The sequence below is a fragment of the Palleronia abyssalis genome, assembly GCF_900302445.1.
GTDB lineage: Bacteria > Pseudomonadota > Alphaproteobacteria > Rhodobacterales > Rhodobacteraceae > Palleronia > Palleronia abyssalis.
The window spans coordinates 664118-719699 of the sequence record NZ_ONZF01000002.1 but is presented as its reverse complement, the minus strand read 5'-3'; the positions used below and the strand labels follow the sequence as shown (position 1 = coordinate 719699).

56 protein-coding genes (2 of these 56 cut by a window edge) are annotated in these 55582 nt (G+C 66.5%); 36 read left to right on the top strand and 20 right to left on the bottom strand.

Annotated features, from left to right (window positions below):
• Positions 1-1185 carry the 3' portion of a glycosyltransferase gene (locus PAA8504_RS07290; RefSeq protein WP_181375721.1) on the top strand. 57 nt of this gene lie to the left of the window's left edge, so only the last 1185 of its 1242 coding nucleotides appear in the window; the start codon falls outside the window, past its left edge; it ends in the stop codon at positions 1183-1185.
• A gap of 10 nt (positions 1186-1195) precedes the next feature.
• Here PAA8504_RS07290 and PAA8504_RS07285 read toward each other — a convergent pair whose 3' ends face one another.
• Complete coding sequence (locus PAA8504_RS07285; protein WP_108893473.1) at positions 1196-2224, bottom strand: hypothetical protein; 1029 nt, start codon at positions 2222-2224, stop codon at positions 1196-1198.
• A 207-nt stretch (positions 2225-2431) separates the two neighbouring features.
• On the opposite strand from PAA8504_RS07285, the gene PAA8504_RS07280 reads away from it, so the two are divergent.
• The 6 genes from PAA8504_RS07280 to PAA8504_RS07255 all read left to right on the top strand — a co-directional run bounded on the left by PAA8504_RS07280 (position 2432) and on the right by PAA8504_RS07255 (position 8880).
• Positions 2432-3784, top strand: coding sequence for an MATE family efflux transporter (locus PAA8504_RS07280; protein WP_108893472.1), 1353 nt, complete (start codon positions 2432-2434; stop codon positions 3782-3784).
• A 9-nt stretch (positions 3785-3793) separates the two neighbouring features.
• Positions 3794-4567, top strand: a complete 774-nt coding sequence (gene truA, locus PAA8504_RS07275) for a tRNA pseudouridine(38-40) synthase TruA (RefSeq protein ID WP_108893471.1) — start codon at positions 3794-3796, stop codon at positions 4565-4567.
• Positions 4568-4614: 47 nt separating this feature from the next.
• Positions 4615-5586 (top strand): L,D-transpeptidase family protein, encoded by a 972-nt coding sequence (locus PAA8504_RS07270; protein ID WP_108893470.1) that lies wholly within the window; start codon positions 4615-4617, stop codon positions 5584-5586.
• The gene (locus PAA8504_RS07265; RefSeq protein ID WP_108893469.1) at positions 5583-6359 is read left to right on the top strand and encodes an extensin-like domain-containing protein; all 777 of its coding nucleotides are present in this window, start codon (positions 5583-5585) and stop codon (positions 6357-6359) included. The genes PAA8504_RS07270 and PAA8504_RS07265 overlap by 4 nt, the downstream gene beginning before the upstream one ends.
• Positions 6360-6428: 69 nt before the next feature.
• Positions 6429-7835 carry a YcjX family GTP-binding protein gene (locus PAA8504_RS07260; RefSeq protein ID WP_181375720.1) on the top strand — a complete coding sequence of 469 codons (1407 nt, stop codon included), beginning with the start codon at positions 6429-6431 and terminating at the stop codon, positions 7833-7835.
• A gap of 40 nt (positions 7836-7875) precedes the next feature.
• On the top strand, positions 7876-8880 hold the full coding sequence (locus PAA8504_RS07255; RefSeq protein ID WP_108893468.1) for a YcjF family protein: 1005 nt from the start codon (positions 7876-7878) through the stop codon (positions 8878-8880).
• A gap of 24 nt (positions 8881-8904) precedes the next feature.
• Here PAA8504_RS07255 and PAA8504_RS07250 read toward each other — a convergent pair whose 3' ends face one another.
• Positions 8905-9750 carry a M48 family metalloprotease gene (locus tag PAA8504_RS07250; protein WP_108893467.1) on the bottom strand — a complete coding sequence of 282 codons (846 nt, stop codon included), beginning with the start codon at positions 9748-9750 and terminating at the stop codon, positions 8905-8907.
• Positions 9751-9916: 166 nt separating this feature from the next.
• On the opposite strand from PAA8504_RS07250, the gene PAA8504_RS07245 reads away from it, so the two are divergent.
• Positions 9917-11044 (top strand): AI-2E family transporter, encoded by a 1128-nt coding sequence (locus PAA8504_RS07245; RefSeq protein WP_108893466.1) that lies wholly within the window; start codon positions 9917-9919, stop codon positions 11042-11044.
• Here PAA8504_RS07245 and PAA8504_RS07240 read toward each other — a convergent pair.
• Complete coding sequence (locus PAA8504_RS07240; RefSeq protein ID WP_108893465.1) at positions 11041-11919, bottom strand: NAD-dependent epimerase/dehydratase family protein; 879 nt, start codon at positions 11917-11919, stop codon at positions 11041-11043. The two genes, PAA8504_RS07245 and PAA8504_RS07240, sit on opposite strands and share 4 nt — an antisense overlap.
• Between PAA8504_RS07240 and PAA8504_RS07235 the strand changes: the two genes are divergently transcribed.
• Together PAA8504_RS07235 and parE are read left to right on the top strand one after the other, a co-directional pair.
• Entirely contained in the window at positions 11903-13183 is a 1281-nt protein-coding gene (locus tag PAA8504_RS07235; protein ID WP_370739679.1) for an MFS transporter, read from the top strand. The two genes, PAA8504_RS07240 and PAA8504_RS07235, sit on opposite strands and share 17 nt — an antisense overlap.
• Positions 13184-14149: 966 nt before the next feature.
• Entirely contained in the window at positions 14150-16093 is a 1944-nt protein-coding gene (gene parE / locus PAA8504_RS07225; protein ID WP_108893463.1) for a DNA topoisomerase IV subunit B, read from the top strand.
• Here parE and PAA8504_RS07220 read toward each other — a convergent pair.
• From PAA8504_RS07220 to PAA8504_RS07205, 4 genes are all read right to left on the bottom strand, one after another.
• Positions 16090-16797, bottom strand: a complete 708-nt coding sequence (locus PAA8504_RS07220) for an AbiU2 domain-containing protein (RefSeq protein ID WP_108893462.1) — start codon at positions 16795-16797, stop codon at positions 16090-16092. The two genes, parE and PAA8504_RS07220, sit on opposite strands and share 4 nt — an antisense overlap.
• Positions 16798-17090: 293 nt before the next feature.
• Positions 17091-17552 carry an REP-associated tyrosine transposase gene (locus PAA8504_RS07215; protein ID WP_108893461.1) on the bottom strand — a complete coding sequence of 154 codons (462 nt, stop codon included), beginning with the start codon at positions 17550-17552 and terminating at the stop codon, positions 17091-17093.
• A gap of 75 nt (positions 17553-17627) precedes the next feature.
• The gene (locus PAA8504_RS07210) at positions 17628-18083 is read right to left on the bottom strand and encodes a DUF3429 domain-containing protein (protein WP_108893460.1); all 456 of its coding nucleotides are present in this window, start codon (positions 18081-18083) and stop codon (positions 17628-17630) included.
• Between the two features lie 194 nt (positions 18084-18277).
• Positions 18278-18697, bottom strand: a complete 420-nt coding sequence (locus PAA8504_RS07205; protein ID WP_108893459.1) for a L,D-transpeptidase — start codon at positions 18695-18697, stop codon at positions 18278-18280.
• 127 nt (positions 18698-18824) lie between these two features.
• Here PAA8504_RS07205 and PAA8504_RS07200 point away from each other — a divergent pair, with 127 nt between their 5' ends.
• Entirely contained in the window at positions 18825-19505 is a 681-nt protein-coding gene (locus PAA8504_RS07200; RefSeq protein WP_108893458.1) for a hypothetical protein, read from the top strand.
• Between the two features lie 99 nt (positions 19506-19604).
• Here PAA8504_RS07200 and PAA8504_RS07195 read toward each other — a convergent pair whose 3' ends face one another.
• Complete coding sequence (locus PAA8504_RS07195) at positions 19605-20255, bottom strand: SOS response-associated peptidase (RefSeq protein ID WP_108893543.1); 651 nt, start codon at positions 20253-20255, stop codon at positions 19605-19607.
• A gap of 112 nt (positions 20256-20367) precedes the next feature.
• Between PAA8504_RS07195 and PAA8504_RS07190 the strand changes: the two genes are divergently transcribed.
• The 3 genes from PAA8504_RS07190 to PAA8504_RS07180 all read left to right on the top strand — a co-directional run bounded on the left by PAA8504_RS07190 (position 20368) and on the right by PAA8504_RS07180 (position 23078).
• Complete coding sequence (locus tag PAA8504_RS07190) at positions 20368-21603, top strand: MFS transporter (RefSeq protein WP_108893457.1); 1236 nt, start codon at positions 20368-20370, stop codon at positions 21601-21603.
• Positions 21604-21684: 81 nt separating this feature from the next.
• Positions 21685-22488 carry a hypothetical protein gene (locus tag PAA8504_RS07185; RefSeq protein WP_108893456.1) on the top strand — a complete coding sequence of 268 codons (804 nt, stop codon included), beginning with the start codon at positions 21685-21687 and terminating at the stop codon, positions 22486-22488.
• A gap of 65 nt (positions 22489-22553) precedes the next feature.
• Positions 22554-23078, top strand: a complete 525-nt coding sequence (locus tag PAA8504_RS07180) for a hypothetical protein (RefSeq protein ID WP_108893455.1) — start codon at positions 22554-22556, stop codon at positions 23076-23078.
• 34 nt (positions 23079-23112) lie between these two features.
• On the opposite strand, the gene PAA8504_RS07175 is transcribed toward PAA8504_RS07180, so the two are convergent.
• Positions 23113-23721 carry a 3'-5' exonuclease family protein gene (locus PAA8504_RS07175; RefSeq protein ID WP_108893454.1) on the bottom strand — a complete coding sequence of 203 codons (609 nt, stop codon included), beginning with the start codon at positions 23719-23721 and terminating at the stop codon, positions 23113-23115.
• A 91-nt stretch (positions 23722-23812) separates the two neighbouring features.
• Entirely contained in the window at positions 23813-25372 is a 1560-nt protein-coding gene (locus PAA8504_RS07170) for a bifunctional metallophosphatase/5'-nucleotidase (RefSeq protein ID WP_108893453.1), read from the bottom strand.
• 141 nt (positions 25373-25513) lie between these two features.
• Between PAA8504_RS07170 and PAA8504_RS07165 the strand changes: the two genes are divergently transcribed.
• On the top strand, positions 25514-25849 hold the full coding sequence (locus tag PAA8504_RS07165; RefSeq protein WP_108893452.1) for a DUF952 domain-containing protein: 336 nt from the start codon (positions 25514-25516) through the stop codon (positions 25847-25849).
• Entirely contained in the window at positions 25846-26886 is a 1041-nt protein-coding gene (locus tag PAA8504_RS07160; RefSeq protein WP_108893451.1) for a quinone-dependent dihydroorotate dehydrogenase, read from the top strand. Before PAA8504_RS07165 ends, PAA8504_RS07160 begins: the two co-directional genes overlap by 4 nt.
• Here the strand turns inward: PAA8504_RS07160 and PAA8504_RS07155 are convergent.
• Genes PAA8504_RS07155 through PAA8504_RS07145 form a run of 3 tightly spaced genes read right to left on the bottom strand, consistent with a single transcriptional unit; the run spans position 26881 to position 29127 of the window.
• A complete protein-coding gene (locus PAA8504_RS07155; RefSeq protein ID WP_108893450.1) occupies positions 26881-28200 on the bottom strand; it encodes an MATE family efflux transporter in 1320 nt (439 codons plus the stop codon). The two genes, PAA8504_RS07160 and PAA8504_RS07155, sit on opposite strands and share 6 nt — an antisense overlap.
• A 1-nt stretch (position 28201) precedes the next feature.
• The gene (locus tag PAA8504_RS07150) at positions 28202-28705 is read right to left on the bottom strand and encodes a PaaI family thioesterase (protein ID WP_108893449.1); all 504 of its coding nucleotides are present in this window, start codon (positions 28703-28705) and stop codon (positions 28202-28204) included.
• Positions 28702-29127 (bottom strand): PaaI family thioesterase, encoded by a 426-nt coding sequence (locus PAA8504_RS07145; RefSeq protein ID WP_108893448.1) that lies wholly within the window; start codon positions 29125-29127, stop codon positions 28702-28704. Before PAA8504_RS07145 ends, PAA8504_RS07150 begins: the two co-directional genes overlap by 4 nt.
• Before the next feature lie 104 nt (positions 29128-29231).
• Between PAA8504_RS07145 and PAA8504_RS07140 the strand changes: the two genes are divergently transcribed.
• From PAA8504_RS07140 to PAA8504_RS07120, 5 genes are all read left to right on the top strand, one after another.
• Entirely contained in the window at positions 29232-29924 is a 693-nt protein-coding gene (locus tag PAA8504_RS07140) for an NAD(P)-dependent oxidoreductase (protein WP_245897549.1), read from the top strand.
• A 45-nt stretch (positions 29925-29969) separates the two neighbouring features.
• On the top strand, positions 29970-30359 hold the full coding sequence (locus PAA8504_RS07135; RefSeq protein WP_108893447.1) for a MerR family transcriptional regulator: 390 nt from the start codon (positions 29970-29972) through the stop codon (positions 30357-30359).
• Between the two features lie 93 nt (positions 30360-30452).
• On the top strand, positions 30453-30848 hold the full coding sequence (locus PAA8504_RS07130; protein WP_108893446.1) for a MerR family transcriptional regulator: 396 nt from the start codon (positions 30453-30455) through the stop codon (positions 30846-30848).
• Positions 30849-30869: 21 nt separating this feature from the next.
• Positions 30870-32648 (top strand): acyl-CoA dehydrogenase C-terminal domain-containing protein, encoded by a 1779-nt coding sequence (locus tag PAA8504_RS07125; RefSeq protein WP_108893445.1) that lies wholly within the window; start codon positions 30870-30872, stop codon positions 32646-32648.
• Between the two features lie 78 nt (positions 32649-32726).
• Complete coding sequence (locus PAA8504_RS07120) at positions 32727-32939, top strand: hypothetical protein (RefSeq protein ID WP_108893444.1); 213 nt, start codon at positions 32727-32729, stop codon at positions 32937-32939.
• Between the two features lie 279 nt (positions 32940-33218).
• Here PAA8504_RS07120 and msrA read toward each other — a convergent pair whose 3' ends face one another.
• Positions 33219-33872: a peptide-methionine (S)-S-oxide reductase MsrA gene (gene msrA, locus PAA8504_RS07115; protein WP_108893443.1), complete on the bottom strand. Its 654-nt coding sequence runs from the start codon at positions 33870-33872 to the stop codon at positions 33219-33221.
• Positions 33873-33925: 53 nt separating this feature from the next.
• A complete protein-coding gene (locus PAA8504_RS07110; protein ID WP_108893541.1) occupies positions 33926-35155 on the bottom strand; it encodes an MFS transporter in 1230 nt (409 codons plus the stop codon).
• Positions 35156-35297: 142 nt separating this feature from the next.
• On the opposite strand from PAA8504_RS07110, the gene PAA8504_RS07105 reads away from it, so the two are divergent.
• On the top strand, positions 35298-36101 hold the full coding sequence (locus tag PAA8504_RS07105; RefSeq protein ID WP_108893442.1) for a SurA N-terminal domain-containing protein: 804 nt from the start codon (positions 35298-35300) through the stop codon (positions 36099-36101).
• A gap of 63 nt (positions 36102-36164) precedes the next feature.
• On the opposite strand, the gene PAA8504_RS07100 is transcribed toward PAA8504_RS07105, so the two are convergent.
• Positions 36165-37265: a flavin-containing monooxygenase gene (locus PAA8504_RS07100; protein WP_108893441.1), complete on the bottom strand. Its 1101-nt coding sequence runs from the start codon at positions 37263-37265 to the stop codon at positions 36165-36167.
• A gap of 75 nt (positions 37266-37340) precedes the next feature.
• Positions 37341-39530, bottom strand: a complete 2190-nt coding sequence (locus tag PAA8504_RS07095) for a primosomal protein N' (RefSeq protein ID WP_108893540.1) — start codon at positions 39528-39530, stop codon at positions 37341-37343.
• A gap of 176 nt (positions 39531-39706) precedes the next feature.
• Here PAA8504_RS07095 and PAA8504_RS07090 point away from each other — a divergent pair, with 176 nt between their 5' ends.
• The 9 genes from PAA8504_RS07090 (at position 39707) to PAA8504_RS07050 (ending at position 49697) form a co-directional block, all read left to right on the top strand.
• Positions 39707-40414, top strand: a complete 708-nt coding sequence (locus PAA8504_RS07090) for a DUF484 family protein (RefSeq protein ID WP_108893440.1) — start codon at positions 39707-39709, stop codon at positions 40412-40414.
• Complete coding sequence (locus tag PAA8504_RS07085) at positions 40411-41325, top strand: tyrosine recombinase XerC (RefSeq protein ID WP_108893439.1); 915 nt, start codon at positions 40411-40413, stop codon at positions 41323-41325. Before PAA8504_RS07090 ends, PAA8504_RS07085 begins: the two co-directional genes overlap by 4 nt.
• 104 nt (positions 41326-41429) lie before the next feature.
• Positions 41430-41948 carry a c-type cytochrome gene (locus PAA8504_RS07080; RefSeq protein ID WP_108893438.1) on the top strand — a complete coding sequence of 173 codons (519 nt, stop codon included), beginning with the start codon at positions 41430-41432 and terminating at the stop codon, positions 41946-41948.
• A gap of 170 nt (positions 41949-42118) precedes the next feature.
• Positions 42119-44041: an extracellular solute-binding protein gene (locus PAA8504_RS07075; protein WP_245897548.1), complete on the top strand. Its 1923-nt coding sequence runs from the start codon at positions 42119-42121 to the stop codon at positions 44039-44041.
• 3 nt (positions 44042-44044) lie between these two features.
• Positions 44045-45127, top strand: coding sequence for a microcin C ABC transporter permease YejB (locus PAA8504_RS07070; protein WP_108893437.1), 1083 nt, complete (start codon positions 44045-44047; stop codon positions 45125-45127).
• A gap of 1 nt (position 45128) precedes the next feature.
• Positions 45129-46343 (top strand): ABC transporter permease, encoded by a 1215-nt coding sequence (locus tag PAA8504_RS07065; protein ID WP_108893436.1) that lies wholly within the window; start codon positions 45129-45131, stop codon positions 46341-46343.
• The gene (locus tag PAA8504_RS07060; protein WP_108893435.1) at positions 46340-47947 is read left to right on the top strand and encodes an ABC transporter ATP-binding protein; all 1608 of its coding nucleotides are present in this window, start codon (positions 46340-46342) and stop codon (positions 47945-47947) included. Before PAA8504_RS07065 ends, PAA8504_RS07060 begins: the two co-directional genes overlap by 4 nt.
• A gap of 59 nt (positions 47948-48006) precedes the next feature.
• Positions 48007-48912 carry a diacylglycerol/lipid kinase family protein gene (locus PAA8504_RS07055; protein WP_108893434.1) on the top strand — a complete coding sequence of 302 codons (906 nt, stop codon included), beginning with the start codon at positions 48007-48009 and terminating at the stop codon, positions 48910-48912.
• Positions 48909-49697, top strand: coding sequence for a metallophosphoesterase family protein (locus tag PAA8504_RS07050; protein WP_108893433.1), 789 nt, complete (start codon positions 48909-48911; stop codon positions 49695-49697). Before PAA8504_RS07055 ends, PAA8504_RS07050 begins: the two co-directional genes overlap by 4 nt.
• Here the strand turns inward: PAA8504_RS07050 and PAA8504_RS07045 are convergent, their stop codons facing one another.
• Both PAA8504_RS07045 and PAA8504_RS07040 read right to left on the bottom strand, forming a co-directional pair.
• Entirely contained in the window at positions 49698-51053 is a 1356-nt protein-coding gene (locus PAA8504_RS07045; RefSeq protein ID WP_108893432.1) for a D-alanyl-D-alanine carboxypeptidase family protein, read from the bottom strand.
• A 177-nt stretch (positions 51054-51230) separates the two neighbouring features.
• Positions 51231-51929: an HAD family hydrolase gene (locus PAA8504_RS07040; RefSeq protein ID WP_108893431.1), complete on the bottom strand. Its 699-nt coding sequence runs from the start codon at positions 51927-51929 to the stop codon at positions 51231-51233.
• Positions 51930-52025: 96 nt separating this feature from the next.
• Between PAA8504_RS07040 and clpS the strand changes: the two genes are divergently transcribed.
• Genes clpS through PAA8504_RS07015 form a run of 5 tightly spaced genes read left to right on the top strand, consistent with a single transcriptional unit; the run spans position 52026 to position 55521 of the window.
• A complete protein-coding gene (gene clpS / locus PAA8504_RS07035) occupies positions 52026-52346 on the top strand; it encodes an ATP-dependent Clp protease adapter ClpS (RefSeq protein WP_108893430.1) in 321 nt (106 codons plus the stop codon).
• Between the two features lie 19 nt (positions 52347-52365).
• The gene (locus tag PAA8504_RS07030; RefSeq protein ID WP_245897547.1) at positions 52366-53310 is read left to right on the top strand and encodes a class I SAM-dependent methyltransferase; all 945 of its coding nucleotides are present in this window, start codon (positions 52366-52368) and stop codon (positions 53308-53310) included.
• Between the two features lie 3 nt (positions 53311-53313).
• On the top strand, positions 53314-54123 hold the full coding sequence (locus PAA8504_RS07025) for an SDR family NAD(P)-dependent oxidoreductase (protein ID WP_108893428.1): 810 nt from the start codon (positions 53314-53316) through the stop codon (positions 54121-54123).
• A gap of 40 nt (positions 54124-54163) precedes the next feature.
• Positions 54164-55066, top strand: a complete 903-nt coding sequence (gene hemF, locus PAA8504_RS07020; RefSeq protein ID WP_108893427.1) for an oxygen-dependent coproporphyrinogen oxidase — start codon at positions 54164-54166, stop codon at positions 55064-55066.
• Positions 55067-55110: 44 nt separating this feature from the next.
• Positions 55111-55521 carry a gamma-glutamylcyclotransferase family protein gene (locus PAA8504_RS07015; protein ID WP_108893426.1) on the top strand — a complete coding sequence of 137 codons (411 nt, stop codon included), beginning with the start codon at positions 55111-55113 and terminating at the stop codon, positions 55519-55521.
• A 6-nt stretch (positions 55522-55527) separates the two neighbouring features.
• Here PAA8504_RS07015 and PAA8504_RS07010 read toward each other — a convergent pair whose 3' ends face one another.
• Positions 55528-55582, bottom strand: partial view of a hypothetical protein gene (locus PAA8504_RS07010; protein ID WP_108893425.1) — the 3' portion only. It continues 248 nt past the right edge of the window; only the last 55 of its 303 coding nucleotides appear in the window; its start codon lies beyond the right edge, outside the window; the stop codon is at positions 55528-55530.

Here is a 55582-nt window from a genome sequence, read left to right as displayed (position 1 = left end):
GGGCTGGGCAGCGGGGGCACCGAAAAGGTGCTGGCCCGGCTGGCCGCTCATTTGGCCGGACGGGGCTATGGTATCACCATGGTCTCGATTCACGGCGATCCGCAGGCCCCTTACTACCCGGTGCCCGACACGGTTCACCTACGCAGCATGGAAGCCGAGCGCGGTGCCGCGGCCGCCAACAGCACCCGGCAGCGGATCGCCTGGCTTCGGATGGTTCTGCGCGACCGGGACCTTGCCCTGTCGTGCCTGACCAAGATCAACGTGCAGACCGCGCTGGCCACCGCGGGCCTGGGAGTTCGCCGGATTGCGTCCGAGCGCAATAATTTCAAGCGCCAGAAGATGAACCCTCTGTGGCGCTGGTCTATGCCGTTCGCTCTGGCCACAGCGGACCGTGTCGTGATGCAGACCGCTGCCGCCCGCGACGCCCTGCCCCGCTGGGCCATGCGCCGGTCGGTGATCGTCCCGAACCCCGTTCCCGACCCCAATGCCGCTGCCTTCGAAGCCCCGACGAACCAGATCGTGGCCGTCGGCCGCCTGACCGCCCAGAAAGGCTTCGACACGCTTCTGCGCGCGCTGGCGATCGCCCGCGACCGCGGCCACCCCATGCCGCTGACGCTCTACGGCGTCGGCGAACTGCGGGATCAATTGATTGGGCTGTCCCGCTCGTTGAACCTGCAAGAGCTGGCGCATTTCGCGGGCCGATCCAAGGTTCCCCATGGTTGGGCGAACCGGCCTAGTATCTTCGTGCTGTCCTCGCGCTTCGAAGGGTTCCCCAATGTGTTGATCGAGGCCATGGCCGCAGGCTTCGCGGTGGTCTCCACCCGGTGCGATTGGGGCCCATCAGAGATCGTCACCTCCGGCACCGATGGCCTGCTGGTTGCAATGGACGATCCGGACGCCATGGCCGACGCTTTGATCCGTCTGCACGAAGACACCGCCCTGCGCGCGCGCCTAGCCACTTCCGCCCGCGTTCGTGCCGCCGACTACGCCGAGGCGCGGGTCATGGAGCACTGGGAATCGGTTATCGTCGACGCCCTGACGTCCCGCATATCCGGGCCATCTCTCCACACCACAGGAGGCGGAGCGCATCTTCACAACGGCTCCACCACCCAATCACCCGTGAAGGAGTACCCCGGGGGAGGACGCGTAGCGTCCACAGGCAGCGCCCCCTGCCCCCCAAGGTGACGAGGCGGTTCTACAGCACCGCGCGCGCGATCCGGATCAGTTGCAGGATCTCGTAATTCGCGTCGCTCAGCTGCAGCAGCTCGCCGTTCAGCACGCTGTAGTTCTGACCTTCGGCCAGGGGCGGAAGACCGTAAAGCCTGATCAGCTCGTTTTGCGTCAGGGCGGCCGTCGGCGCGATCCGGGTCTGGGCCATGTCGTCGGGGAGCCGCGCCAGGCTGTTCACAAGGCGCAGCGCCGCATAATCCTCTTCGCCCAGAAGGACGGGCAGGCCGTCGATCAACGCATAGCGCTGCCCCTCCGGCGCGCGGTCCAGGTCGAAAAGGCGGGCGATCTCGTCCGAGCTCAGCAAAAGCTCGGCATCGGAATCCGCGTCACGTTCGAGGTCCAGCCACTCGTCGCGGCGCTCGACCCAGATCTCGTCGTACCGGTCCCGGTCGTAGGACGCCCATTCGTCGTATGTCACACCCTTCTTGGCCAGCCCGGGCGGGACACAGGGCGGGTCCTTCTTGGCCAGACCCGGCGGGCAGTTGCTGTAGGTGATCAGCTCTTCGGCGGGCGCCTCGGCCGCGGACAGCCCCGGGGTCAGCAGGGACAGGCCCGACGCCCCGAGCACACGCAGCATGTCGCGCCCCTCGGGCGCGGGGGTCGTGGTAATCCGGTCGACCGCCGCGGCGCGTGCCTCGCCGGTCTTAGGGCCGCGGCCGCGGTCGGCGTTGCCAGTCCCGTTGCCCTTCGGTCCGCCCGCATGCGCGGGTTTGCCGTTCCCGGCCTCGGCCCGGCCTTTCGCCTTTCCCGGATTGCCGTTTCCTTTCCCCGTGCCGGCCTTCCCCCTGTCGGGCTTGCCCTTGCCGGGATTGCCGCCGGACTTCTGCTTTTTCGCACCGCCGCCGTTGCCCTTGCCGTTATTGGCAAGCCAGATCAGGTCGCCCTGCGCCGGTGCAAGATGGGCGGGGCCGCTTTGGCCCCGGACCGGTGCAGCGTGCAGCGCGGTGGACGACAGGGCGAGCGCCAGCGCGCCACCGATAAGTAACTTCGACATGACAAACCCTTTTGCTGGGCCAAGAACGCCCGCGTTCCCCGCCGCGTTCCGCCCCGCCACGCGTCGGAGAAATCCCGCCGATGCCCCCTGCGGCGGCGTCCGCCCGGTGTCGCCCCCACCCGGACCGGACTCCGGACCCGGCATACGTTCAGCGCCCCCACCTTCCCGCCCATTGCCCCGCGCAGTTCCCGCAGCTAAGGCGCGGGCATGACCTGGGCCACCCATATCCGCCGCATCCTGGCGCTGGGCCTGCCGCTGATCGGCAGCCTGATGGCGCAGATGGCGATCCAGCTGACCGACACGGTGATGCTCGGCCGCTACGACGTCGGCGCGCTGGCGGGGCAGGTGCTGGGCTCCTCGATCTTCGCGCTGGCGCTTTTGTTCGGCGCGGGCTTCGGCTGGGCCGTCACCCCCATCGTCGCCGAGGCCGAGGCGCGCGGACAGACCACCGAAATCCGCCGCGTCACCCGCATGGCGTTGTGGCTGTCGACGGGGTTCGGCGCGCTGGTCCTGCCGCTTTTCCTGTTTCCCCGCCCCCTATTCGACGCACTGGGCCAGGATCCGGCGACGTCGGACACCGCGGCACGTTACCTCGTTGTGCAGGGCTTCGCGATCTTCCCGGCCCTCGGCCTTATGGTCATCCGCGCCTATCTTTCGGGGCTCGGTCGCGCGCGGGCGCAGTTCTGGGCGATGTGCGGCGCGCTGGTGCTGAACGGTCTGGTGAATTACGCCCTGATCTTCGGCGCCTGGGGCGCGCCGGAACTGGGCGTCACCGGCGCCGCCATAGGCTCGGTCGTCTCGACCTCCGTCGCGTTCGCCGCGCTGGCCGTGCACGCCGCGCTGGCAACGCCCGAGCATGCGATCTTCCAGCGCATCTGGAAGCCCGACCCCGGCGCGCTGGCCCGCGTCTTCCGCCTGGGCTGGCCCATCGGGACCGCGACCCTGGCCGAGGCGGGGCTGTTCTCGGCCTCGGCGGTGATGATGGGGTGGCTCGGCCCCGTGCCGCTGGCGGCGCATGGCATCGCGATGCAGGTCATCTCGGTCATCTTCATGGCGCATGTCGGGCTCAGCCAGGCGGCGACGATCCGGGCGGGCAACGCGGTGGGGCGCGACGATCCGCAAGGGCTGCGCAAGGGGGCGGCCGCGGCATTGATGCTGTCGGCCTGCATCGCGCTGCCCACCGCCGCAGCGCTGGCCCTGATCCCCGAGCCGCTGATCGAGCTTTTCCTGGGGCAGGAGGAGGAGAGCCGCGCCGCAGTCATCGCGCTGGGCCGGGGGCTTCTGGTGGCTGCCGCGATCTTTCAACTTGTCGATGCCGCGCAGGTCATGGCCATGGGCCTGCTGCGCGGGCTTCAGGACACGCGCGTTCCCATGATCTGGGCCGGTTTCGCCTATTGGGGCGTCGGCGTGCCACTGGCTTGGGTGTTCGGGTTCGTCCTGGGTGGCGGGGGCGTGGGTATCTGGCTGGGCATGGCCGCGGGGCTGTCGCTGGCCGCGGTCGCCTTGCAGACGCGCTTCTGGCGCCGAACCCGCCTTGTCGCCTCCCACGCCGCGGGATAACCCGCGCCCATGCCCCGCTTCGCCTTCCGCATCGAATATGACGGCCAGCCCTTCTCCGGCTGGCAGCGGCAGGCCGACCAACCCTCCGCCCAGGGTGCGGTCGAAGATGCGCTGTCCCGGCTAGAGCCGGGCCCCCATACCATCGCCGGCGCAGGGCGTACCGATGCGGGCGTCCACGCCACGGGACAGGTCGCCCATGCCGACCTGTCGAAGGACTGGAACCCCTTCCGCCTGTCCGAGGCGCTGAACTTCCACCTCAAGCCCGCCCCGGTCGCGATCACCGCCTGCGCCGCCGTGCCGGACGACTGGCACGCCCGCTTCTCGGCCACCGGGCGACGCTATTTGTTCCGGGTACTATCGCGCCGTGCGCCACCCGTTCACATGCGCGGACAAGTCTGGTGGGTGCGTCACGATCTGGACGCGGTCGCGATGCAGGCCGCCGCCGACCGGCTGATCGGACATCACGACTTCACCACCTTCCGGTCGGTCCAATGCCAGGCGGCCTCGCCCGTCAAGACGCTGGACCGGCTGGACGTGGAAACCCACCCCGTCCCCGGCGGCACCGAATACCGCTTCCACGTTGCCGCCCGGTCCTTCCTGCACAACCAGGTGCGCAGCTTCGTCGGCACGCTGGAACGGGTGGGCCGCGGCGCGTGGTCCCCCGACGACGTAAGCGCCGCCCTTCACGCCCGCGACCGCGCCGCCTGCGGCCCCGTCGCCCCGCCCGAGGGGCTGTACCTGACCCATGTCGTCTATCCCGTAGACCCTTTCGAGCCAGACTAAAGGCGAACCGACCCCGGATGTGGCGCGTTGTCCCATAAGACAAAAGGATGACCGCCATGACTTTCGCCCGCCTTCTTTGCCTCGCCCTGCTGCCGGGACCCGCCCTTGCGCAATCCGTGCCCTTCGATGCCGGAGCGATGGATGCGGCCACGTTCGACGGCGGCGACCTGCCCGACGGGCAAAGCGCGTTAACCGTTAAGGTGCAGACCCTGCTCGACCGGGCCGGGACCTCGCCCGGGGTGATCGACGGTTGGAAGGGCGGCATGTCCACGACCGCGCTGAAAGCGTTCGAGCGTCGCCACGACCTTCCCGTCGACGGCGTGCTGGACGAAGAGGCATGGCAGGAAATGGGCGGCCCCGAGGCCGAACCCATCGCGCAAAGCTATACCATCACCGAGGAGGACGCCTCGGGCCTGGTCGATGCCATCCCCGAGGATTACGCCGAACGCGCCGAGATGGACCGGCTTGCCTATTTGCGCGTGACCGAGAAACTGGCCGAGCGCTTCCACATGGCCGAAGATTTCGTGATCGCCCTGAACGGTGGCGGGACGTTCGATCCGGGCCGCACGATCACCGTCGTGGACCCCGGCCAGGATGTCGATACCACGGTCGCGCGTATCGAAGTGGACAAACCGAACCAGCGCGTGACCGGCCTGAATGCGGACGGCACCATCGTGGTCGACTACCCCGTGACCGTCGGGTCCGCCCAGGTGCCGTCGCCATCGGGCACGCATCAGGTCACCGCCGTCGCGATCGAACCGACATATACCTACCGCCCGGACCGGAACTTCCAGCAGGGCGACAATGACGAGGTGCTGGTTCTGCCGCCCGGCCCCAACAACCCCGTGGGCCGGGTTTGGATCGACCTGTCGAAGGAAACCTACGGCTTGCACGGCTGGGCGCACCCGTCCGAGCTGTTCACCGCGGCCAGCCACGGCTGCGTGCGCATGACCAACTGGGACGCGACCGAGCTGGCGCATCTGGTGTCGCAGGGCGTCACCGTGGAGTTCCTGGAATGATCCTGCGCGCGGCCTGCCTAATTCTTTTGGCGTCCGCGGCGCAGGCGCAGGAGACTCCGATCCCCGAGGCCGCGCCGGACACCAGCGCCGCACCACAGGCCCGCCCAGATCCCGAGGATCGCGCGTCCGAGATTGCCCCCGAAGCTCCGGACGAAGTGCCCCAAGTGGCCGAAGCTGCCGATACACCGCCCCAATGGCAGACCCTGCGCGAAACGCCCGATGCCTACGACACCTGCCTTGCCGTCTTGCGCGACTACGGCACCCGGTTTGAGGAACGCGACAGCATGACTGGCCGGCTGCCCGATTGCGGCATCGCCAATCCGATCGAGGTCACCCAGATCCTGCCCGGCGTCACCCTTCGCCCCGAAGCGGTCATGCGCTGCGAAACGGCCCACGCGCTGGCGTCGTGGGTCGATGGAACGGTCGTTCCCGCTTCGCGTCGCACCGGTGTGCTGTCCCCGCTTACGGCCATCAATCATGGCTCGACCTATGTCTGCCGCAACCGCGGCGGGGTCGCGTCCGGCAAGGTCAGCGAACACGCCTTTGGCAATGCCATCGACATCATGGGCTTCCGGTTCGAGGATGACAGCACTTTGGCCATCGAACCGCGCGCCGATGCCGGCACCATCGAAGAGGCGTTCCAGCGCGCGGTCCGCGGCGGCGCCTGTCTCGACTTCACCACGGTGCTGGGTCCGGGCACGGACGCGGCTCATGCCGATCACCTGCATCTCGACGTGAAACAGCGCAACGGCGGCTACCGCATCTGCCAATAGCCGCGGCACCACTGGCGCCCGCGACGCCCGATCCCTATCTGGGGGCGACGGGACGGGAAGGGACAGACCATGATCGGCGAGGCGTTCGACAGCGTGACCACGCGGGCCGAAGGGATGGCGCGGGCGCTGACCGACCGGTTCGCCGGCAACACGATCCGCCTGGGCGTCACTGGGCTGAGCCGCGCGGGCAAGACGGTCTTCATCACCTCGCTTGTCGCGAACCTTCTGAACCCCGGGCGCATGGGGGGCCTGCGTGCCGCCGCGGACGGGGCGATCCGCGCCACCTACCTGCAGCCCCAGCCCGACGACACCCTGCCCCGCTTCGATTACGAGACGCACCTGGACGCCATGACCGGGGCTGATCCGCGCTGGCCCGAGAGCACCCGCGCGATCAGCGAGCTGCGCCTGTCGCTGAAGGTCCAACCGAACGGGATCCTCTCGGGGTTCCGGGGGCCGCGGACCTTGCACCTCGACATCGTGGACTATCCCGGCGAATGGCTGCTGGACCTGGGCCTTTTGGAGAAATCCTTCGCCGAATGGTCCGAGGGCGCGCTGACCCGCGCCGCCCAGCGCCGCGCGGGGGCCGCCTATACCGACGCTCTTGCGGCCATCGACCCCGCCGCCCCGTTCGCCGACCCCGAAGCGCAACGCTTGGCCGGCTTGTGGACTGCTTATCTCGCGCAAGCGAAGGAGGAGGGGTACTCGGACTGTTCGCCGGGGCGGTTCCTGCTGCCGGGAGAGATGGCCGGATCCCCCGCCCTGACCTTCGCCCCGCTGCCGCCGGGGGACGCGCCGCGCAAGTCGCTGGCGCAGGAGTTCGAGCGCCGGTTCGAGGCCTACAAGCGCGAGGTCGTCAAACCCTTCTTCCGCGCCCATTTCGCCAAGCTCGACCGGCAGGTGGTGCTGGTCGACGCGCTGGGCGCGATCCATGCCGGGCCGCAGGCGGTGGACGATCTGCGCGTGGCGATGACCGACATCCTGCAGGCCTTCCGCCCGGGCCGGAACGCGTTCCTGACCGAGATCTTCCGTGGCAAGCGGGTCGAGAAGATCCTGTTCGCCGCCACCAAGGCCGACCACATCCACCACACCCAGCACGGCCGCCTGACCCGCATCATGGAGGCGCTGACCGACGACGCGCGCCGCCGCGCGGATTACGCCGGTGCGCGCACCGCGTCGATGGCGCTGGCCAGCCTGCGGGCCACGACCGAAGACACGGTGCGCCACGAAGGGACCGAGCTGGACGTCGTGCGCGGCCGACTGCCCGGCGACAAGCGCGCCGCCTTCTGGCCGGGTGATCTGCCCGAGGATCCGCAGGCCCTGCTGTCGGAAGGCCGCCGCGGGGCCGAAGCCTGGTTGGACGGGGATTACGGCGCGATGACTTTCCTGCCCCAGGGCGGCACCCTCAAAACCGGGGAGGGGCCGCCCCATATCCGTCTGGACCGTGCCGCCGAGTTCCTGATCGGGGATCGACTTTGAGAGCGGCGGGATTTGGGTATTTCCACAAGGGTGAAATGACATGGCACGCCGTCCCGTCCTGATCGAGGAAGACGACGACACGCGCGCGAGCCCCTCGCCCGCCGAGGCACCGCCCGTCCCCGACGCCGATCCCGCGCCCACTGGGCAGGCGATGCGCACCATGGCGGCACTGGCCTCGCGCCCCCGATCCGCGCTGGGGGCGTGGTTCTGGCGGATGCTGGGGGCGTTCGTCCTGTTCATGCTGTCGGTCGCCACATGGGCCGCGATCGATGCGATGCTGGCCCGGTCGGTCGTGCTGGGATGGATCGCGACGGTGCTGGTGGCAGGGGTCATCGTTACCTCGCTGGGGCTGGTGATGCGCGAGCTGCGCGCGTTGGCGCGGCTGAAGCGGGTGGGCGCGATCCAGCTCGAGGCGGCGCGCGCCGCGGCCGAGAACGACCTGAAGGCCGCGCGCGACGTGTCCGGCCGGCTGATGACGCTGTACCAGGATCGCGCCGCGCTGGACTGGCAGCGCGCGCGGTTTGCTGAACGGCAGCCCGACCTCTTCGATGCCGACGCGCTTCTGGGCTTGGCCGAGCGCGAGCTTCTGGGGCCCCTCGACATGGCCGCCCGGGCCGAGGTCGAGGCCGCCGCGCGCCAGGTCGCCGCGGTGACCGCCGTGGTGCCGCTGGCGCTAGCCGATGTCGCGGCAGCGCTGGTGTCGAACCTGCGGATGATCCGCCGCATCGCCGAGATCTATGGCGGCCGATCGGGCACGCTGGGGGCCTGGCGTCTGACGCGGGCGGTCTTCACCCATCTGGTCGCCACTGGGGCCGTGGCGGTGGGCGACGACCTGATCAGTTCGGTCGCCGGCGGGTCGGTCCTGGCCCGCGTCAGCCGACGCTTCGGCGAGGGGATTGTGAACGGCGCCCTGACCGCCCGTGTCGGTGTGGCCGCGATGGAGGTCTGCCGTCCCCTGCCCTTCGCGGCCGTGCCGAAACCGCAGGTGCATCGTCTGATCGGGCGCGCGCTTTCGGGGGTCTTTCCGCAATCGCGGCCCGAGTGATCGGGCCGGCGCGCTGACGCACCCCTACTCCGCCCGGTTCAGCCCCTGCCCCGCATCTGCCGCGCGGGTTGCCGCGATCACGGTAGCAAGCCTTTGCGAATTTGGCGGGTGGGTACCCCAGAACGACAGGGTGCCTGCCTGCGTGCGCGCCCCAGCCGGGCGGGCGAAGAAGCGGGCCCCGTTCACCGCATCGTATCCGGACATCCGCGCGATATGGGCCGCGATGACGTCGCTCTCCAACTCGTAGGTTTGGCTGTAGGCGCGCTGCCCGACCGCAGCCCCCAACCCAATACTGCGCTGAAGATCAGCCTGGTCGGCGCCGGTGTAGCGGCCGGGATTGGCTTGGTTCGCATAGGCCTGGCTGGTGGCCGTCAGGGCCCCCAGGATCAGCGCGCCTGCCAGCGCCTGCCGCTCTCCCTTCTCGATATGGTCCGCGATGTGGTGGCCGAACTCGTGCGCGATCATGAAAGCCAGCTCGTCGTCGTTGCCCACCTGCAGAAGCATGGGTACCGTGATGCCGATGAACGGCGCGCCCTGCCGGTCGCGGGTCTGGTAGGCGTTTGCCTCGCCGACGCTGGGGTCGATTACCACAGGCAGGTCGCAGACCTTGGCGGGACGGTCCCCCGCTTCGCTGCGACAGAACGCGACGGCGGCCGGTTTCACCCGGGCCACCACGCGCCGGAACCGTGCCGCGGCCGCCTCGGGCGTTACAGTGGCACCGGGGGGTGTCGCACGCGCCTGCGTGAACATCGCCGCCGCCATGGTGCTGGCCTCGTCGTTGACTTTCGGAAGTTCGTAGGTCGTTCCGCAACCCGCCAGTCCGATCGCCACGCAGGTCGCCATCAGCCCCCGCATCCATGTTCCCGTCATCCGTTCGCGCCCTCATAGTCCTACAGGTCCCACCTGTTCCAACCCGCTTCGGGCGACCGTCTGACCGAACCGGGGCATTTTGCGGGAAATTGTTCCCCCCTTTCCCCTGCGGCACGGAACCGGCACGCCCCGGCCGCATTGTCTGAGGCCTCGCGGGACATCTGCCATGACAACGCCTTCTGAACGGCCCTCGTCCGACACTCCCTTGCCCGAGCTTGTCGAACTCAAGCGGATCAGGACAATTCTGGCCGGTCTGTTGTTGCTTGCGCTGGGGCTGGCCTGCTTCTTCGCGCGCGACGTCCTGCTTCCGGTGATCCTGGGGTTGATGCTAGCGCTGACTCTGTCGCCGGTCATCCGCTGGGCCGAGCGGCGCGGCATCCCGCCCCCGCTGATGGCGATCGCGATGATCCTGACGCTGGCCGCCAGCCTGTCGGCCGCGGGCTATGCCATGAGCGGCCCGGTCTCGACCTGGATAGAGACCGCCCCCGAGATGGGCGCCCAGTTCCAGGAAAAGCTGCGGGGCGTCTTCGAGTCGGTCGAAAAGGTCAAGGAAGCCTCGGACCAGGTCGAGGAGATTGCGAACCAGGACGAAGGCACAATGCAGGTGGAACTGGCCCAACCGGGACTGCTGAACTCGGCCGCCAGCTATGCCGCGGCCATCGGGACGACGCTGTCGGTCGCGCTGATCCTCGCGCTGTTCGTCCTGGCCTCGGGAGAGCTGTTCTACGTCAAGCTGGTCGAGGCCTATCCCCGCCTGTCCGAGAAGAAGCGCGCGCTGAAGATCGTCTACGGGGTGGAACGGGCGATCTCGCGCTATCTCTTCACGATCACGCTGATCAACGCGGGCCTGGGGCTGGTCGTCTTCGCGCTCTTGTGGTCCATCGGCCTTCCAAATGCGTTCATCTGGGGCGTCGTGGCCTTCATCTTCAACTTCCTGCCTTTCCTGGGCGCGGTGGCAGGGGGCGTTCTGGTCGCGCTCTATTCCGTCGTCACGGTAGAGCCTCTGGGCCAGGCCCTTCTGGCGCCCGCGCTCTACCTCATCGCGACCACGATCGAGGGGCAGTTCGTCACCCCCACGATCCTGGGCCGCAGCCTGAAGCTCAACACCGTCTCGGTCTTTCTGACGGTCGTCTTCTGGGGGTGGCTGTGGGGGATCGCGGGGGCGCTGATGGCGGTGCCGTTCCTGGTGATCGTCAAGGTGATCTGCGACAACGTGGACGGCCTGAAGACCTTGGGCAGCTTCCTCGGCTCGGCCGATGCCACGGTCGAAGAAAAGCGCGCGGCAGAGGCCTAGACCTCGTCGCGCCACCTCACCTTGGGCGCGAAGCCCAGCATCCGCTGCGCCTTCTCGATGCTGTAGAACGTCTCGTCCTGGGCCATCTCGCGCTTTTGGGGCACGCCTTGGTAGAACCGCGCCGTGATCTCGCCGCTGGTCAGGTCGACGCTGGGCTCGGGGTTGGCGACGTTGAACACCTCGAAGCCCAGCCCGTCGGTCTTCAGGCACAAGTCCACCATGTGGCCCAAGTCGCGCGCGTCGATATAGGCGAAGATGTTGCGCCGGCGTTCGGCCGCATCGGCAAAGGGAAACTTCTCCTTGTACTCGTGCGGCTCCATCACGTTGTTGATCCGCAGGCCGTAGATATCCGCCTTCGAGCGCTGCTGGAACGACCGTGCCGTGACCTCGTTGGCGACCTTCGACATGGCGTAACTGTCGCCAGGCACGACCGGGTGCTCTTCGTCCACGGGGATGTATTCGGGCTTGCGCTCGCCATCGGCGAAACAGATGCCATAGGTCGTCTCGCTGCTGGCGAAAATCACCTTGCGGATGCCGACGCCCAGCGCCGCCTCGATCACGGTATAGGTGCCCATGGTGTTGACCCGGAATGTCTCGTGATCGGGCTTGATCATGATCCTCGGGATCGCGGCGAAATGGACGACTGCATCGTATGGCTTCACCCCGTCGCCGCCCTCCAGTTCGTCGAAATCGGCGGGCTGGGTCAGTGCACCCCACACGTCGCCCGGCGCGGTCACGTCACCGATCAGGTTCTTCACGCCCGGCACGTCCAGAGGGGTCAGGTCGAAATTGACCACCTCGTGCCCCTGTTCGATCAGAAAGGGGACGACGTGCCGCCCCGCCTTGCCGCTGCCGCCGGTGAATAGAACGCGCATTCCTCGTCTCCCGTGCTTGTCCGTCCGCCCCAAGCTAGGCCGCGGAAGGGCAACGGAAACCACGGGATCGTCGGGCTGGAAAGACGGGGACACAATTCGTCATTTGCCATTCGCGCCGCGCGGCGCGATCTGGGGCCGCATGATCGAAACACGCCCTGCCCGCATCGCCGTCACCGCCGTATTCGCCCTGAACGGCGCCCTGTTCGGCGTGTGGGCCGCGCGGATTCCCGTCTTCGTCGACCGCTTCGCGCTGTCCCATGACCAGCTCGGGTTGCTTTTGCTGTGCATCGCGGGCGGGGCCATCGTGGCCTTTCCGCTGGCAGGGCGTCTTTCGGACAAGTTGGGCGCGGCGCGGGTGACCAAGGCGCTGCTGGTCCTCTATCCGCTGGCCTTCGCGGTCCTGCCTCTTGCACCGACGGTCCCGCTGCTTGCCTTGGCGCTTGCCGTGTGGGGCGCCACCTATGGCGCGATGGATGTTGCGATGAACGGCTGGGGGGCCGAGGTCGAGGCGACCTATCCAGCGCCGATCATGTCGACCTTCCACGCCGCCTATTCGCTGGGGGCGTTCCTCGGGGCAGGCGTCGCGGCCGGCGCGGCCTGGGGCGGCATCGGCCCCGGACTGCTTTTTCCCGTATTGGCGGTGTTGGGCGCGCTGGCCACCGCCCGGCTGGCGCGCGTGCCCTGGACGTCCCACCTGTCCGAGGATGGACCCGCCTTTTCCCTGCCCCGCGGACCGCTCCTTCTGGTGGGGATCATGGCCTTTGCGTCTGCCGTGGGCGAAGGCGGCGTCGCGGACTGGAGCGCGGTGTACCTGACCGGTATGCCCGGCACGACCGAGGCATCGGCCGCATTGGGTTTCGCGGCCTTCTCGATCACGATGGTGGTCATGCGCCTCTACGGTGACCGGGTCATCGTGGCGCTGGGCAAGGTCCGTGCGGCCCGGTTGTCGGGCATTTCGGCGGCCCTCGGTGTCGGGGTCGTGGTGGCGGCGCCGGGCGTGCTGCCCGCGCTGCCGGGGTTCGTCCTGATGGGGCTGGGCTATGCGCTGATCTTCCCCCTCGCCGTCACCCGCGCGGCATCCGATCCGGTGGTCCCCCCCGGCCGCGCCATCGCGGGCGTCGCGACGCTGGGCTACGGCGGTGCGCTTCTGGGGCCTGTGCTGATCGGCTGGATCGCCGGGGCCACATCGCTGACCGTTGGGCTTGCGCTGATCGGCCTCCTCGCCTTGGTCATCGTGGCCTGCGCCGACGTACTGCGGCCGTGATTGACCCGGAACGGCCGGACCGTCCTCAGGATTTCGGAGCATCACCCACGGCTCTGCGTCGACCCAGCGGCCTCCCCAATCTTCCTCCCGGCTTCGACGCCCCCAACCTCTCTCCGTCAGTCCCGGCATGAACCGACGGCGGCCGAGTCTGCTCCCGCCTGATCGCGAAGCCGCGCTCCACCTCGTGTTCTGCCGTCACCCGATCGCGAAGACGCGCTCCACCCCGGATCCTGCCCTCTCCACCACGCGCTTCATCACGGGTCCCTCAGCCGCCGCGTTCTGCGACTTCACACGCAGCACCGCCATCCACATCCCACCCGCGGCCCACACACAGGCCCCGCGCCCATGGCAAGCACCGGGAACCGCTTGTCCCAACGCACTCCCGTGGCACCCGGTCACGCACGAGGTCGCCGGTCCACCCGCTCTCCGCACCGCCGACCGCAGCCTCAAACCCGCACGGCAAGGCCCAGTCACCGCAAACTGGTCCCGCCGGCCCCCGGCCTCCATCGGCCCAGCCAAGCCGTCGCCGCTTCGACCCGGCCTCGGGCGTCTCGCCACATTCGGGCCAGCCATGGCCGCGCGCCTGTCCCGCGCCGCTCCGCGCCCGCCCACCAGCGCGGAAGCCTCTTCGTCCGGCCCGCCTCCGAGGTCGCTTCCGTACGCCCCATGAAGCTTCGCGCGTCCTCGGCGGTCAGGGGCGGGGGGCGTGCGCCGGGGTGCAACAACGCCATCGTCTCCCGCCGGGCCGAAACCACGCGAAACCGCCTTTGCCCGCCAGGGGGGGCGCCGTCCTTGATCCGAACCTGCTCCATACCCTCAAGGATGCACGCAAATCCTGTCCAAAACGTGAACGGATTGCCGCATTTCGGCGGCTGGTCCCATGCCGCCGTCCCCTCTCCGACGCTTGCCCCGAACCCCCGCGCCTGCCAAACTCGGCCCCCAACCAGAATCCGGAGCCCGAGCAGCATGGCCGATGACCTTCTGACCCCCACAGGCGGGCAAGATTACGACGCTTCCTCCATCGAGGTGCTGGAAGGGTTGGAGCCTGTCCGCAAGCGCCCCGGCATGTATATCGGCGGCACGGATGAACGCGCGTTGCACCATCTGGTGGCCGAAGTCCTCGACAACTCCATGGACGAGGCCGTCGCCGGCCACGCCAACCGGATCGAGGTCGAGCTGCACGCCGACGGCTCGTGCACGATCCGCGACAACGGGCGCGGCATCCCCACCGATCCGCACCCCAAGTTCCCGGGCAAAAGCGCTTTGGAGGTCATCCTCTGCACGCTCCACGCGGGCGGAAAGTTCTCCGGCAAGGCCTACCAGACAAGCGGCGGCCTGCACGGCGTCGGCATCTCGGTCGTCAACGCGCTGTCGGACCACGTCCGGGTCGAGGTCGCGCGCGACCGTCAGATCATGGCGCAGGAGTTCTCGCGCGGCATCCCCCAAGGCCCTGTCGCGCCCGCTGGAGCGGCCCCCAACCGCCGCGGCACCAGCGTGACCTTCCACCCGGACGGCCAGATCTTCGGCACCCTCAAGCTGAAACCCGCCCGCATTCACAAGCTGGTCCGGTCCAAGGCCTACCTGTTCTCGGGCGTCGAGATCCGCTGGAAATCCGCCATCGACGACGGCGAGACGCCTACCGAAGCCACCTTCCACTTCCCCGGTGGTCTTGCCGACTATCTCAAGGAAACGCTGGGCACCGCGGCCACCTATGCCGACACCCCCTTCGCCGGCTCGGTCGAGTTCAAGGACGCGCCCGGCAAGGCCGAATGGGCGATCAACTGGACCCCTGCCCGCGACGGCTTCATCCAGTCCTACTGCAACACGGTCCCCACGCCCGAGGGCGGCACCCACGAGGCTGGCTTCTGGGCCGCGATCCTCAAGGGTATCCGCGCCCATGGCGAGCGTGTCAGCAACAAGAAGGCCGCCAACATCACGCGCGAGGATCTGACCGCGGGCGGCTGCGCGCTGGTCTCGTGCTTCATCGCCGAGCCCGAGTTCGTCGGCCAGACCAAGGACCGGCTGGCGACCAACGCCGCCCAGCGCCTCGTGGAAAACGCCATCCGCGACCGCTTCGACACCTGGCTTGCCGCCGACACCAAGGCCGCGACCGCGATCCTCGACTACCTCGTCTTGCGCGCCGAGGAACGCCTGCGCCGCCGGGCCGAGAAGGAGACCCAGCGCAAGTCCGCCACGAAAAAGCTGCGCCTGCCCGGCAAGTTGGTGGACTGCACCGTCAAGACCCGCGACGGGACCGAGCTTTTCATCGTCGAGGGCGACAGCGCCGGCGGCTCGGCCAAGATGGCCCGCAAACGCGAGACGCAGGCCCTCCTGCCCCTGCGTGGCAAGATCCTGAACGTGCTGGGCGCCGCGTCCTCGAAACTCGGCTCGAACCAGGAAATCAGCGACCTCTGTCAGGCGCTTGGGGTCGGCATGGGCTCGAAATTCGTGCTCGACGACCTGCGCTACGACAAGATCATCATCATGACCGACGCCGACGTGGACGGCGCCCATATCGCCTCGCTTCTGATGACGTTCTTCTACACCCAGATGAAGCCGATGATCGACGCGGGCCACCTCTACCTCGCATGCCCGCCGCTGTTCCGCCTGACCCAGGGCGCCCACCGCGCCTATTGCCTGGACGAGGCCGAGAAGGACGCGCTGTACAAGAAGGGCCTCGGCGGCAAGGGCAAGATCGACGTCAGCCGCTTCAAGGGTTTGGGAGAGATGGACGCCAAGGACCTGAAAGAGACGACGATGAACCCCGCCACCCGCAAGCTGATCCGCGTTCGGATCGACGAACAGGCCGAGACGGGCGAACTGGTCGAGCGGCTGATGGGCAAGAAGCCCGAGCTTCGCTTCGAGTATATTTCGCAGAACGCGAAGTTCGTGGAGGAGTTGGATGTCTAGGACAACATATCGACAAAAAAACGTCGACGGAGATAATCTGGAACTCGATCAATTTCACGCTCGTAGTCGGCTACATTTTTTATCTCGCGTAATTCCGAGGATATTTCGTCCCGCTTGATAAGACCTAAATAAATTACTTTCAGGAAACTCACCTCATCGTCTTTGAACGAAGAGACCATATCGAAAGAAACATGAGCATCAAGATATACGTTCGAAAAGTGCTGTAGGACAGCACCAGAGGCCTTTATTGCAGCATCAAAATCAGCGTAAGACGCCCCAAGATCGTCGCTCGGAAAGAGCGTCTCTCTATGGTCGGCGTGCACTAGCCGTTTGCTCCTGATCCTTCGAATATTTGATGCCTTCTCTTGCGCATTTAAAACATTTTGCTGCAAGATGGCGTCGTTTTCTGTGACTTCATAATTACGAAGCGCCGCCAACGAGGCATTTCGATTACGGCCTTGAGATGACCGATCCGTCAAACGAGATAGTTTAATCGCGGTCCGCTCTCTGAGCGCGTTTTGAATTACTAGAGCGGTCGTTCCGGACACCTCGTTGAGTAAATCAACTCTTTCTGGAGCCGCACGAAACCACTCCGAAAAAACTCGCCACTCCAAGCCCATCACGACAAACGACTCGTACAGACTAAAGTATAACCCCCCCAGATCCGCCCCTAGGGTCGCTTCGCACTTCGTTCTGTCCGGCATTTACTTTGTCCTTAGTGATGAAGCTGCGGTCCCAGCACTTTACCTTGCAGACCAACAGGCTTCATATGATACCGCAAGCTGTAAGGTCGTCGGATCCTACCCTTCCCATAAACCCGTCCGCTTCCCCAAGTCCTCGACCTCGGGGAAGCGGTCCTGACGCACCGCCTCCAGAAAGGCGCGGCCGCGGTCGACCTTTTCGCCGTAGGGTGGGTGAAACCCACCATTCCTGGTCACCACCGCCGATCCACCCGGATCCACCCCTTCCGTCCCATGATCGGTGGGTTTCACCCACCCTACGGGGCCTCCGACCGGGAAAACGGCCAATCCTCGGGGCGATCCACATACCCATGGCGTACGGGGTTTTCGCGGATGTACCATAATGCGGTCGACAGGCGGGTGTCGTCCTCGACCACGTTCTCCCAATATCGGCGCTGCCAGATCCCGACCTCACCCTTCCGGGCCTTGCTATAGGTTCGCGGGCGGGTCTCTGCAACGGACTGGCTGAACAGGGACTTTATGCGCCGCCACCTTTCGGGGAACGCCACGTCCCCCTCGGGCAGGGTCCAGACCGCGTGGATATGGTCGGGCAGGATCACGATGCCCCGCGTGCGGAACGGCATCTGCGCCTGCACCGCGCCGTAGGCCCCGCGCAGATCCGCGATCCGGCGCGTCAGAAGGTCGTCTCCCCTCTGCGCCAGGTTCACAGTGAAGAAATACGTGCCCCCAGGCACCCATCTGCGGCGATAGTTCGGCATTCCGCCGCCTTACGCCGCACCCTACTTACATTCGGTGAACGTAGGGTGGGTGAAACCCACCATTCACACCAAGCCCTACATCACAGCCAACCCCACGAGGCACACTGCCGGGATCGCCATCTGCACCGGGCGCAGCCGCGCGAACCAGCGCGGCGCCTCGCCCCGCCTTGCCGCCAGCGGGTCCAGAACGGCCAGCGCCGCGAAGGCCAGCGCCAGCAGAACCGCCCCCAGCGGCGGGACCAGCACAAGACTCAACGCCGCCGCGCCGAACAGGCCCGTCATCTCGGCCAGCACGTGGGGTTTCGGCCCCGAATGCAGCGCAAAGGAAAATCCCCGCCGCACGCCCGCCGCGAAGATCACGATGCATGCCCCCCACAGTGTCGCCCCCCGCAGCGCCACGGCATCCATCCGGTCGGGACCCAGCCACACGACCAGCAGCGCCACCAGGAAGGGCAGAATTGGGCCCCATCCGAAGATGTGGGCGTCCCACGGGATGCGCGCGCGGTCGGGGGTGTTGGCTTGGGTGTCCATGCCCGGTCAGCGCGAAAGGTGAACCAAGGTTCCCCGCACCGTGCGCCGTGGTCACCATCGGGACCGGCTGTGCCCTGTCCCGACGGATGCCCGACACCCGCCCGACACGTGCGGGACAAGTGCCCGGCGCAGGCCAGACAGTTGTCCGGCCCCTGTCCGACGCAGGCAGGACGGATGTCCGGCGGGATCGCGCGTTAACGAACCACGCGAATCCGCGTGTTCTTCATCCCCGCCTCCTGCACCCAGCCGAACAACCGCTGCGCGTTATCCGGGTGCAGCCGTACGCACCCCGCGCTCGCCGGCCGACCCAGTCTCGAGATCGCGTTGGTCCCATGGATCGCATAATTCCCGGAATAGAAGATCGACCACGGCATCGGAGCGTTGTTGTAAAGGCTTGAATAGTGGCGCTTTTTCATGAATTGCGGACCGTAGGTGCCGGTCGGAGTCACCTTGCCCGATCGCGCCGTCGACACCGGCCAGGTCGCCACGACCTTCCCCCAGCGCATCACCGTCATCCGCTGGTCCGACAGATCGACCCGCACGTCGACCGCTTGGGCCGTCGCCGCGCCGGCGCACAGAACAAGCGCCAACGCCCCGAAAAGTGTTCTGATCATTCAACAAATCCCCCGAATCGGCGACCCCTACACCGCCCGGACCATCATAGGCGATGTTCCGCGCATCCTGGTCGAAAAAGAATGAACACTCCGTTGCACGCGACCGTGCGCCCCCAAACTGCCCGAAATGAGGCGCCTCCTTCCCCTACTTCTGCTGCTGCTTTCGGCCTGCGCCGCCCGCCCCCTGACACAGGCCGAGCGGGCCTTCGCCGCCACCGTTCACGGCCCCACCCTTGACGTCACGCGGGTCCGCATCGTCGGACGCAATCCCCTTTACCAGTTCCGCCAGATCCGCGATCCCCGACCGCCCCTGACGTGCCGCGAACGCATCCGCCCGCCCGAGATCGGCCCGATCGAGACGCGCGTCGCAGCGACGGTCCTGTTCAACCGGGCCTTCTTCGCAAGGCCCTTCTATCTTGATGATTATATGGCGGAATATCCGCAGGCGATGAACCTTTATGACGCCATGCTGCTGGCCCACGAACTGACCCATGTGTGGCAATGGCAAAACCGCGCGCGCACCGGCTATTCCCCGTTCAAGGCCGCGGGAGAGCACGGGCCGGGGATCGATCCCTACCTGTTCGACCTGCCCGAAGATGCTGTCTTCTCGGACTTCGGCTATGAACAGCAGGGCGGTCTGGTCGAAGAGTTCGTGTGTTGCCGAACGCTGGACCCAGAGGGGCCCAGGACAAAACGCCTCTATAACCTTCTCAATCCGGTCTTTCCCGGCATTGCACGTTACACGGCGGTGCCGATCGGCAACACAACCGTACGCGTGTATCCCCCGGACGAAGGTCATATTTGCTGAAGGGGGGGCGGACGTGTAAATTCACATAATCGCCGGGCGCGGTGGCCCGACGGTTTCTCCCTGAAAGACTGGCCGCGCCTTTGTGCGCGGCCTTTTTCGTCAGACGGGGGCGATCAGACCCGCGCCCTCGCTGCGGTTCGAGTTCACGTCCCGTCCGACCCGATGCCATGTCACCGTTTCGGTCGGCTGCATCAGTCGGGCAGCCCCCTTGCCCTCTTCTCCCAACCAAAGCGCCCAGTCCTGCGGTTTCACGACCACCGGCATCCGGTGGTGCAAGGCCTCCGGCGCCCCGACGGCGGCACAGGTGACGATGGCACAGGCGCGGATGGCCTGACCGTCACGCTCCCAGTCCTGCCACAGGCCCGCGAAGGCGAATGGCCCTTCATGCTCGGGGCGGATGAACCACGGGAGGCGATTGCCCTCGGCATCCTTGGTCCACTCAAAATACCCGTCTGCCGGAATCAGGCAGCGGCGCGCCCGGATCGCATCGCGGAACGCGGGCTTCTCGGCCACAGTCTCGGCCCGCGCATTGATCAGCGGCGGACCGTCGGTCGGCGATTTGGCCCAATGCGGCAGGAACCCCCAGCGCAGGCTTTGCAAGCGCCGCTCGCCCTCGACCAGGATGGCGTGGACGGGGTCCGTGGGGCAGACGTTGTAGTTCGGCACGGGCGGCAGATCGTTCGCCGGCAAGGCCGAGAACAGCTGCGCCATCGCATCGGGTGGCAGGGTAATCGCGAAACGTCCGCACATGGTCGGCCAGTTTACGCCGACCATCCGGGGCCGCAATCTTTCCGTTGATCGCCGGTCGCGCTGCGCCTAAGCGCGTGGCTGGTTCTCACCCCCTTCTACGCGGTCCACCTCCATGCTTCGCCAGCTTATCCCCGTCAGCGCCCTCCTTCTAGGCTCGGCCTGCCTGTTGTTCGCGGGCGGGATCAACGGATTGCTGCTGCCCATCCGCGGTGGGATCGAGGGGTTTACCGCCCTGTCGCTGGGTCTTTTGGGAACCGGCTGGGCGTTGGGATACGTCGCGGGCTGCGTCATGACCGCCAGCCTCGTGTCCCGCGTGGGCCATATCCGCGCGTTCTCTGCCCTGGCGGCGCTGGCGGGGATCACCGTTCTGGCCAGCGCAATCGCGGTCACGCCCTGGGCGTGGATCGCCCTGCGCGCGGTTTGCGGCTTTGCCTTCGCGGGGGCTGCGATGATCGTGGAAAGCTGGCTGGCCGACAAGTCGCCGCCTTCGACCAGGGGGCGGGTTTTCGGCATCTACACGATGGTGAACCTGACGGCTTCAACCGCGGGGCAACTGATGCTGACGGTTGGGGACCCGGGCGGGTTCGTCCTGTTCGCGGCGGCGGGCATCTTCTATGCGTTCGCCCTGGTGCCGACGGCGATCTCGACCTCGGCCAACCCACCAGCGCTGGTTCGGGTGCGGCTGGATCTTCCCGGGCTTTGGCGGAACTCTCCGGTGGCGGTGTTCGCCGTGTTCTTCGTGGGGATGTCGAACTCGGCCTTTGGGGCGATGGCACCGGTCTTCGCCGACCGAATTGGCCTGTCGCTGACGACAATCGCCATCTTCACCTCGGTCCCGATCCTGGCGGGGGCGATCGCGCAGATCCCCGTGGGGATCCTGTCGGACAGGCTGGACCGCAGGCGCGTTCTGGTGGGCGTGGCCGCGCTGGCGCTGGCGGCGGATGGCGCGTTCTTCTTCCTCCAGCCGCAGGACCCGGGCGCGAACCTCGTGCTGGCGGCAGCCTTGGGTGGGTCGATCTTCGCCATGTACCCCATCATCGTGGCCCATGCGAACGACCATGCGGGCGAAGGTGGGTCGATCCGGGTTTCGGGCGGACTGCTGCTGGTCTTCGGGCTGGGCTCGACCGTTGGTCCGTTGATCGCGGGCTACGGGATGACCGAATATGCCGCCCGCGCGCTCTTCGTCGTCACCGCTGCGGCGCATGTTCTGATCATCGCCTTCGCGATCCTGCGCATTGCGACCAGCAAGGCCGTGGTCGAGGACAAGGGCAGCTTCGTGCCCGCCGGCAGTGCGCGGGCGACCACGCCCCAGACAGCCGTGCTGATCGACGACCTGGTCACCGGCTGACACGTCCGTGACCCCGAGGGGGATGATGTGCGCCCCGCGCACCTATATGCACATCAGCACACCTTACTCGCAGAGATGCCGATGAAACCGCTTTCCCTCGCCCTCCTCCTCGCCCTGGCCACGGGACCTGCCTTTGCGCAGGACCCTCTCGCCGCGGCCCGATCCACCTATCAAAGCTTCCTGGGCACCTGGGCCGAGCCCGGCAAGAATTGCGACCGTCCCATCGACACCTGGAACTTCGGCCCCGAGGCCGTGGTCGCGGGCACGACCGCCCTCGACATCCTGGGCATCGGCGGCGGCGCGGGCGCGATCCGGGTCGATCTGGTGTCGCGCGCGACGGGCGAACGCCTGCCCTTGTCGATGCAGGACACCGGCGGCGGGATCGAGGTGTCGGGAAGCGGCATCTATGCCAACCTGCGCCCGTGCAATGCCGCCTTCACCCCAGAGCGGCAACGGCAGGACGACGTCATCACTAGCCAGCCCCTGGATCAGGAAGGTCCCTCGACGGACGAGCTTCGGGACGCCCTGGGCGAGCCTGAGCCCGTCATCAGCAGCCCCGACCCCGTGCTGGCCCCCGAACCCGATCCCTCCCTCGACCCTGCCGAGCAGGCCGAACAAATGTTCGAGACGCGCTTCGCCGGGTTCTATCAGGGCCCCTCGGGCGCCTGCGACTGGGAGCTTTCGGGCAACCGGATCACCGGAGGCGGCACCAGCTATGACGTGGTGAACTTCTCGGGAGAGGGCGAGCGGATCGGCGTACAGGCCTTGGCCGCGGATGGTGCGCCGACCACCTTCACCGTGCGTCCCGAAGGTCCGGGCACCCGTGTTTCAGGCGCGATCGCCGGATCGGGGGACCAGATCGACGTGACGCTGAACCCCTGCTGACCGTCCCTAACCTTTCAGCAACCTTTCCTGCCCAGAATGGCGGGAAGGTTGCGAAAGGCGTTTTCATGTTCCGTTCCGTCGAGGCGATGGTGCTTACCCTCGTGCTTGTGTGCGCCGCTCTGTCGGCCGAAGCCGGGGGGTTGTGCGGACCTCTCTCCGGCGTTGCGTGCCCGACTGACTCGCGCCCCGTTGCACCCGTTCCGAACGGTACGCGGTCGGCAGGTACCGATCCGCAGATCACCGTCTTGACCCCAGGGGCGCCAGGCGCAGCACGCATCGCGTATGAGCGATCGTCGACCGGCCTCTGGCGCGCGGCGGCGAACGGAACCTGCATCGGGACGCTCGGGGCATGGCATCTGACCCCCTATCGCATCATGGCCGAAGGCACCGTCTACGAGATTCTCAGCGTCGCTGGCGACGCGACTCTCATCGACATAGTCGCCCGTCGCGTCTTCGATGAAGCGCCGGCCGAATTCAGTATCGCCCCGCGCGGCCGCGGCCGGATCGACGTGGTCGGCGGCGTCATCGGCGGCGAGTCGCGCGCGCGATATCACGACGCCCTTTATCGGTGCCGCAAGCGCCCGTGGTGACAGGCCGCCGGACCAGGCCCGAGGCCCCAGCCCGCTAGGCCCCAAACGCCGCGGGATCCAGCGCGCCGTCCCGCAACAGATGTTGCAACACCGACGCCACCGACAGCGCGTCGCCAAGGGCGTCGTGGCCCTGGAACTGCGACTGGTCCAGCCCGTAATAGCCTGCCAGCGTATTGCTGCGGGTCTTGATCAGGTCCTCGTAGGGCATGCCCGCGCTCAGAAGCAGGTCGCAGGCATTCGCGAACATCTTGATCGGCAGAGGCGGCGCGATCCCTTCCACGTAGCAGCTGATCGCGACCGCGTTGAACTCGTCCTTTCCCCAGGACCAGAGCCGCGCGCCATCGGCGAAGGCCCGAACCTGTTCCAGCGCATCGGCCAGCTGCAGACCTGCGTCGATATCGGCCTCGGTGATCCCGGTCAGCCGAATGAACAGCGGGTCCAGAGGCTGGCGGTCGCCATTGCGGTTCCTAGGCACGACATGTGTCCGCAGCGTCTCGCCCATGGCAAAATCGCCCTCAAGCCCAAGTTTCACCAGTCCGATCTGCGCGATGACCGGATCGGGATCGCGCGGTCCGCACCAGAAGCGCTGCGGTGCGCCCGGGGCCGTCAGGAACTCGCAGTCGAAGATGATGGCATGGTCCATGAAAGTCCCTCCTCTTCCACAAAAAGACGCCGGACAGTCCCCTGCCCGGCGTCGACGCGCGTCGCTCAGACGCGAAAGGTGCGTGGCGGAATCACTCCGTCACGGTGATCCGGCCGTCGGTATAGGGCTCGTACGGGCCCTGCTCCGCCAGAAATTCCGCGGTGACATCGGCCAGATCGGGGCCGAAATCATACGCATTCTCGGCATCGACGAACATCGAATAGCCATCGCCGCCGTTGCGGACATAGTTGTTGGAGACCACGCCATACGTCGCCTCGGGATCCACGGGTTCGCCGTCGATCATCACGTCGGACACGCGGCTGCCCGCTTCGGCCGAGGGGTCGACCGTGAAGCTCATGCCTGCGACCTGCGGGAAGCGGCCGGCGCCTTCCTCGTACTGGCTGACGCCGTTTTCCAGCGCCTCGACCAGCGTGGCACCGGTGACCTGGAACGTCGACAGCGTGTTCTGGAACGGCAGCACCGTCAGAACCTCGCCCATCGTGACCTCGCCCGCGTCGATCGACGCGCGGATGCCGCCGCTATTCTGGATCGCCACGTCGATGCCCTGGTCTTGGGTGCGGGCCAGCATCGCGTCGGCGATCAGGTTGCCCATGGCGCATTCCCGCGCCCGGCAATCCTCGCGCACGCCCACGATCTCGGACGACGTCTCGGCGACCACCTCGTTGCGGATCTCGTTCAGGGGGGCGGCGGCCTCCTGGATGCGGCTGACGACATCGATGTCTTCCTCGATGCTGGCATCGATCAGGATCGGCGCGCCCGACGCTTCGGTCACGTTGCCCTCGTCGTCGAAGGTCACGTTCAGCTCACCCAGGTACTTGCCATAGGCATAGGCCTGCACGATGGCGGTGTCGCCCACCATGGTCGGATAAGGACCTTCCGCCCCCTCCATGTCACCCAGAAGCGTGTTCGAGTGGCCGCCGACGATCACGTCCACGCCGGTCGTTTCCTCGGCCACGCGCTGGTCGACCCGGTAGGACGAGTGCGACAGGACCACGATCTTGTTCACGCCCTCTTCGGTCAGGCGGTCGACCTCGGCCTGTACGGCGGCGACGGGATCGCTGAAGGTGACGTTGGGGCCGGGGCTGGCCAGCTCGTCGGTATCCTGCGGCGTCAGGCCGATCAGGCCGATCCGCTCGCCGTTCTTCTCGATCACGGTGGATTTCTCGATCACGCCGTCCAGCAGCGGCTCGTTCGAGACGTCGGCATTGGACATCAGGATCGGGAATTCGATGCTTTGCGCGAATCCTTGCAGGACCTCGGGGCCGTCGTCGAATTCGTGGTTGCCGACGGTCATCCCGTCATAGCCCAGCGCATTCATCATCTCGGCCGCAAGTTCACCCTTGTAGTAGGTATAGAACAGCGTGCCCTGGAACTGGTCGCCGCCATCCACCAGCAGCGTGTTGTCGTTACGCTCCTGCGCGTCCTCGATGGCGTTGACCAGACGGGCCCAGCCGCCGAAGCAGTCGCCATTCGCGTTATCCTCTTCCGAACAGGTCGAGTCGTAGGCGCTGATCGGTTCGAACCGGGAATGGAAGTCGTTGGTGTGCAGGATGGTGATGGAATAGTCTGCCTGTGCTGCACCCGCGAAAAGCGCGAGGGCGGCGGTGGCGGTGGCAAATCGCATGGTCATGCGGTGACTCCCTGTTGTCGTTCTGGCGAAAGATTGCGCCGTCTGTCGCAGGGTGTCAAAGCGCCATCGCATGACGTGACGACGACAGACCGGGCGACCGCCCTAGATATCGTCGCGGCAACCGGAAAAAGGAGATTCCGTATGCGCATCTACAAGGTATTTCGGACCGCGGAATGGCGTGAACTGGATGAGGCGGGCGAGACGCAGGGTGCACCCGTTGATCTGAAGGACGGGTTCATCCATTTCTCGACCAAGGATCAGTTGGGCGGCACGCTGGCGAAGCATTTCCCGGGCGAGCACGGCCTGACCCTGGCCGCCGTCGAAACCGGCAGCCTGGGCGACGACCTGCGCTGGGAAGAGGCGCGCGACGGCGCGCAGTTCCCCCACCTTTATCGCGCGCTGAAGCGTGACGAGGTCGTGTGGCACACCGAACTTCCGCGCGACGGCGTCGACACCCTGACCCTGGGCGACGAATGAGCCTTGCCGAACGGCTGGGCCTGACCGTCCTGCGCCGGATCGACCCCGAGACGGCGCATGGTCTGGCGCTGCGCGGGCTGAAGGCGGGGCTGGCCCCCGCGCCGGGGCCTGTGACGTCCGACCGCCTGTCCGTGGACTTGGCCGGGATGGCCCTGCCCAACCCGCTGGGACTGGCGGCCGGGTTCGACAAGAACGCCGAGGCTCTGCGCCCGTTGTCCCGCGCCGGGTTCGGGTTCCTCGAGGTGGGCGCGGCGACCCCCCGCCCGCAGGAGGGCAACCCCCGCCCCCGCCTCTACCGGCTGGCCGAGGACCGCGCCGCGATCAACCGGTTCGGCTTCAACAACCACGGCATCGGGCCCATCGCCGACCGGCTGGCCGCCACCCCGACGGCGATCCCGCGGGGGCTGAACCTGGGCGCGAACAAGGACAGCGCCGACCGCGCCGCCGATTTCGCCCAAGTGCTGCGCCGCGCCGCGGACCACATGGATTTCGCGACGGTCAACGTCTCCTCCCCCAACACGGAAAAGCTGCGCGACTTGCAGGGATCCGAGGCGCTGCGAGCGTTGCTGGCGGGAGTGATGGCGGCGAACAAGCGGGGTCTGCCGATCTTCCTAAAGATCGCGCCCGACCTGGACGACACAGCGCTGGCCGACATCGCGGCCGTGGCCGGAGAGACCGGGATCGCCGGGATCGTCGCGACCAACACCACGCTGGGGCGCGACGGCCTTCGGTCCTCCCATCGCGACCAGACCGGCGGGCTGTCGGGACGGCCGCTGTTCGACCGCAGCACGCGGGTTCTGGCGCGGCTGTCGTCGCTGACCGACCTGCCGCTGATCGGCGTGGGCGGCGTGGGCTCGGCCGAGGACGCCTATGCCAAGATCCGCGCAGGCGCGACGGCGGTGCAGCTTTACACCGCGATGGTCTATGACGGGCTGTCGCTGGCGGTGCGGATCGCGCGGGGGCTGGATGATCTGCTGGCCCGTGACGGTCTGACCGCCGCGCAGGCCGTAGGAAAGGATCGCGACCGCTGGCTATGAGCCGACGGAGCGCTCCAGCGCGGGATAGCGCAGGCCCAGCGTGACGCCCCGTGCCACGAACCCGATCAGGAAGGCCAGCCACAGCCCGTGCGCCCCGAACGCAGGCATGAGGATCGCCAGCGACACGGCATAAAGGACCGCCGACACCACCATCATGTTGCGCATGTCGGCCGTCCGGGTGGCCCCGATGAAGATGCCGTCCAGCATCCACGCGGCACAGCCCAGGATGGGGGCTGCGATCATGTAGGGCAGGAACAGGCGCGCGGCGTCGCGGACCTCGGGCGCCGTGGTCATCACGTCGATGATCGCGCCGCCGCCCAGCAGGAAAGCCAGCGCCAGAACGGCCCCCGTCACCGCGCCCCAGATCGACGTCAGGATGGCGCCGCGGCGGAACAGATCGCGCCTGCCGCGGCCCAGCGCGCTGCCCACGATGGCCTCGGCCGCGAAGGCGAAGCCGTCCATCGCGTAGGCGGTGATGTTCAGGAATTGCAGCAGGATCTGGTTCGCCGCCAGCCGCACATCGCCGAACCGGGACGACAGCAGCAGGAACGACACGACCATCGCCTGAAGCAGCATCGACCGGATCAGGATGTCGGAATTGACCTGCGCGAACCGCTTCAGCTTCGCCGGGTCCAACACCCGCGCCCGATCGCGCCAGGCGGGGGTCGAGAACGCGTCGCGGCACAGCCACAGGCCAAGCGCGAAGCCCGACCATTCGGCGATGAAGGTCGCGCGTGCCACGCCTTCCACCCCCCAGCCGAGGCCCAGCACGAACCACAGGTCCAGTGCGACGTTCACGCCGTTCATCCAGATCTGGATGACGAAGACGCCCCGCGTGCGCTCCGCCGCGATCAGCCAGCCGGTGATCGCAAAGATCGAGATCAGGGCGGGCGCGGACCAGACACGGATGCCCATATAGGCGCGGGCCATCGACTCGACGTCGGACGACGCGGGCGAGACCCAGAAGGCCGCGCGGAACAGCGGCAGTTGCAGGACGATGATCGCCAGCCCGCCCAGAAGCCCGATCCCCAGCCCCCGCGACAGGATCGCCGCGCCCTCGTCCAGATCGTCGCGGCCCAGCGCCTGGCTGGCAAAGCCCGTGGTGCCCATCCGCAGGAAGCCAAAGATCCAGTAGATCGCCGACAGCACCACGGCGCCAATGCCGACCGCACCGATGGGCGCGGCCTCGCCCAGTTGCCCGACGACGCCCGTGTCGACCGCGCCCAGGATCGGCACGGTGGCATTCGACAGCACGATGGGCATCGCGACCGCCAGCACCCGGCGGTGGGTCACGGGGCGCGGCGGGCCGGCCATGTCAGTCGCGCGGCATCACGAAATGCCCGGTGGCCGAGGCATGAAGGCGATCACGATTGTCCTGCCAGCCTTCGACCTGCACGCTGGCGAAGCGCCGCCCCGAGCGCACGATCCGCGCCCGCGCATAGGCGTCGCGCGGCAGCCCCGAACGCAGATAGTCAATGGTGAAATCCACCGTCTTGGGCATTCGCGGCAAGGTTTCGGGGGTCAGGGCGTCGAGCTCGATCTCGCCATTCTCGATCCGGTCCCACAGCCGCGACCACGCGAGGGCTACCACCGCCGTCGTCTCGAGAAACGCCGCCGTCACGCCGCCGTGCAGGGCGGGCAGCAGCGGGTTGCCGATCAGCTTGTCATCGTAGGGCAGGATCGCCGTCAGCTCGTCACCGCGGCGTTCGAACGTGATGCCCAGATGGCGGATATACGGCATGCCCCCCGCCAGCGCCTGAAGGGCCGCATCGCGGCGTTGCTTGATGACCTGCACGGGTTCGGGGCGGGGGCGGCTCATGACTTGCGCTCCAGCGTGAAGGCGCCGTGGGCGGTGGCGACGGGCGGATCCTCCTGGTCGTCGCAGGCACTGGCGCGCACGAAGGCAACCGAGTGCGTGACGTGATAGCATTCGGCGCGCGCCCGGATCGTCTGGCCGGGGGTGGCCGCGCGCATGTAATCGATGCGCAGGTCCAGCGTCGCGGTGCCGCCGGGGTTCGACGGATGGCTCATCACCGCGGCCCCGCTGCAGGTGTCCATCAGCGCCGAGATCGCGCCGCCATGGATCACCCCGGTGCGCGCGTCGCCGATCAGCTTTTCGTCGTAGGGCATCTCGATCTCGCAGACGCCGTTTTCCAGGTGCCGGATCTCCATCCCCAGGTCGCGCGCATGGGGGATGCCCTGGGTGAACTGCCGGGCGATCTGGGCGGTGCGGTCGGACATGCTTGAGGCTCCTGTCGGTGTGCCCCGGTTGTGACCGACCGTCGCGGTTGCCACAAGCCCGGCCGTTGCGGGGAACGGGCCCGCCGCTGCGTCGTTCCGTGGCCATGAGGAAAACATTAGCGATCTTCGGCGCGAACGGGGCAACCGGACGCCATGCCGTGAAACAGGCGGTCGCGCGGGGCCATTCCGTGCGCGCCATCGAAAAGGCGTGGCCCGAAGGTGCCGACCTGCCCGAGGGGGTCGAGGCGCGAACGGCCGATGTCACCTCCGACGATCTGGCGCCCCATATCGAGGGGTGCGATGCGGTAATCTCGTGCATCGGGGTGCCGCTCGACGCGGGCACTGCCCTGTCGCCCCCGCCGCTGTATACCGATGGCACGCGAAGTTACATCGACGCGATGGGACGGACGGGCGTGCGGCGGATCGTCGTCATCTCGGCCACGTTCGTCGAGACGCTGGACCGCGGTCCCCTGCTGTTCCGGGCCGCCGCCGCGGTCGCGCTGCAGCCAATCTTCACCCAGATGGGCGAGATGGAGCGGCTGTTGCGCGCTTCGGACACCGACTGGACGGCGGTGCGGCCCGGCTGGCTGATGACGGGCGATAAGACTTGCGACTATACCGTCACCCCCGACGTGATCGCCGAGGGGTTGATCCGCACGCGGCACGGCGACCTGGCCCATTTCATGCTGGACTGCGCTGAAGGGGACGACTGGATCCGCCGCACCCCCGCCATCGCCCGGCGCGAGGCGTCCGAGTATGAAAGCGGACATGCGCTTGCCGCCGAGATGGCCCCCTAGGCACGCGGCCCAAGTTGCTTAAATATGGGCCGAAAGGGGAGGCTCATGCCGCAAGACGACCGTTTGACGTTCAAGGAGATGTGCGCGAAGTTCGATGTCACGCCGCGCACCCTCCGGTATTACGAGTATATTGAGCTGCTGACCCCCGTCCGTGAAGGCCGCGCGCGGTTCTATACGCCGCGCGACGTTGCCCGGATGACGCTGATCCTGCGTGGACGCCGGTGGGGGTTCAGCCTGGAAGACATTCGCCAGTGGCTTTTGATCTACGACCAGAAGGGCACAGAGGCGCAGATGCGCACCTGGGTCGAGTATGCGGATCGCCAGATTGTCCACCTGACCGACGAGTTGGCGCAGCTGGAACAAGCGATTGCCGAGCTGCGTGACACCCGTGACGAGGTCGCGCAGACCCTCGAACTCACGCAGGGTAACGACTGACGTCACGTTCCGCTGACGTTAACGTCACCCGCGCTTGCCTTGCCCTACGGGTATGCGCATGTCTGCGATCCTGACCTATATACCGTGAGATCAATGTCCGAAGACCTGATGACCATCCGGCAGATGTGCGACGCGTTCGACGTGACCCCGCGCACTCTGCGCTTCTACGAATCCAAAGAACTTCTGGCGCCCCGCCGCGAGGGCCAGAAACGTTTGTTCACCCGGCGCGACCGTGCGCGCCTCAAGCTGATCCTGCGCGGCAAGAAGTTCGGTTTCACGCTGGAAGAAATCCGCCAGCTCCTCGACCTGTATGGCCAGGGTCGCGCCCAGGAACATCAGCTTGTCCGCACTCACGAGATCGCGCGCGAACGGCTTGAGGATCTGCGTGCCCGCCGGGCCGAGCTGGACGAGGCGGTGGCCGAGCTGGAAAGCGAAATCGACTTTGTCGGAAAGAAACTGGCCGACATCCGCAACAGTTCGGCCGCCTGAGCATCCCAAGGGAGGGAATAGATGACCACCTACACCGCCCCCGTCGACGACATGCAGTTCATCCTTCACGAGGTCTTCGGCATCTCCGACGCCGATGTCCCCGGCTATGACGAGCTGGACCGCGACTTCACCAAGGCCGTGCTGGAAGAAGCCGGCAAGCTGGCCTCCGAGGTTCTGCATCCCCTGAACAAGGTGGGCGACGAGCAGGGATGCACGCTGGAAAACGGCGTCGTGCGCACGCCCGAGGGGTTCAAGGCCGCCTATGACAAGGTGTGCGAGGGCGGATGGATCGGTCTGGACTGCGATCCCGAATACGGCGGCCAGGGGATGCCGCACCTTCTGAACAGCTGCGTGGGCGAGATTTTCGTCTCGGCCAACATGGCGTTCAACATGTACCAGGGCCTGAGCCACGGCGCCTACAACGCGATCCACGCCCATGGCACCGACCAGCAGAAGCAGACCTACCTGCCCAAGATGGTCGAGGGGAAATGGTCGGGCACCATGAACCTGACCGAGCCGCAATGCGGCACCGATCTGGGCCTGATCCGCACCAAGGCGGAACCGCAGGACGACGGCACCTACAAGATCACCGGCCAGAAGATATGGATCTCGGCCGGCGAGCACGACATGACCGACAACATCGTCCACCTGGTGCTGGCCAAGATCCCCGGCGGCCCCGAGGGCGTGAAGGGCATTTCCCTGTTCATCGTGCCGAAGTTCATGGTGAACGAGGATGGCTCGCTTGGCGACCGCAATGCGGTGACGTGCGGGGGCCTCGAGTCCAAGATGGGCATCCACGGCAACGCGACCTGCGTGATGAACTATGACGGCGCGACCGGCTTCCTGATCGGCGAGACGCACAAGGGCATGCGTGCCATGTTCACCATGATGAACGCCGCCCGTCTGGGCGTGGGCGTCCAGGGCTATGCCCAGGGTGCGGTGGCCTATCAGAACGCGCTGGCCTTCGCGAAGGACCGCCTTCAGGGCCGCGACGTGACCGGGGCGCAGAACGAGACCGGCCCGGCCGATCCGATCATCGTCCACCCCGACGTGCGCCGCAACCTGATGGACCAGAAGGCCTTCACCGAAGGCGCGCGGGCCTTCGCGCTGTGGGGGTCGAACCTGATCGACAAGTCGGACCGCAAGGGCGACGCCGAGGCCGAGGCGCTGGTGTCGCTGCTGACCCCGATCATCAAGGGCTTCCTGACCGACAAGGGGTTCGAGACGGCCGTGCTGGCCCAGCAGACACTGGGCGGGTCGGGCTTCACGACCGAATGGGGGCTGGAGCAATTCGTCCGCGATGCCCGTATCACCATGATCTACGAAGGCACCAACGGCATCCAGTCGCTGGACCTCGTGGGGCGCAAGCTGGGGCTGAACGGCGGCAAGACCGTCATGGGCTTCTTCGAGCTGATCAAGTCGTTCATCAAGGAAAACGAGGGCAACGCGGCGCTGGAGGACGGCTTCCTTTCCCCGCTGAAGGCCGCGTCGAAGGACCTTCAGGCGGCGGCGACCTTCTTCATGCAGAACGGCATGAAGGATCCGAACGAGGCGCTGTCGGGGTCGTATGACTTCATGCACCTCTTCGGCCATGTGTGCCTTGGCTACATGTGGGCGCAGATGGCGAAGGCCGCCCAATCCGCGCTGGACGGCGGCGCGTCGGACACCGCGTTCTACGAGACCAAGATCGCGACGGGACGCTACTACATGGCGCGCCAGCTGCCGGCGACCGCGATGCACCGCGCGCGCATCGAAAGCGGTGCTGCGCCGGTGATGGCGCTGGACGCGGCGAACTTCTGAAGACCACATGCGGGCGGGTTTACAACGCCGCCCGCATCCCCGACCTTCGGGCAGCCGCAGCCCCCGAAGGTCGCCACCATGCCCAAGCGTTTCAAGCTGACCCGCCGTTTCCCCGTCGCGATGACCGAGGACGGGTATCGCCGCCTGAAGCGCTTCGCGACCGAGGCCGGGCTGGACGAAGGCGAAGCATTGTCTTTCCTGTTCGAGCATTTCGACAGCGTTACCCACAGCGAAAACCTGACCGCCCGCCTGCGCCTGTTCAATTCCGAGCTGGAATCGCGAAAGCGGTGAAGCCACGGGAAGCGCCCCGGTCGCCGCATCGGCGCCGGGGTTTTTCGTCATGTCATGTGATGGAAGTCGGTGGCGCCACCTTTAGGGACGCGAGAGATATGGGCGGGGCGTCACCCCCGGCCGTCGATCTCACCGGTGAGACCAGTGATCGGGTATCGTCCGATTGCCAGGCCGGACGGCCCCCCAGGTCTCGCTTTTCTTCCAAGTGCGCGCCGGTGGGATATGCCGCGCGACCCGTGAAGATCGCGCGAATGCTGCGTGCGCAGGGTCAGCCCGGACTCAGGCGACGCCGGTGCCGATGGGGCAAGTCACGCCCGTTCCACCCAGCCCGCAATAGCCACCCGGGTTCTTCGCCAGGTATTGCTGGTGATACCCTTCGGCGTGGTAGAACGGCGGCGCGTCCACGATCTCGGTCGTGATCTGGCCGTATCCCGCATCCTTCAGCTTGGGCTGCATCGCGACCTTCGATTCCTCGGCGGCAAGCTTCTGCGGCTCGGAATAGGTATAGATGCCGGACCGGTACTGCGTGCCGCGGTCGTTGCCCTGCCGCATGCCCTGCGTGGGGTCGTGCCCTTCCCAGAAGGTCTTCAGAAGCTCTTCGTAGGAGATGACGGAGGGGTCGTAGATCACGCGGACCACCTCGTTATGGCCGGTCCGGCCCGAACAGACTTCGTCGTAGGTGGCGTGCGGCGTGTGACCGCCGGCATAGCCGACCAGCGTCATGTGAACGCCCGGCAGCTTCCAGAACATCCGCTCGACGCCCCAGAAGCATCCCATGCCGAACATGGCTTCTTCCATGCCTTCGGGCACGTCGTTGGACAGGGGACGGTTGAACACGAAGTGCTCCTCCGCCGTGGGGATGGGCTGCTCGCGGCCCGGCAGGGCCTCGTTCTGCGACGGCATCTCGGTCGATTTGCGCAGGATCTGGAACATGGTGTCCTCCTTGATCGGGTTACCGTCGATATAGGGGCGCCGTGGCGGCTTCGCTACTCCGCCGGGGTGGGGACGAGACGCGACAGAATCGTCTCGTTCCCGGGCGTCGGGTGGCGCGGGATCAGGCTGGCCAAGCCCAGCGACGTTGCCGCCATGCCCGAGGCCAGGACGAACACCCCACCGGGCGTGACGACCCACAGATAGCCCAGCGCCGCGGGCAGGAAGACGGCCGCGATATGGTTGATCGTGAAGGCCACGGCGGCCGTCGGCGCGATATCGCGGGGGTCGGCGATCTTCTGGAAATAGGTCTTCAGCGCGAAGGCCAGCCCGAAGAAAATGTGGTCGATCACGTAAAGCCCCGCGGCAATCGCGACGCCCCAGCCGAAATAATAGACGCCGCCATAGGACATGAAGACCAGGATCAGGCCGATATACTCGAAGGACAGGGCCGCACGCTCGCCGAACCGCCCCACCAGCTTGCCCAGCAGCGGGGCCACGATCATGTTGACCACGTAGTTGATCAGCAGAAGCGAAGTGATTTCGTGCACGTCGAAGCCGAACCGTTCGACCATCATGAAGCCGGCGAAGACCACGAAGATCTGCCGCCGCGCGCCGGACATGAATTGCAGCGCGTAGTACAGCCAGTAGCGTCGGCGCAGCACGAAGGTCTTCAGTTGCGGGTCGGGGGATTCGAACTGTGGGAAGGCGATCATGCAGAAGATCGCGATCACGGCACAGGCCCCGCCCGCCATGCCGTAGACGAAGGCATAGGTCAGGTCGAACGCGCGCCATCCAACCACGAGCAGCCCGTAACTCAGAAGCGACGCGCCCGAGCCTGTGGCGACGATCCAGCCCAGCGTCTGCGGCGCGTGCTTCTTGTCGATCCATTGCAATTGCAGCGACTGGTTCACCGTCTCGAAGTAATGAAACCCGATCGAACTGAGCAGAGTCAGGATCAGGATGCCCCCGAAGCTGGGGAAATAGGCGGACGCGGCCGTGGCGACCCCCAAAAGGATCAGCGACAGCAGCCCTAGCACCTGCTCGCGGACGAACATGATCAGGACGATGACGCCGATGGCCAGGAAGCCCGGGATCTCTCGCACCGTGTGCAGCCAGCCGATCTCGACCCCGGAAAAGTCCGCGACCTCGATCACGAAGTTGTTCAGAAGCGCCGTCCACGTGGCGAAGGCCAGCGGCATGGCGAATGCCATGAGGAACAACAGCGCTTGCGGACGACGCCAGAACGGCAGGTGTGCGGCCTGTGCCAACGGAACGGTTTTCATGCCCGATCCGATACGCCCGGTCGCCCGCATTGGCGAGATGTTTTGGCGCAGCTTCGCAATTTTGCCGGTTCAGTTTGGAACGGGCCCTCCGGGTCGTCCGTTGGGGGTGTGAATTCGTAGACAGTGCCAAAGGACGTATCCGATGAAACTTCTCACCTCCCCGATTCTCGCTGCCGTCATCGCAGCCCCGCTTGCCCTTCCCGTCTGGGCCGAACAGCACACCTCCGGCAACGACGACGCCTCGATGAGCCAAAGCGAAAGCGCGGACATGGAGTCCGGCGCGGACACGGCCGCCGGGTCCGATATGGCAAGCCAGTCAATGGGTGACGACGCGAACGCCGTCGTGGTGTCCGTGGGCGACACCGACATCACCGCCGGAGATGTTCAGACCGCCATCCAAGGCTTCCCGCCGCAGCTGATCCAGTCGCAACCGGCCGAGCGCCTGATCCCCCTCGCGCTCGACCAGTTGATCCTGCGTGAACTGATCCTGCAGCGTGCCAACGAGGACAATCTTGGCGAAGACCCCGAAGTCCAAAGCATCATGGAAGAGAACGCCGAGCGCAGCCGCGACGACGCCATCGTTCAGGTGTATGTCCAGCGTCAAATGGAAGGCTCTGTGACCGACGAGGCCGTCCAAGCGGCGTATGACGAGGTTGCCTCGAATACCGAGCAGGAACTGCCCCCGATAGATGCCGTGCGCCCGCAGATCGAACAGCAACTGCGCCAGGAACGCCTGGGTCAGGTGCGCGAGGACCTGATGGGCCAGGAGATCGAGATCGTCTACTACGACGCGGACGGGAACCCGGTCGAAGCCTCGGCCGAGATGGGTGGCCAGTCCGGCAGCACTGACAGTTCCGATGACAGCGACAGCTCGGACATGGACAGCGGCTCGGACGCGGATAGCTCCGAAACCGAGGACACCGAGTCCGACGCCGAAGAGGATTGATTTTCCCCTCCCCTTCCGCAGAAGGGCACCTGCCCGCCGGATTGCCTCCGGCGGGCTTTTTCGTCACCCCGACGCATGCGCCGCGATGGCGCGCGCCTCGATACCAATGCGGCGCAACTGCCCCTCCGGCGCGGCACGATAGGCGATGAAATAAAGCCCCGGCGCCTCGCTCGGCCCGCCCGTCCGACGCGGCGCGCCCCCGTCGTCCAGAACGTCCGTCCGGGCCCCCAGAAGCGGGCGCAGATCCACCTTGTACCCAGTCGCGAACACCACCGCATCAAACGTGTTGCGCGTCTCGTCGGTGAACTGGACCTCCCGCCCCGCGGCTCCTGCGATCCCCGGGCGCACGGCGATCCGCCCTTCCCGGATCAGCGGCAACACGCCCGGATCGATCAGCGGCACCTTGCCATCCTCGACCAGCCGCGTCTGCGGCCCCTTGGAATGCGCGGTAAATCCGTACTCTTCCGGCCGGCCGATCTTCGCCCGGATCAGCGGTGCCGCGATCCTGTCGGCCAGCCTTGGCCCGAACGCCCTGCGAAGCATCCCCATCGAGGTCGTCGGCACGCCCAGGATCGTCTCTGGCACCATGTTTACGGGGCCGCGCACGGAAAGGTCGGTCTTGCGCCCGTCCCGCGCCATCTCCATCGCGATATCCCCGCCGGAGTTTCCGAACCCCACCACCAGCACCCGGCCCGCCGCGATCTGCCCCGGCCGCCGATACTGCGACGAATGCAGCACCTGCCCGTCATAGCCGGGCAGCGCGGGGATATTCGGATGGCCGTTCAGTCCGGTTGCGAACACGACGACCCGCGCGGTCGAATGCCCCCCGGAATGGTCCACACGCCATCCTCCCGGGACTTCGCGGACATGGGTCGCCTCGACCCCGGTCCGGATATCCAGCCCGTGATGCGCGACATACCGGTCGAAATAGGCAATCACGTCAGCGCGCTTGGGAAACCGGGGCAGATCCCGCCCCATCTTCAATCCGGGCAGCGCAGATCGTCCCTTGGCCGTATGCAACCGCAGCCCGTCGTAATGCGCGCGCCACGCGCTGGCGGCCGCCTCCGCCCGTTCCAGGATCACCACCCGCAGCCCCCGCTTCTTCAGCATCGCCGCACTGGCGAGACCAGCGGGCCCAGCCCCGATGACGATTGCCTCGGTCAAACCCTGCCCCCCCTATGCTTCACCCTTGCCAAAATACCCTCCCCGAAGGGCCGGCCGGTCCCGGGGCCGCCGTGATCAATAGAAGCTCTGCGGGTCGATATCGACCGACAGCCGGATGTCGCCCTTGATCGGAACCTGCGCCAGCCACGCCGCCAGCGCCGGTTGCAACGGCGCGCCCTTCTCGGCCTTGACCAGCATCCGCAGACGGTGCCGCCCCCGGATCCGGGCGATGGGCGCGGGCGCGGGACCGAACACCTGCGCGCCGATCCGACGCAGGGGACCGTCCACGCGGGCCAGCCGGTTGCCCAGATCAAACACCGCCTGGATGTCGGGCGAGGACAGGACGATCCCCGCCATCCTGCCGTAGGGCGGCACGCCCGCGGCCTTCCGCTCGGCCGCCTCGGCCCGCCAGAACCCGTCCTCGTCGCCCGACAGGATAGCCTTGATGACGTGGTGCTCGGGCTGGAAGGTCTGCAACCACGCCTCGCCCGGACGCTCGGCCCGGCCCGCGCGGCCCGCGACCTGACGCATCAGCTGGAACGTCCGTTCGGCCGCGCGCAGATCGGATCCCTGCAACCCCAGATCCGCGTCGATCACCCCCACAAGCGTCAGCAGCGGGAAATTGTGCCCCTTGGCGACCAGTTGCGTGCCCACGACGATGTCTGCCGCCCCTTCGGCAATGGCCTCGATCCGCGCCTTCAGCGCGCGGGCGGAGGCATACATATCCGACGACAGCACCTCGACACGCGCGTCTGGGAACAGGGCGGCGGCCTCCTCGGCCATTCGTTCGACGCCGGGGCCAACGGGGGCCAGCTTGCCCTCGACCTTGCACGAGGGGCAGGCCTCGGGCATCGGCTTCGTCTCGCCGCATTGGTGGCAGACCAGGCGTTTGAGGAACCTGTGTTCGACCATGCGCGCGTCGCACTGGTCGCAGCCCACCATCTCGCCGCAGGCCCGGCAGATGGTCACGGGCGCATAGCCGCGGCGGTTGAGGAACAGCAGGCTCTGCTCTCCCCGCTCCAACCGGTCGGCGATCTGCGCCTGCAAACTGGGCGAGACCCAGCGGCCGCCCGGCAGATCCTCGGTCCGCATGTCGATGGCCCGCATCCCGGGCATCGCGCGATCGCCGAAGCGCGAGGTCAGGGTCAGCGCGGCGTATTTCCCGGCCTCGACATTCGCCCAGGTCTCCAGCGACGGCGTGGCCGAGGCCAGCACCACCTGCGCGCCGGTGATCGAGGCGCGCAGCACGGCCATGTCGCGCGCGGAATAAAGGACCCCGTCTTCCTGCTTGTAGGACGTGTCGTGTTCCTCATCCACGACGATCAGCCCAAGGTCGCGAAACGGCAGGAACAGCGAGGATCGCGCACCCACCACCAGTTGCGCGCCATCTTCGGCGGCCATCTTCCAGCAGCGGCGGCGTTCGGTCTGGGTGACGCCGTGGTGCCACTCGGCGGGCTTCGCGCCGAACCGCGCCTCGACCCGCGACAGGAATTCCGACGTCAGCGCGATCTCGGGCAGCAGCACCAGCGCCTGCCGCCCGGCCTTCAGACAGGCGGCGACGGCTTCCAGATAGACCTCGGTCTTGCCCGATCCGGTGACGCCGCGCAGCATCGTGGTGCCATAGCGGCGGCTTTGCGCGGCGCGCGACAGGGCCGCGGCGGCCTCGGCTTGGTCGGGGGCCAAGGGCTTGCCGGCCATGTCCGGGTCCAGATGCGGATAGGGGGTATCGCGCGGTGCCTGGCGTTCGTCGACCGCGCCTTGCTTGACTAGCCCCTTCACGACCGAGGTGCCGACGCCCGCCATCTCGGCCAGTTCCTTCAGCGTGAAAGCGAGCCCACCATATTCGGCCAGCACATCCAGCACACGCTGGCGCGGCTCGGTCATGCGGTCGGGGTCCGAGGGGCCACGCGCATAGACCTTGCGCAAGCTCACGTCCTGCCCCAGCCCCGGCGCGCGGGTGGCAAGGCGCAGCATCGCGGGCATGGGCGTCAGGGTGTATTCGGCCGCCCGCGTCAGGAAGGTCTGCATCTCGGCCCGCATCGAAGGCACGTCCAGCACGCGGAACACGGGGCGGACCTTCGACAGGTCGTACCCCCCTTCCCCTTCGCCCCAGACGACGCCCATGACCTTGCGCGGGCCAAGCGGCACCTCGACGAAATCACCCGTCCCGCAGCCGCCCGCGGGCGCGCGGTAATCCAGCGTGCGATCCAGCGGCTGGGTGGTCAGGACGGCGATCAGGTCGCCCTCGGCGAAGCGGTCTTGCATGGGTCCGGCGATCTGGGGGCGCGAGGTCACTCAGATGCCCCCTCCGGGCACGCCGCGCAAGGCCGGGGGGCGCCTGTCGCAAGAAAGCACCGATGCGCCTTGCGTTGCCGACAAACGTCTAGGCCGGGGCGCGGAGGCAGTGCTAGTCTGCCGCAAAACAAAACGAGCAGGTTTACATGAGTACCCATCCCCTGACGGACCCCAAGGTCCGCGACCAGTTGCTGTCCGATCCCGACCAGATCCTTGACGATACCGAACTGATGCGCGTTCTTGCCACCGCCGCCGACGGCGCGCAGGGCAGCAACGTCGTCGACATGCGCGCCATCGCGATGGAACGGCTGGAGGCCCGGCTGGACCGGCTGGAGGACACGCACCGCAACGTGATCGCCGCCGCCTACGAGAACCTCGCCGGCACGAACATGATCCACCGCGCGGTGCTGAACCTGCTAGAGCATGAAGGGTTCGACGCCTTTCTGGGCGCGCTTGCGGGCCCGGTGGCGGACACGCTGCGCGTCGATGGCTGCAAGCTGGTGCTTGAGTCGGGGGGCGACCGGTCGACCGCGCATCTGGGCGAGCTTGAGAACATCCTGGGGCTGGCCGAGCAGGGCTATGTCAGCCTGTTCGCGGGGCTCTCGAAGGGCGGCGCGCCGCGCAAGGTCACCCTGCGCCAGCTGTCCTGCGGGGATCCGGACATCTATGGCGACCGGGCCTGCGCCATGCGGTCCGAGGCGACGCTGGTTCTGGATCTTGGCAAAGGGCGCCTGCCGGGGATGCTTGTGCTGGGGGCCGAGGATCCGCACCAGTTCGCGCCGGGACAGGGGACCGACCTTCTGGGCTTCTTCGCGGGCGTGCTGGAACGGTCGTTGCGCCGCTTTCTGGCGTGATCTCGCCCGGTCTGGCGGACTGCCTTTCGCGCTGGCTGGACTATCTGCGCGGGGTCGAAGGCGCGTCGTCGGCGACCGTCGATGCCTACTGCGCCGACGTCACCGGGTTTCTGGCGTTCCAGGGCGCGCATCTGGGCGAGGAGACAGGGACCGCCCTTCTGGCGCGCATCCGCCTGACCGACATGCGCGCATGGATGGCGGCCGAGCGGGCGGGCGGGCTTCAGGCGCGGTCGCTGGCACGCAAGCTGTCGGCGGTGCGCACTTTCGCCGGATGGCTGTCCGAGCGCGAGGGGATCGACGCCACCGCGATCCTGTCGGCCCGGTCGCCCAAGTTCACCCGCAAGTTGCCACGCCCGATGGAGGTCGAGGCCGCGCGCGACATGATCGGCGCGGTGGAATCGCAGACCGACACGCCGTGGATCGGCGCACGCGACACGGCCGTGCTGACCCTGCTTTGGGGGTGCGGCCTGCGAATCTCGGAAGCGCTGGGGCTGGATGCGGGTGACGCGCCCCTGCCCGCCCGGTTGCGAATCTTCGGCAAGGGCGGGAAAGAGCGGATCGTGCCCGTCCTGCCCGTTGCGCGCGCCGCGGTCGAACGATACCGCGAGATCTGCCCGTTCGAGCTGACCCCCGGCAGCCCCCTGTTCCGGGGTGCGAAGGGCGGGAAGCTGAATGCGCGGCTGATCGCCAAGGCGACCGAACGGGCGCGGATGCAGCTGGGCCTGCCGGCCTCGGCCACACCGCATGCTTTCCGCCATTCCTTCGCGACGCATCTTCTGGCCGCCGGTGGCGATCTGCGCGCAATCCAGGAATTGCTGGGTCACGCGTCGCTTTCGACGACCCAGGCGTATACCGGGGTGGACACCGCGCGCCTGCTGTCAGTCTACGAGAAGGCGCACCCCCGGGGGTGACTTTTGCGCAAACTGGCCTAAAGGTCGCGCCGCTCTGCGCTTGAACAGGGGCGCGGGTTGGGTCTAGAGAGTGCCGGACTTCCGCGAGAGAGGCGAATACCACAATGTTCGACACCATGACCCTGACCAAGATCGTCGGCGGCTTCTGCGGCACCTTCCTGGTGTTCCTGCTTGGCGCTTGGGTGGCCGAGGAAATCTATCACGTCGGCGGCGGTCATGGCGACGGGGAACAGGCCTATTCCATCCCGGTCGAGGATGGCGGCGAGGAAGAGCCGGTGGAAGAAGGCCCCGCGTTCGAGGAGGTCTTCGCCTCGGCCGATGTCGGCGCGGGCGAGCGGGTGTTCGGCAAGTGCCGCGCCTGCCACCAGTTGGAAGAAGGCGCGAACGCGGTCGGCCCCTACCTCTACGGTGTCGTGGGCCGTGATATCGGTGCGGCGGACGGGTACGGTGCCTATTCCGGCGCCCTGTCCGAGGTGGCCGACGTTTGGTCGCCCGAGAACCTGAACCATTTCCTGGAAAACCCGCGCGGCTGGGCGCCCGGCACCTCGATGAGCTTCAACGGCCTGCCGTCGGTCGAGGAGCGCGCGAACCTGATCGCCTATCTCGATACGCTGGACGAGTGACCGCACGTTCCTGCGGCGCGCCAGATGGGGCCGGTCCTTCGCGGGACCGGCTTTTTTCTTTTCATCCGGCCCAACCCGGCGGACGATCACGGAACGATCAACTGGAATTATCTTGAACCTGCCCCAGCTGGGCCTTTAGCTTCCGCAGACGCCTGTGACCGGAGACGCCCATGACCCCGAGACGCCCCCAGCCCGCCCGCGCCCACGCCCGACAGATGCCCGACCTTCGTCCCTGGCTGTGGCGCATGGCCCTGACAGGCGGCGTGATCCTGGCGGGCGCTGCGCAGGTCTTCGCCCAAGGTGCCGAACCGGCGAAGGCCGAGGGAGAGATCATCACGTCGCACGCGTTCTCGGATCTGGGTGCAATCAAGTACGGCCCGGATTTCGAGCAGCTCGACTATGTCAACGTGGATGCGCCGAGCGGCGGCGAATATTCCATCTGGGGCCGCGGGTCGTTCGACAGCATGAACCCCTATTCGCGTCGTGGCCGGTCGCCTGCTCTGTCGACGATCCCCTACGAGCGTCTGATGACCTCGACCGCGGATGACGCATATGCGTCCTACTGCCTTCTTTGCACGACCATCGAATACCCCGAAAGCATGGACTGGGTGATCTTCAACCTGCGCGAGGATGTCACGTTCTCGGACGGGTCGCCCATGACGGCCGAGGATGTCGCGTTCACCTACGACCTGTTCATGGAAGAAGGCTTTCCCTCGTTCCGGATCGCGGTGAAGCGCATGATCCCCGAGGTCGAGGTGCTGGGCCCCCATCGCATCAAGTTCCACTTCAGCCCCGACGTGCCCCGCAAGGGCCTGATCAGCCAGGCCGGTGCGTCCATCGTGTTCCAAAAGAAGTGGTTTGAGGAAACGGGTGCCAGCCTGGACGAAAGCCGCCTGACCCAATCGCCAGGCACCGGCCCCTACATGATTTCCGAGGTAGATGCCCCCCGGCGCATCGTCGCCAGCCGCAATCCCGACTATTGGGGTGAAGGCCTGCCTCTGAACAAGGGGCGGTTCAACTATGACAGTATCCGGCAGGAGTTCTTCGCCGATTCCAACGCCGCGCTCGAGGCGTTCAAGGCCGGCGAATACACCTTCCGGCAGGAAACGAGTTCCCTCACCTGGGCCACGCAATACGACTTCCCCGCGATCGACGACGGCACCATCGTCAAGGAAGAGCTGCCCAACGGCGCCCTGCCCGTGGCCAGCGGGTTCGTCTTCAACCTGCGCAAGGAAAAGTTCCAGGACCCCCGCGTGCGCAAGGCGCTGGGGCTGATGTTCAACTTCACCTGGACGAACGAGACGCTGCAATACGGCCTGTTCGCCCAGCGGCAATCGTTCTGGCAGAATTCGGACCTGGAGGCCGAGGGCGTACCGCAGGGGCTGGAGCTTCAGTATCTTCAAGCCGTGTCGGACATGATCGACCCCGAGATCCTGGAAGGCGACGCGTTCGTCCAGTCCCCCGGCGGGTCGCGCCAGCTGGACCGCGGCAACCTGCGCGAGGCCGCCGATTTGCTGGAAGAGGCGGGGTGGGAAGCGGGCGATGACGGAGTGCGCCGCAAGGACGGCGAGGTCCTGTCGGTCGAGTTCATCGAGAACAACCCAAGCTTCGACCGCATCATCCTGCCTTACGTCGACAACCTGCAACGGCTGGGCGTGCAGGCGACCTACAACCGGATCGACGACGCGCAATATACCGATCGGGTGCGTGGGCACGATTTCGATATGATCTTCGACAGCTATACCAACAGCCTGGAAGAAGGCGTGGGCATCAGTCAGCGCTATGGCTGCGAGGACCGCGACGACGTGTTCAACCCCGCGGGCTATTGCAGCGAAGCGGTGGACCGCCTGATCGAGGAGCTTCAGGAAACCGATACCGCCGAGGAAATGCAGGCCTATGTCCGGGCCATCGACCGGATCATGCGCCACGCCTATTTCATGGTGCCGGTCTGGTACAACGACACGCATTGGGTCGCCTATTACGACATGTACGAGTATCCCGACACGATCCCGCCCTACGATCTGGGCAGCGACAATTTCTGGTGGATCGACGCCGACAGGGCGAACGCCTTGAGGGAATCGGGCGCGCTCTGATCCATGGCCGCCTACATCCTCAGACGACTGCTGCTGATCATTCCGACGCTGTTCGGGATCATGGTGGTCAATTTCGTTCTCACTCAGTTCGTGCCGGGCGGCCCGATCGAGCAGGTGCTGGCCCAGCTTGAAGGGTCCGGCGACGTGTTCGAGGGGATCGCCGGTGGAGCGGGCGATGCCGCCGCGGGGGCGACGGATACCGACGCCTATACCGGGTCACGCGGCCTGCCGCCCGAATTCATCGCCGAGCTGGAGCGCGAGTTCGGCTTCGACAAGCCGCCGCTGCAACGCTTCATCGACATGATGTGGAACTACATCCGCTTCGATTTCGGCGAGAGCTATTTCCGCTCGATCAGCGTCATCGACCTGGTGATCGAGAAGCTGCCCGTGTCGATCACGCTGGGGCTGTGGTCGACGGTGATCGCCTACATCGTTTCGATCCCGCTGGGCATCCGCAAGGCGGTCAGCGACGGGTCGCAGTTCGACACCTGGACCAGCGCACTGATCATCGTGGCCTACGCGATCCCGGGCTTCCTGTTCGCGATCCTGCTGCTGGTGCTGTTCGCGGGCGGGTCGTACTTCCAGATCTTCCCGCTGCGCGGGCTGACCTCGGACAATTTCGAGAATCTCAGCCTTCTGGGCAAGGCGGGCGACTATATCTGGCACATCACGTTGCCGGTTCTGGCCTCGACCATCTCTGCCTTTGCGACGCTGACGCTTCTGACCAAGAACAGCTTCCTGGACGAGATCAAGAAGCAGTACGTCGTGACCGCGCGGGCCAAGGGGCTGAAGGAGTCGAAGGTCCTGTATGGCCACGTCTTCCGCAACGCGATGCTGATCATCATCGCGGGCTTCCCGTCGGTGTTCATCGGGGTGTTCTTCGCAGGCTCGCTGATCATCGAGACGATCTTCTCGCTCGACGGTCTGGGGCGGCTGGGGTTCGAGGCTGCGGTGGCCCGCGACTATCCGGTGATCTTCGGCACGCTGTTCTTCTTCGGGCTGATTTCGCTGGTCGTGGGGATCGTGTCGGACCTGATGTATGTCTTCGTCGATCCCCGCATCGACTTCGAGACGCGGGAGGGCTGAGATGAGCAATATCGACCGCCATTCCGAACACGGCCCGACCGAGCCGGGGCTGGAAAGCCCTGCCCCCTATCCCTCACCCGGGCATGACGCACCGCCACCCGTCAGCCCGCGGCGTCGGCGTCCGACCCTGTCGCCGCTGAACCAGCGTCGCTGGCGGAACTTTCGCAAGAACGGGCGGGCCTTCTGGTCGCTGATCCTGTTCGCGGTGATCTTCGGGCTTTCGCTGTTTGCCGAGTTCATCGCCAACGACAAGCCGATCCTCGTCAGCTATGACGGCGAGCTCTACACGCCGATCTTCAGCTTCTATCCCGAAACGGCCTTCGGCGGGGATTTCCGGACCGAGGCCGTCTATTCCGACATCGAGGTGCAGTGCCTGATCAAGTCGGGCGGGCTGGAGGAGTGTTTCGACGACCCCGAAGCCATCGTCGCAGACGGGCGCGTGGCCGACGGGGCCGAGGGGGGCTGGCTTCTGTGGCCGCCGATCCCCTACAGCTACGACACGATCAACGACATCGGCGGGGCCGCGCCCTCGGCCCCCGACGCGATGCACATCCTTGGGACCGACGACACCGCCCGCGACGTGGCCGCAAGGGTGATCTATGGCTTCCGGCTGTCGATCCTGTTCACGCTGATCGTGACGGTCCTGACCTCGATCATCGGGATCCTCGCGGGCGCGGTTCAGGGCTTCTTCGGCGGCAAGACAGACCTGATCTTTCAGCGCGTGATCGAGATCTGGGTCTCGACCCCCTCGCTTTATGTCATCATCATCCTGTTCGCGATATTGGGGCGTGGCTTCTGGCTGCTTGTGTTCGTCACAGTGCTGTTCGGCTGGCCCGCCCTTGTCGGCGTGGTCCGGGCCGAGTTCCTGCGCGCCCGTAATTTCGAATATGTCCGCGCAGCGCGTGCGCTGGGTGTGTCGAACTGGACAATCATGTTCCGCCACATGCTGCCCAACGCCATGGTCGCGACGGTCACCATGCTGCCCTTCATCATCACCGGCACGATCAGCACACTGGCCAGCCTGGATTTCCTTGGCTTCGGCCTGCCGTCGTCGGCCCCGTCGCTGGGCGAACTGACCTTGCAGGCCAAGCAGAACCTGCAGGCGCCGTGGCTGGGCTTTACCGCCTTCTTCACGTTCGCGATCATGCTGTCGCTGCTGGTCTTCATCTTCGAGGGGATCCGCGACGCGTTCGACCCCAGAAAGACGTTTCAATGAGCGAACCGGTCCTTCAGGTGAACGACCTGCACGTCAAGTTCCGCCAGGACGGGGTCGAGACCCACGCCGTGCGCGGTGTGTCCTTCACGGTCGGACAGGGCGAAACCGTGGCCCTGGTGGGCGAGTCGGGGTCCGGGAAGTCGGTCACGGCCCTGTCCACGGTCGAGCTTCTGGGCGGGGCGGCGCATGTCTCGGGGTCGACCACGTTCCGCGGGCAAGAGCTTGTCGGCGCGTCCGAGAAGGTGCTGCGCAAGGTCCGGGGCAACGACATCAGCTTCATCTTTCAGGAGCCGATGACCTCGCTGAACCCGCTGCACACGCTGGAGCGGCAGTTGGAGGAATCGCTGGCGCTGCATCAGGGGATCACCGGCGCAGCTGCGCGGACGCGGATCATCGAACTGCTGACCCAGGTCGGCATCAACGATCCCGAAAGTCGTCTGGGCGCCTATCCGCACCAGCTTTCGGGCGGGCAGAGGCAGCGGGTGATGATCGCCATGGCGCTGGCCAACCGCCCCGACCTTCTGATCGCCGACGAGCCGACGACCGCGCTGGACGTCACGATCCAGGCGCAGATCCTCGAACTTCTGCAAGAGCTGAAGGAGCGTGAGGGCCTGTCGATGCTGTTCATCACGCACGACCTGACCATCGTGCGCCAGATCGCCGACCGCGTCTGCGTCATGAAGAACGGCGAGATCGTGGAACACGGCCCGACGACCGAGATCTTCGACCGCCCCCAGCATCCCTATACGCAAATGCTGCTGGCCGCCGAATCCACCGGCACCCCCACCCCGGTCCCACAGGGTGCCGAGACAATCGCCGAGACGAAGGATCTGCGCATCTGGTTCCCGATCCAGCGCGGGTTCCTGCGCCGCACCGTCGGCCATGTGAAGGCCGTCAACGCCGCCACCCTGTCCGTTCGGCAGGGCGAGACGGTGGGCGTCGTGGGTGAATCCGGCTCGGGCAAGACCACGTTGGCACTGGCGGTCATGCGGCTGATCGGGTCCGAGGGGCCAATCGTCTTCATGGGGCGCGACATTCAGGGGCTGAAGGGCGGCCAGATGCGTCCCCTGCGCGCGGACATGCAGATCGTGTTCCAGGACCCGTTCGGATCGCTGAGCCCGCGCATGACGGTCGAAGAGATCATCGCCGAAGGGCTGGGGATCCACGGCACCCGCGAAGGGCAGAGCAAGCACCAGATGGTGGCCGACATCATGCGCGAGGTCGGCCTGGATCCGGCCACGATGCAACGCTATCCGCATGAGTTCTCGGGCGGCCAGCGCCAGCGCATCGCGATCGCGCGCGCCATGATCCTGCGGCCCAAGCTAGTGGTTCTGGACGAGCCGACCAGCGCGCTGGACATGACCGTGCAGGTCCAGATCGTGGAACTGCTGCGCGATCTGCAGAAGCGATACAAGCTGGCCTACATCTTCATCAGCCACGATCTGAAGGTGGTCCGCGCCCTGTCCCACAAGGTGATGGTCATGCAGAAGGGCGACGTGGTCGAGGCCGGCCCCGTCGACCAGATCTTCGACGCGCCCCAGACCGAGTATACCCGCCAGTTGATGGCGGCGGCGTTCGGAAATCGTGCAGGCTCGGCCGCCTGACGGCGCAACGAAACGCTTGGGCTGCGCGTTGACCGGTGCAAACAGGGGCACCGCCGATCATGTATCAAAAAGTCTGTCTGATCGCGAACAAGGCGTCGGGCCAAAATAGTCGCGACGCCGAGGCCATCGACCGCGCAATGCGGGTCTTCGGGGACGGCGCGTGGCGCGTGGACTGGGACCCGTCGACCGACATCGGCGCGACCGTCGAAGGGGCATTGAAAGACGACCCTGAGATCGTGATCGCCGCCGGGGGTGACGGCACTGTGATGGCCGTGGCCGGTGCGCTTCTGGGCAAGTGCACGCCCATGGGCGTGCTTCCGCTGGGCACGTTCAACTATTTCTCGCGCGGGCTTGGCCTGTCGGAAGAGCCCGAGGAGGCAGCGCGCCAGCTTCTGTCGGGCACACCGCACCCGATCCGGATCGGAACCGTCAACGGGCAGGCGTTCCTCAACAACGCCTCTCTGGGGATCTATCCCGCGATCCTGCGCGAGCGCGAGACGGTCTATTCCCGCTGGGGCCGGTTCCGGCTGGCGGCCCACTGGTCGGTGATCAAGACGTTCCTAAAGTTCCGCAAGCCGATGAAGGTCACGATCACCACAAACGGGGACGCGCGGACCCAGCGGTCGGCCCTGATCTTCGTCGCCCGGTCCGCCTATCAACTGAACAGCTTCCACATCGAGGGGGAGGAGGCGATCGACAAGGACAAGTTCGCGGTCCTGATCTCGCGTGCCGAAACGCGGTGGGAGCTTTTCGCAATGACCTTCCGGCTGGCGTTTCTGGGCCCATTGCGGGGCAAGGATTACGAGCTTTTGACCACCGAAAGCTGCGAGATCGACGTCCACCGCAAGAAGCGCACCCTGCTCGCTTTCGACGGCGAGAAACGGCGCGAGCGCGGGCCGTTCAAGTTCCGCATGTCCGATGACAACCTGACTATCCTGTTACCCGAAGGCCACGCAGACGCATGATACGAATCCTCCACCTCTCGGACCTTCATTTCGGACGCGACCGGCCTGAACTGGAAGGCCCCCTGGTCCATACCGTGAACCGCCTGGCCCCCGATCTGGTGGCCATTTCGGGCGATTTCACGCAGCGCGCGCGGCGGGGCCAGTTCGAGCGGGCGCGCGCCTTCGTGGACCAGCTGGCGCCCGAGACGCTGTCGGTGCCGGGCAACCACGATACGCCGCTGGACAACCTGTTCCTGCGGTTCCTGAAGCCCTTCCACCGCTACAAGACGTTCATCGATCGGAACCTCGAACCATCACTGGAGACGGACGAGATGGTGGTGACCGGCGTGAACACGGTGAACCGGTTCTCGTGGCAGCGGGGGCGGCTGTCGCGGCGAACGATCCGCAAGGTCGCCAGAAGCTTCCAGACCGCTGGGGACCGTTTGCGGGTGGTCGTGCTGCACCACCCCTTGGAACACGGCCCCGAAGTGGACAAGCGGCTGATGCGCGGGGCGAACGCGGCACTGACCGCGTTGAACGATGCGGGTGCGGACGTGGTCCTGTCGGGACATCTGCACAACACGGTGACGCGGCCCTTCGCCATCGCGCCGGGATGCCTGTTCGTTCAGGCCGGCACCGGCCTGTCGAACCGCCTGAGGGGAGAGCCCAATACCTTCAACCTGCTGACCGCCAGCCGCGAAAAGATCGAGATCGATACATTTTCCGCCGGGGACGACGCGGTGTTCGACGTCCGCGGGCGCAGGACGTTCACCCGCTCGGCCGAGGCCGCGTGGGTCGCAGATTGATCAGCCCGGCCCGAGCGTGTTGCAGTTGACGTCGCGGGCGGCCAGACGCACGCACGCCATGGACGCGCGTTCCTGGGTCATGCCGACGAAGTTCGCCTCCCAGCCCTGAGGGCTGCGCACGACCTTGCGCAGGGCGTCTTCCAGCGTCGTGATCTCGGTCAGGGCGGTTTTCAGAAGCTCTTGCTCGGCCTGGTAGCGGGTGCCGTAGCGCCCGATATTGATCCCGTAGTGACGCCCGCCCGAGCTGGACATCCGGGTTACGATCTCTCCCTCCGTCGGCCGGGTCGGGGGCTCGGGGGACACGGCGACGATCTGCGTTTCCGGCACGGCTTGGGGCGAGGGCGTGACGTTCGCCACCTCGGGCACGACGCGGGAAATGGAATCGGAGACCGCTTGCGCGATCAGGTCGGGGTCGACGGCCGGCTCGCGCGAGGGACGCAGGCTGGGGCGCAGGGACCGGGCGACGGCGACAGAACCGGTCGCCGTGGCGGTCGAATAGTTCGGCGGTGGCGGCTTGCGGACGGCGACGCGCGACGGCGCGCGGGCGAAGCCAAGGTCCAGAAGCTCGGCCACCTTCGCGTTACGTGAGGCGGTGGACCGCCCACCGAAGACGGTGGCGATGACGCGCTCTCCGCCCCGCTCGGCCGAGGCAACGAGGTTGAACCCGGCGGCATTGGTGAAGCCCGTCTTGATCCCGTCCGCGCCCTTGTAGGCGGCCAGGAAACGGCGGTTCGTGTTGTTGACCGTCATCATGCCGGCATCGGTGCTCTGGCGTGAGAACAGGTTGTAATACTGCGGAAAATCGTAAAACAGCCGCCGCCCCATCATCGTCATGTCGCGCGCGGTCGACAGGTGCCCTTCCTGCGTCAGACCATGGGCGTTCTTGAAGGTCGTCCGCGTCATGCCCAGCGCCTGCGCCGTCCGGGTCATCCGCTGCGCGAAGGCCGCTTCCGAGCCCGAGATCGCCTCGCCCAGTGCGGTGGCCGCGTCGTTGGCGGATTTCACGCCGGCCGCGCGGATCAAATAGCGCAGGGCGATCTTCTGACCGGCGCGCAGACCCAGTTTCGACGGCGGCTCGGACGCAGCGTGGCTGGAGATCGTGACGACCGTATCGGCCGAAATCTCGCCGCGGGTGATCGCTTCGAACACCACGTAGAGGGTCATCATCTTGGTCAGGGATGCCGGATGAAGACGCGAGTCGGCATTGCTTTCGTGCAACACTTCGCCGGACCGGGCGTCGATCACCATTGCTGCGTAGGGCGCCGCAACCAGAGGCGTCGCAAACACCAGAACACAGGTCGAAAGCACCCCGAACAGGGTGAGAAGCCGTTGGTACATCACGGGTAACTGCCTCATCTGCCTCGGCGGCCGATTCTTTTGCGATCGGTCCGCTTCCAAAATTTGATTTAGCACAGCTTTTCGCCGCGAGAAACCGTGCAAAATGAGCACATTGACCGATTTACATCAGCCGCCACATCTTGCGGTAGAACTGCCGCCCGGCACCATACCTCGATCCGAGGCCTTGGACTGTGGTCAGGTCAGCCCCGCGATCAAATCCGGCAAATGCCCCAGATCCGCGATTTCGTGATATCTCGACCGCTCCTGTGGCGGATCTGCATGCTCTATTTCCCAGGCCAGACCGTGGGGGACAAAGACACCATGGCCGCCCGCGTCAATCATCGGCAGCACGTCGGACTTCATCGAATTGCCCGCCATCAGCCCCTGTTCAGCCCCGTCCGCATGCGTGGCGAAGATTCGGGCATAGGTCTCAGGGCGTTTGTCCGACACGATCTCGACCCCGTCGAACCAGTCGCCCATGCCCGATTGGGCCAGCTTGCGCTCCTGATCCAGAAGGTCGCCCTTGGTGATCAGAAGCAGGCGATAGCGCCCGTGCAGCGCCTCGACCGCGTGTTCGGCACCGGGCAGAAGCTCGATCGGGTGGGACAGCATCTCCTGCCCCGCCTCGATGATGCCCCGCATCACGTGGCCCGGCGCGCGGTTGTCCGTCACGTCCAGCGCCGTTTCGATCATGGACAACATGAAGCCCTTGATGCCGAACCCGTAGCGACCAAGGTTGCGCCGCTCGGCCTCGAGCAGACGTTCGGCCAGGTGATCAGGCGGAGCATGATCGGCAAGAAGTTCGGCAAAGCGCCCTTCCGTCATCTTGAAGAACCGCTCATTATGCCAGAGTGTGTCGTCCGCATCGAAGCCGATGGTGGTGATCGTGGGCATGGTCCCTCTTTTCCCCCGGGGCTGCGCCCTTATATTGACGCGGCACGCTTCACGATTAACCGATACGGGCCAAACGTGACCAGAGAACCCTTCCTCATGGCGAACAAACCCAAGGATGACGACGGCGATGCCGGCGTCGTGCTGGAGACCAAGCCGAAGACGAAGCGCCCGCCGCTTTACAAGGTGCTGATCCTGAACGACGACTACACTCCGATGGAGTTCGTGGTCCATGTGCTGGAGCGGTTCTTCGGACTGAACCACGCACAGGCGTTCGAAATCATGCTCACCGTGCACAAGAAGGGTCTGGCGGTGGTCGGCGTCTTCTCGTTCGAGGTGGCGGAAACCAAGGTCACGCAGGTGATGGATTTCGCCCGGCGCCACCAGCATCCGCTGCAATGCACCATGGAAAAGGAATAGTCGGCTGCTCTCGGCGCGCTTGCCCCTTGCCGCCGCGGACGGCCTTCTGGTCCCGCCCGTCCTTCTGGTGAACCCGCCCGGGGGGACGGAGGTCGCGGATCTTCCCGGCCCCGTGGCTGTCACCCACGACACACAGCCCGAGCGCGACTGGTTCGCCGGCGTCGCCGAAATGCGCGACCGGATCGAAGGCCCTGCGGGATGCGTCGTCGTCACCCTGCCCCGCGCGCGTGAGGCGGGGCGCGACATGATCGCGCAGGCGATGGCGTTGGGCGTGCCAGTTTTGGTGGACGGCCAGAAGACCGACGGCGCGGATGCCATGCTGAAGGAATGTCGCAAGCGCGGGACGGTGGGGGCCGTGATCGCCAAGGCGCATGGCAAGCTGTTCGTGATCGAAGGCGGCGATTTCGACGATTGGCGGGCCGCGCCCCGGACGGCCGACGGGTTCCTGACACCGCCTGGCGGGTTTTCGACCGACGGGATCGATCCGGGCTCGCGGTTGCTGATCGACGCGCTGCCCCCGCTGAAGGGTCACGTCGTGGACCTGGGCGCGGGCTGGGGGGCGCTGTCGAAGGCGATCCTGCAAAGCGGCGACGTCACGGACTGCGACCTAGTCGAGGCGCACCGACCGTCGCTGGACTGCGCGCGTCGTAACCTGGACGATCCGCGGGCGCGGTTCCACTGGGCGGACGCGACCGCCTGGACACCCGGGAGCAAGGTCGACCACGTCGTCACCAACCCGCCGTTCCACAGGGGGCGTGCGGGCGATCCGCATCTGGGGCGTGCCTTCCTGGCCACGGCGGCGGCTTGTCTTGCCCCGCGCGGGGTCCTGTGGCTCGTGGCCAACCGGCATCTTCCCTACGAATCCACGCTCGACTCGTTGTTTTCCGAGGTAACCGAGCTTCCCGGAAGTTCGGCCTTCAAATTGTTTCGCGCCGCGCGCGTGCGCGGCCCTCGCCGAGGCTGACCCATGACCCTATCCATCGCAGGCAAGACCGCCATCGTCACGGGGGCGGCCAATGGCGTCGGTCTCGCCGTTGCGCGCCATTTCATAGACAAGGGCGCGAACGTCATGATGACGGATCTCGACGAGGCGACGCTGAAGAACGAAATCGGCGAGATGGACGACGAGGGCGGCACCGCCCGTTATTTCGCCGGCGACCTGCGCGAGAAACTGACCATCGCGAACCTTCTGTCGGCCACGCTGGACGCGTTCGACCGGATCGACATCCTGGTGAACGCCTCGCGCCAGATGGAGATCAGCGACCCCCTCGACCCCGAGGACGGGATGCTGGAGACGCTGATGGAGCAGAACCTGATGACCGCACTGCGCCTGTCCCAGACCGTTGCGCGGCGGATGATACGGCAGGCGAAGGAGGAAGGGCGCGACGACGAGCCGCTGGGTTCGATCATCAACCTGTCGTCCATTGCCGCGCGGCGGACGCAGCCGGATCTTCTGGCCTACTCCATCTCGACCGCGGCACTGGATCAGGCGACGCGCAACCTGGCCGTCGCGCTGGCGCCGCACCGCATCCGGGTGAACGCCATCGCCTTCGGATCGGTCATGTCGGCCTCGCTGAAGGGGGCGATCAAGCAGGATTCGGACCTGCGCACCGAGATCATCGAGGCAACGCCGCTGCACCGCATCGCGTCCGCCGGGGAGGTGGCCGAGGCGGTGCAGTTCCTGGCCTCGGACGGGGCGGGGTTCGTCACCGGAGAGATCCTGACCGTGGATGGCGGCCGCTCCCTTCTGGACACGGTCGAGGCGGCGGCGCACTAGGCGCTTTCCCCCTTCGTCGGGCCTTGCTACGACTGCGGCCATGACCGATCACACACCCGATTTCGCCGCCGAGAAAGCCCGCGCCGCCGCCTGGTTCCGCGAGCTGAGGGACACCATCGTCGAAGCCTTCGAGGCGATGGAGGACAGCCACGCCGAGGGGCCGTTCTCCGCCGCCGCACCGGGGCGGTTCGAGGTGACTCAGACTAGCCGCACCTCGGATGATGGATCCGACGCAGGCGGCGGCTTGATGAGCGTGATGCGCAACGGCCGCGTGTTCGAGAAGGTCGGCGTCAACGTGTCCGAGGTCTATGGCACCTTGGGCGAAGCGGCACAAAGTTCGATGGCGGCGCGGAAGGGCTTGCCCGGCATGGCCGAAGACCCGCGCTTCTGGGCCAGCGGCATCAGCCTGGTCGCCCACATGCAGAACCCGCACGTGCCGGCCGTCCACATGAACACGCGCATGTTCTGGACGCCCCATGCCTGGTGGTTCGGCGGCGGGTCGGACCTGAACCCGGCGCTGGAATATGCCGAGGATACCCAGCATTTCCACCACCAGCAGCGGCGGCATCTGGACCCGCACGGGGCCGATCTTTACCCGCGGCTGAAGGACTGGGCGGACGAGTATTTCTTCATTCCCCACCGCAATCGCGCGCGGGGTGTCGGCGGCATCTTCATGGACGACCACTGCACCGGCGACTGGGAATCCGACTTTGCGCTGACCCAGGATATCGGTCGGGCGTTCCTGCCCGCCTTCCTGCCCCTGGTGGACCGGCGGAGGACCCAGCCCTTCACCGAAGACGACCGAGAAGCGCAATTGATCCATCGCGGTGTCTATGCCGAATACAACCTCGTCTACGACCGCGGAACGAAATTCGGCCTTCAGACGGGGCACGATCCGTCGGCAGTCCTGATGAGCCTGCCGCCATTGGCAAAATGGGTTTGAGGGGGAGGTTGGATTTTCCCACCCTTCGCGGCTAAGTCAGGCGAATGGAAAACGACCCCTTCATCGGCCACCGAGTCTTCGTCTATGGCACCCTCCGCCGCGGTTTCGTGAACAACGAGGCGACGCTTGCCTTCCGGAACGGTGCGACCTTCTTGTCCGAAGGGCGCGTTCCCGGAACGATGTATTCGGTCGGATGGTATCCCGCGTTGATCGAAGACGGTGACGGGCATGTGACTGGCGAGGTCTGGGAGATTTCCGAACCCGGGATCATGCACCTTCTGGACGAGTACGAGGGGCTCTTCGATGAGGGGCCACCCGAATATCAGCGCGCGATCAGGGCCGTCGACACCCCGACCGGCCCGATCGACGCCTGGGTCTATATCTATGCGCACGAGGTGAACCCCATGCACCTGATCCCCACCGGCAACTGGGCCGATGCGTTCAACGATGCCTGAGCGGGATCAGCCGACGCAGCGATAGAGCGGAATCAACGGCACGTTGCCGTCGAACCGGACC

Coding starts and splice junctions, on each gene's coding strand:
- PAA8504_RS07045 (WP_108893432.1), bottom strand. CDS start 51,053: ATGAGGCAGTTACCCGTGATGTACCAACGGCTTCTCACCCTGTTCGGG.
- PAA8504_RS07215 (WP_108893461.1), bottom strand. CDS start 17,552: ATGCCGAACTATCGCCGCAGATGGGTGCCTGGGGGCACGTATTTCTTC.
- PAA8504_RS07245 (WP_108893466.1), top strand. CDS start 9,917: ATGACAACGCCTTCTGAACGGCCCTCGTCCGACACTCCCTTGCCCGAG.
- PAA8504_RS07250 (WP_108893467.1), bottom strand. CDS start 9,750: ATGACGGGAACATGGATGCGGGGGCTGATGGCGACCTGCGTGGCGATC.
- PAA8504_RS07185 (WP_108893456.1), top strand. CDS start 21,685: ATGAAACCGCTTTCCCTCGCCCTCCTCCTCGCCCTGGCCACGGGACCT.
- hemF (WP_108893427.1), top strand. CDS start 54,164: ATGACCGATCACACACCCGATTTCGCCGCCGAGAAAGCCCGCGCCGCC.
- PAA8504_RS07285 (WP_108893473.1), bottom strand. CDS start 2,224: ATGTCGAAGTTACTTATCGGTGGCGCGCTGGCGCTCGCCCTGTCGTCC.
- PAA8504_RS07175 (WP_108893454.1), bottom strand. CDS start 23,721: ATGGACCATGCCATCATCTTCGACTGCGAGTTCCTGACGGCCCCGGGC.
- PAA8504_RS07015 (WP_108893426.1), top strand. CDS start 55,111: ATGGAAAACGACCCCTTCATCGGCCACCGAGTCTTCGTCTATGGCACC.
- PAA8504_RS07280 (WP_108893472.1), top strand. CDS start 2,432: ATGACCTGGGCCACCCATATCCGCCGCATCCTGGCGCTGGGCCTGCCG.
- PAA8504_RS07160 (WP_108893451.1), top strand. CDS start 25,846: ATGAGCCTTGCCGAACGGCTGGGCCTGACCGTCCTGCGCCGGATCGAC.
- clpS (WP_108893430.1), top strand. CDS start 52,026: ATGGCGAACAAACCCAAGGATGACGACGGCGATGCCGGCGTCGTGCTG.
- PAA8504_RS07265 (WP_108893469.1), top strand. CDS start 5,583: ATGATCCTGCGCGCGGCCTGCCTAATTCTTTTGGCGTCCGCGGCGCAG.
- PAA8504_RS07060 (WP_108893435.1), top strand. CDS start 46,340: ATGAGCGAACCGGTCCTTCAGGTGAACGACCTGCACGTCAAGTTCCGC.
- PAA8504_RS07105 (WP_108893442.1), top strand. CDS start 35,298: ATGAAACTTCTCACCTCCCCGATTCTCGCTGCCGTCATCGCAGCCCCG.
- parE (WP_108893463.1), top strand. CDS start 14,150: ATGGCCGATGACCTTCTGACCCCCACAGGCGGGCAAGATTACGACGCT.
- PAA8504_RS07255 (WP_108893468.1), top strand. CDS start 7,876: ATGGCACGCCGTCCCGTCCTGATCGAGGAAGACGACGACACGCGCGCG.
- PAA8504_RS07260 (WP_181375720.1), top strand. CDS start 6,429: ATGATCGGCGAGGCGTTCGACAGCGTGACCACGCGGGCCGAAGGGATG.
- PAA8504_RS07120 (WP_108893444.1), top strand. CDS start 32,727: ATGCCCAAGCGTTTCAAGCTGACCCGCCGTTTCCCCGTCGCGATGACC.
- PAA8504_RS07075 (WP_245897548.1), top strand. CDS start 42,119: ATGACCCCGAGACGCCCCCAGCCCGCCCGCGCCCACGCCCGACAGATG.
- PAA8504_RS07170 (WP_108893453.1), bottom strand. CDS start 25,372: ATGACCATGCGATTTGCCACCGCCACCGCCGCCCTCGCGCTTTTCGCG.
- PAA8504_RS07220 (WP_108893462.1), bottom strand. CDS start 16,797: ATGCCGGACAGAACGAAGTGCGAAGCGACCCTAGGGGCGGATCTGGGG.
- PAA8504_RS07180 (WP_108893455.1), top strand. CDS start 22,554: ATGTTCCGTTCCGTCGAGGCGATGGTGCTTACCCTCGTGCTTGTGTGC.
- PAA8504_RS07065 (WP_108893436.1), top strand. CDS start 45,129: ATGAGCAATATCGACCGCCATTCCGAACACGGCCCGACCGAGCCGGGG.
- PAA8504_RS07145 (WP_108893448.1), bottom strand. CDS start 29,127: ATGTCCGACCGCACCGCCCAGATCGCCCGGCAGTTCACCCAGGGCATC.
- PAA8504_RS07095 (WP_108893540.1), bottom strand. CDS start 39,530: ATGCAAGACCGCTTCGCCGAGGGCGACCTGATCGCCGTCCTGACCACC.
- PAA8504_RS07200 (WP_108893458.1), top strand. CDS start 18,825: ATGAGGCGCCTCCTTCCCCTACTTCTGCTGCTGCTTTCGGCCTGCGCC.
- PAA8504_RS07165 (WP_108893452.1), top strand. CDS start 25,514: ATGCGCATCTACAAGGTATTTCGGACCGCGGAATGGCGTGAACTGGAT.
- truA (WP_108893471.1), top strand. CDS start 3,794: ATGCCCCGCTTCGCCTTCCGCATCGAATATGACGGCCAGCCCTTCTCC.
- PAA8504_RS07240 (WP_108893465.1), bottom strand. CDS start 11,919: ATGCGCGTTCTATTCACCGGCGGCAGCGGCAAGGCGGGGCGGCACGTC.
- PAA8504_RS07080 (WP_108893438.1), top strand. CDS start 41,430: ATGTTCGACACCATGACCCTGACCAAGATCGTCGGCGGCTTCTGCGGC.
- PAA8504_RS07205 (WP_108893459.1), bottom strand. CDS start 18,697: ATGATCAGAACACTTTTCGGGGCGTTGGCGCTTGTTCTGTGCGCCGGC.
- PAA8504_RS07050 (WP_108893433.1), top strand. CDS start 48,909: ATGATACGAATCCTCCACCTCTCGGACCTTCATTTCGGACGCGACCGG.
- PAA8504_RS07070 (WP_108893437.1), top strand. CDS start 44,045: ATGGCCGCCTACATCCTCAGACGACTGCTGCTGATCATTCCGACGCTG.
- PAA8504_RS07125 (WP_108893445.1), top strand. CDS start 30,870: ATGACCACCTACACCGCCCCCGTCGACGACATGCAGTTCATCCTTCAC.
- PAA8504_RS07270 (WP_108893470.1), top strand. CDS start 4,615: ATGACCGCCATGACTTTCGCCCGCCTTCTTTGCCTCGCCCTGCTGCCG.
- PAA8504_RS07055 (WP_108893434.1), top strand. CDS start 48,007: ATGTATCAAAAAGTCTGTCTGATCGCGAACAAGGCGTCGGGCCAAAAT.
- PAA8504_RS07150 (WP_108893449.1), bottom strand. CDS start 28,705: ATGAGCCGCCCCCGCCCCGAACCCGTGCAGGTCATCAAGCAACGCCGC.
- PAA8504_RS07190 (WP_108893457.1), top strand. CDS start 20,368: ATGCTTCGCCAGCTTATCCCCGTCAGCGCCCTCCTTCTAGGCTCGGCC.
- PAA8504_RS07155 (WP_108893450.1), bottom strand. CDS start 28,200: ATGGCCGGCCCGCCGCGCCCCGTGACCCACCGCCGGGTGCTGGCGGTC.
- PAA8504_RS07130 (WP_108893446.1), top strand. CDS start 30,453: ATGTCCGAAGACCTGATGACCATCCGGCAGATGTGCGACGCGTTCGAC.
- PAA8504_RS07025 (WP_108893428.1), top strand. CDS start 53,314: ATGACCCTATCCATCGCAGGCAAGACCGCCATCGTCACGGGGGCGGCC.
- PAA8504_RS07090 (WP_108893440.1), top strand. CDS start 39,707: ATGAGTACCCATCCCCTGACGGACCCCAAGGTCCGCGACCAGTTGCTG.
- PAA8504_RS07110 (WP_108893541.1), bottom strand. CDS start 35,155: ATGAAAACCGTTCCGTTGGCACAGGCCGCACACCTGCCGTTCTGGCGT.
- PAA8504_RS07135 (WP_108893447.1), top strand. CDS start 29,970: ATGCCGCAAGACGACCGTTTGACGTTCAAGGAGATGTGCGCGAAGTTC.
- PAA8504_RS07040 (WP_108893431.1), bottom strand. CDS start 51,929: ATGCCCACGATCACCACCATCGGCTTCGATGCGGACGACACACTCTGG.
- PAA8504_RS07195 (WP_108893543.1), bottom strand. CDS start 20,255: ATGTGCGGACGTTTCGCGATTACCCTGCCACCCGATGCGATGGCGCAG.
- PAA8504_RS07140 (WP_245897549.1), top strand. CDS start 29,232: ATGAGGAAAACATTAGCGATCTTCGGCGCGAACGGGGCAACCGGACGC.
- PAA8504_RS07210 (WP_108893460.1), bottom strand. CDS start 18,083: ATGGACACCCAAGCCAACACCCCCGACCGCGCGCGCATCCCGTGGGAC.
- msrA (WP_108893443.1), bottom strand. CDS start 33,872: ATGTTCCAGATCCTGCGCAAATCGACCGAGATGCCGTCGCAGAACGAG.